Annotated in this window: 44 protein-coding genes (2 of these 44 only partly in view); 17 read left to right on the top strand and 27 right to left on the bottom strand. The window is 38.2% G+C overall.

Annotated elements, in window-relative coordinates; genetic code table 11:
* From xerA to AAGF08_RS10030, 5 genes are all read right to left on the bottom strand, one after another.
* On the bottom strand, positions 1–837 hold the 5' portion of the coding sequence (xerA, locus tag AAGF08_RS10050) for a site-specific tyrosine recombinase/integron integrase (protein ID WP_343511027.1). It extends 270 nt beyond the left edge of the window; the window shows 837 of its 1,107 coding nt (coding positions 1–837); its start codon is at positions 835–837; its stop codon lies beyond the left edge, outside the window.
* Positions 838–951: 114 nt separating this feature from the next.
* Complete coding sequence (purN, locus tag AAGF08_RS10045; protein ID WP_343511026.1) at positions 952–1,512, bottom strand: phosphoribosylglycinamide formyltransferase; 561 nt, start codon at positions 1,510–1,512, stop codon at positions 952–954.
* Positions 1,513–1,943: 431 nt separating this feature from the next.
* Positions 1,944–3,185: a glutamate-5-semialdehyde dehydrogenase gene (locus AAGF08_RS10040; RefSeq protein WP_343511025.1), complete on the bottom strand. Its 1,242-nt coding sequence runs from the start codon at positions 3,183–3,185 to the stop codon at positions 1,944–1,946.
* Complete coding sequence (gene proB / locus AAGF08_RS10035; RefSeq protein ID WP_343511024.1) at positions 3,178–4,260, bottom strand: glutamate 5-kinase; 1,083 nt, start codon at positions 4,258–4,260, stop codon at positions 3,178–3,180. Before proB ends, AAGF08_RS10040 begins: the two co-directional genes overlap by 8 nt.
* Before the next feature lie 206 nt (positions 4,261–4,466).
* Entirely contained in the window at positions 4,467–5,339 is an 873-nt protein-coding gene (locus AAGF08_RS10030; RefSeq protein ID WP_343511023.1) for a geranylgeranylglycerol-phosphate geranylgeranyltransferase, read from the bottom strand.
* 137 nt (positions 5,340–5,476) lie between these two features.
* On the opposite strand from AAGF08_RS10030, the gene AAGF08_RS10025 reads away from it, so the two are divergent.
* A complete protein-coding gene (locus AAGF08_RS10025) occupies positions 5,477–6,847 on the top strand; it encodes a Gfo/Idh/MocA family oxidoreductase (protein ID WP_343511022.1) in 1,371 nt (456 codons plus the stop codon).
* Positions 6,848–6,918: 71 nt separating this feature from the next.
* Here the strand turns inward: AAGF08_RS10025 and AAGF08_RS10020 are convergent, their stop codons facing one another.
* The 4 genes from AAGF08_RS10020 to AAGF08_RS10005 form a co-directional block, all read right to left on the bottom strand.
* On the bottom strand, positions 6,919–7,884 hold the full coding sequence (locus AAGF08_RS10020) for a carbon-nitrogen hydrolase family protein (RefSeq protein ID WP_343511021.1): 966 nt from the start codon (positions 7,882–7,884) through the stop codon (positions 6,919–6,921).
* A gap of 95 nt (positions 7,885–7,979) precedes the next feature.
* Complete coding sequence (locus tag AAGF08_RS10015; protein WP_343511020.1) at positions 7,980–8,840, bottom strand: ROK family protein; 861 nt, start codon at positions 8,838–8,840, stop codon at positions 7,980–7,982.
* Positions 8,841–8,936: 96 nt separating this feature from the next.
* Positions 8,937–11,264, bottom strand: coding sequence for a glucosamine-6-phosphate isomerase (locus AAGF08_RS10010; protein WP_343511019.1), 2,328 nt, complete (start codon positions 11,262–11,264; stop codon positions 8,937–8,939).
* A gap of 237 nt (positions 11,265–11,501) precedes the next feature.
* On the bottom strand, positions 11,502–12,956 hold the full coding sequence (locus AAGF08_RS10005) for a DUF294 nucleotidyltransferase-like domain-containing protein (RefSeq protein WP_343511018.1): 1,455 nt from the start codon (positions 12,954–12,956) through the stop codon (positions 11,502–11,504).
* 51 nt (positions 12,957–13,007) lie between these two features.
* Between AAGF08_RS10005 and AAGF08_RS10000 the strand changes: the two genes are divergently transcribed.
* The 3 genes from AAGF08_RS10000 (at position 13,008) to AAGF08_RS09990 (ending at position 16,112) form a co-directional block, all read left to right on the top strand.
* Complete coding sequence (locus AAGF08_RS10000; RefSeq protein WP_343511017.1) at positions 13,008–13,487, top strand: gluconokinase; 480 nt, start codon at positions 13,008–13,010, stop codon at positions 13,485–13,487.
* A 71-nt stretch (positions 13,488–13,558) separates the two neighbouring features.
* Complete coding sequence (locus AAGF08_RS09995) at positions 13,559–14,923, top strand: amidohydrolase family protein (RefSeq protein ID WP_343511016.1); 1,365 nt, start codon at positions 13,559–13,561, stop codon at positions 14,921–14,923.
* A 40-nt stretch (positions 14,924–14,963) separates the two neighbouring features.
* Positions 14,964–16,112, top strand: a complete 1,149-nt coding sequence (locus tag AAGF08_RS09990) for an aldose epimerase family protein (protein WP_343511015.1) — start codon at positions 14,964–14,966, stop codon at positions 16,110–16,112.
* 6 nt (positions 16,113–16,118) lie between these two features.
* Here AAGF08_RS09990 and AAGF08_RS09985 read toward each other — a convergent pair whose 3' ends face one another.
* From AAGF08_RS09985 to AAGF08_RS09965, 5 genes are all read right to left on the bottom strand, one after another.
* Positions 16,119–17,681 carry a glycoside hydrolase family 3 N-terminal domain-containing protein gene (locus AAGF08_RS09985; RefSeq protein ID WP_343511014.1) on the bottom strand — a complete coding sequence of 521 codons (1,563 nt, stop codon included), beginning with the start codon at positions 17,679–17,681 and terminating at the stop codon, positions 16,119–16,121.
* A 117-nt stretch (positions 17,682–17,798) separates the two neighbouring features.
* Complete coding sequence (locus tag AAGF08_RS09980; RefSeq protein ID WP_343511013.1) at positions 17,799–19,064, bottom strand: MFS transporter; 1,266 nt, start codon at positions 19,062–19,064, stop codon at positions 17,799–17,801.
* The gene (locus AAGF08_RS09975) at positions 19,061–19,540 is read right to left on the bottom strand and encodes a GNAT family N-acetyltransferase (protein ID WP_343511012.1); all 480 of its coding nucleotides are present in this window, start codon (positions 19,538–19,540) and stop codon (positions 19,061–19,063) included. The genes AAGF08_RS09980 and AAGF08_RS09975 overlap by 4 nt, the downstream gene beginning before the upstream one ends.
* Before the next feature lie 11 nt (positions 19,541–19,551).
* Positions 19,552–21,180, bottom strand: coding sequence for a family 10 glycosylhydrolase (locus tag AAGF08_RS09970; RefSeq protein ID WP_343511011.1), 1,629 nt, complete (start codon positions 21,178–21,180; stop codon positions 19,552–19,554).
* Positions 21,181–21,197: 17 nt separating this feature from the next.
* Positions 21,198–21,869: a peptidoglycan recognition family protein gene (locus AAGF08_RS09965; protein ID WP_343511010.1), complete on the bottom strand. Its 672-nt coding sequence runs from the start codon at positions 21,867–21,869 to the stop codon at positions 21,198–21,200.
* A 210-nt stretch (positions 21,870–22,079) separates the two neighbouring features.
* Here AAGF08_RS09965 and AAGF08_RS09960 point away from each other — a divergent pair, with 210 nt between their 5' ends.
* Positions 22,080–22,829 (top strand): DeoR/GlpR family DNA-binding transcription regulator, encoded by a 750-nt coding sequence (locus tag AAGF08_RS09960; RefSeq protein ID WP_343511009.1) that lies wholly within the window; start codon positions 22,080–22,082, stop codon positions 22,827–22,829.
* Positions 22,830–22,845: 16 nt separating this feature from the next.
* On the opposite strand, the gene AAGF08_RS09955 is transcribed toward AAGF08_RS09960, so the two are convergent.
* The gene (locus tag AAGF08_RS09955; RefSeq protein WP_343511008.1) at positions 22,846–24,933 is read right to left on the bottom strand and encodes an acylase; all 2,088 of its coding nucleotides are present in this window, start codon (positions 24,931–24,933) and stop codon (positions 22,846–22,848) included.
* 108 nt (positions 24,934–25,041) lie between these two features.
* Positions 25,042–26,025 (bottom strand): c-type cytochrome, encoded by a 984-nt coding sequence (locus AAGF08_RS09950; RefSeq protein ID WP_343511007.1) that lies wholly within the window; start codon positions 26,023–26,025, stop codon positions 25,042–25,044.
* 226 nt (positions 26,026–26,251) lie between these two features.
* Between AAGF08_RS09950 and AAGF08_RS09945 the strand changes: the two genes are divergently transcribed.
* Both AAGF08_RS09945 and AAGF08_RS09940 read left to right on the top strand, forming a co-directional pair.
* Positions 26,252–27,673 carry an amidohydrolase gene (locus AAGF08_RS09945; protein ID WP_343511006.1) on the top strand — a complete coding sequence of 474 codons (1,422 nt, stop codon included), beginning with the start codon at positions 26,252–26,254 and terminating at the stop codon, positions 27,671–27,673.
* Positions 27,674–27,695: 22 nt separating this feature from the next.
* Entirely contained in the window at positions 27,696–30,044 is a 2,349-nt protein-coding gene (locus AAGF08_RS09940; RefSeq protein ID WP_343511005.1) for a patatin-like phospholipase family protein, read from the top strand.
* Between the two features lie 94 nt (positions 30,045–30,138).
* Here AAGF08_RS09940 and AAGF08_RS09935 read toward each other — a convergent pair whose 3' ends face one another.
* Both AAGF08_RS09935 and AAGF08_RS09930 read right to left on the bottom strand, forming a co-directional pair.
* Positions 30,139–32,577, bottom strand: a complete 2,439-nt coding sequence (locus AAGF08_RS09935) for a zinc-dependent metalloprotease (RefSeq protein WP_343511004.1) — start codon at positions 32,575–32,577, stop codon at positions 30,139–30,141.
* 108 nt (positions 32,578–32,685) lie between these two features.
* Positions 32,686–33,792 (bottom strand): glycoside hydrolase family 43 protein, encoded by a 1,107-nt coding sequence (locus AAGF08_RS09930; protein ID WP_343511003.1) that lies wholly within the window; start codon positions 33,790–33,792, stop codon positions 32,686–32,688.
* Between the two features lie 196 nt (positions 33,793–33,988).
* Between AAGF08_RS09930 and AAGF08_RS09925 the strand changes: the two genes are divergently transcribed.
* Genes AAGF08_RS09925 through AAGF08_RS09910 form a run of 4 tightly spaced genes read left to right on the top strand, consistent with a single transcriptional unit; the run spans position 33,989 to position 38,572 of the window.
* On the top strand, positions 33,989–34,525 hold the full coding sequence (locus AAGF08_RS09925; RefSeq protein ID WP_343511002.1) for a gluconate 2-dehydrogenase subunit 3 family protein: 537 nt from the start codon (positions 33,989–33,991) through the stop codon (positions 34,523–34,525).
* Positions 34,526–34,537: 12 nt separating this feature from the next.
* Entirely contained in the window at positions 34,538–36,235 is a 1,698-nt protein-coding gene (locus tag AAGF08_RS09920) for a GMC family oxidoreductase (protein ID WP_343511001.1), read from the top strand.
* 22 nt (positions 36,236–36,257) lie between these two features.
* A complete protein-coding gene (locus AAGF08_RS09915; RefSeq protein WP_343511000.1) occupies positions 36,258–37,121 on the top strand; it encodes a sugar phosphate isomerase/epimerase in 864 nt (287 codons plus the stop codon).
* 35 nt (positions 37,122–37,156) lie between these two features.
* Entirely contained in the window at positions 37,157–38,572 is a 1,416-nt protein-coding gene (locus AAGF08_RS09910; protein ID WP_343510999.1) for a sulfatase, read from the top strand.
* Positions 38,573–38,590: 18 nt separating this feature from the next.
* Here AAGF08_RS09910 and AAGF08_RS09905 read toward each other — a convergent pair whose 3' ends face one another.
* Together AAGF08_RS09905 and AAGF08_RS09900 are read right to left on the bottom strand one after the other, a co-directional pair.
* Complete coding sequence (locus AAGF08_RS09905; protein ID WP_343510998.1) at positions 38,591–39,274, bottom strand: response regulator transcription factor; 684 nt, start codon at positions 39,272–39,274, stop codon at positions 38,591–38,593.
* Positions 39,271–40,794, bottom strand: coding sequence for an ATP-binding protein (locus AAGF08_RS09900; protein WP_343510997.1), 1,524 nt, complete (start codon positions 40,792–40,794; stop codon positions 39,271–39,273). The genes AAGF08_RS09905 and AAGF08_RS09900 overlap by 4 nt, the downstream gene beginning before the upstream one ends.
* 113 nt (positions 40,795–40,907) lie before the next feature.
* Here AAGF08_RS09900 and AAGF08_RS09895 point away from each other — a divergent pair, with 113 nt between their 5' ends.
* Together AAGF08_RS09895 and AAGF08_RS09890 are read left to right on the top strand one after the other, a co-directional pair.
* Positions 40,908–41,738 (top strand): GLPGLI family protein, encoded by an 831-nt coding sequence (locus AAGF08_RS09895; RefSeq protein WP_343510996.1) that lies wholly within the window; start codon positions 40,908–40,910, stop codon positions 41,736–41,738.
* 28 nt (positions 41,739–41,766) lie between these two features.
* Positions 41,767–44,451, top strand: a complete 2,685-nt coding sequence (locus tag AAGF08_RS09890) for a TonB-dependent receptor (protein WP_343510995.1) — start codon at positions 41,767–41,769, stop codon at positions 44,449–44,451.
* Between the two features lie 42 nt (positions 44,452–44,493).
* Here AAGF08_RS09890 and AAGF08_RS09885 read toward each other — a convergent pair whose 3' ends face one another.
* A complete protein-coding gene (locus AAGF08_RS09885; RefSeq protein ID WP_343510994.1) occupies positions 44,494–44,955 on the bottom strand; it encodes a heme-binding protein in 462 nt (153 codons plus the stop codon).
* A 109-nt stretch (positions 44,956–45,064) separates the two neighbouring features.
* Between AAGF08_RS09885 and AAGF08_RS09880 the strand changes: the two genes are divergently transcribed.
* Both AAGF08_RS09880 and AAGF08_RS09875 read left to right on the top strand, forming a co-directional pair.
* A complete protein-coding gene (locus AAGF08_RS09880) occupies positions 45,065–46,168 on the top strand; it encodes a Gfo/Idh/MocA family oxidoreductase (protein ID WP_343510993.1) in 1,104 nt (367 codons plus the stop codon).
* A gap of 267 nt (positions 46,169–46,435) precedes the next feature.
* The gene (locus AAGF08_RS09875; protein WP_343510992.1) at positions 46,436–47,422 is read left to right on the top strand and encodes a cytochrome c; all 987 of its coding nucleotides are present in this window, start codon (positions 46,436–46,438) and stop codon (positions 47,420–47,422) included.
* A gap of 61 nt (positions 47,423–47,483) precedes the next feature.
* Here AAGF08_RS09875 and AAGF08_RS09870 read toward each other — a convergent pair whose 3' ends face one another.
* A complete protein-coding gene (locus AAGF08_RS09870) occupies positions 47,484–48,578 on the bottom strand; it encodes a Gfo/Idh/MocA family oxidoreductase (RefSeq protein ID WP_343510991.1) in 1,095 nt (364 codons plus the stop codon).
* A gap of 92 nt (positions 48,579–48,670) precedes the next feature.
* Between AAGF08_RS09870 and AAGF08_RS09865 the strand changes: the two genes are divergently transcribed.
* Complete coding sequence (locus AAGF08_RS09865) at positions 48,671–49,231, top strand: aspartyl/asparaginyl beta-hydroxylase domain-containing protein (protein WP_343510990.1); 561 nt, start codon at positions 48,671–48,673, stop codon at positions 49,229–49,231.
* 262 nt (positions 49,232–49,493) lie between these two features.
* Positions 49,494–51,131 (top strand): M28 family metallopeptidase, encoded by a 1,638-nt coding sequence (locus tag AAGF08_RS09860; protein WP_343510989.1) that lies wholly within the window; start codon positions 49,494–49,496, stop codon positions 51,129–51,131.
* A 36-nt stretch (positions 51,132–51,167) separates the two neighbouring features.
* Here AAGF08_RS09860 and AAGF08_RS09855 read toward each other — a convergent pair whose 3' ends face one another.
* The 5 genes from AAGF08_RS09855 to AAGF08_RS09835 form a co-directional block, all read right to left on the bottom strand.
* Positions 51,168–51,734 (bottom strand): DUF664 domain-containing protein, encoded by a 567-nt coding sequence (locus AAGF08_RS09855; RefSeq protein ID WP_343510988.1) that lies wholly within the window; start codon positions 51,732–51,734, stop codon positions 51,168–51,170.
* A gap of 16 nt (positions 51,735–51,750) precedes the next feature.
* Positions 51,751–52,134, bottom strand: coding sequence for a VOC family protein (locus AAGF08_RS09850; protein ID WP_343510987.1), 384 nt, complete (start codon positions 52,132–52,134; stop codon positions 51,751–51,753).
* The gene (locus AAGF08_RS09845; protein WP_343510986.1) at positions 52,134–54,023 is read right to left on the bottom strand and encodes a DUF4153 domain-containing protein; all 1,890 of its coding nucleotides are present in this window, start codon (positions 54,021–54,023) and stop codon (positions 52,134–52,136) included. The genes AAGF08_RS09850 and AAGF08_RS09845 overlap by 1 nt, the downstream gene beginning before the upstream one ends.
* Positions 54,024–54,154: 131 nt before the next feature.
* On the bottom strand, positions 54,155–56,443 hold the full coding sequence (locus tag AAGF08_RS09840; protein ID WP_343510985.1) for a BamA/TamA family outer membrane protein: 2,289 nt from the start codon (positions 56,441–56,443) through the stop codon (positions 54,155–54,157).
* On the bottom strand, positions 56,430–57,671 hold the 3' portion of the coding sequence (locus AAGF08_RS09835; protein WP_343510984.1) for a translocation/assembly module TamB domain-containing protein. It continues 3,717 nt past the right edge of the window; 1,242 of the gene's 4,959 nt are visible here — the last part of the coding sequence; its start codon lies beyond the right edge, outside the window; the stop codon is at positions 56,430–56,432. The genes AAGF08_RS09840 and AAGF08_RS09835 overlap by 14 nt, the downstream gene beginning before the upstream one ends.

Below are 57,671 nucleotides of genomic sequence, written 5' to 3'. Positions count from 1 at the left end.
ATAATTCAGAGGCTTTTCCAGTTTGTAATACTCCCTTAGCATTTCAATTACCTTTTCACTTATAGGTACTATCCTGTCTTTTGCTCCTTTCCCATGATTCACCCGTAAAACCCCTCTTTTTGAATCCACGTCTTTCAGTTTGAGGTTTAACAACTCGCCCCGCCTCAATCCACAGGCATAGATTAGGCTAAGCATGGTTCTATGCTTGATATTCTTGTGGGCGCTGAGGATGGATTTCACTTCTTCTTTGCTTAGGACATGGGGTAAAATTCGGGGTTTCTTGGGTCTTTCTATCGCTATGGGATCTAGACTACGCTTTTGTCTGTTGGAAAAATACAATTTTACTGCATTGATTACCTGAGACTGAAAGCTGACTGAGTATTTTCTCCTGAGAATATACTTTTGATGAAAATTTTCTAAATCTTCAGAGTTGATTTCTTCTGGATTTTTGTTTTCCAAAAAACGGAAAAACAGACTTAGGCTTTGACAATAGGTCTTAACGGTAGATTCGGCATAGCGTCTGTTTTGCATCCATTCCCTGAATTTTTTGATTTCCTTTTCTAGATAGCCATTTAGCACGGGTAAAGAAGAAGGGAGCTGATCAATAGTGATTTTTTTGAATTTGGAAAAGTCTAACCAGGCCTTGCCTTGGAAATAGGGTAGTAATTTCTCTATAACGCCCTCATGATAAGGTAAAGTCCAGACCTTTAAAGAGGGATTCCAAGTAGAATGGGGGATAGCTTTCACCAGTTCTTTTATTTCCAGGTCAAAATCAAATGCTAGCAATACTATAGCCTGCTTTTTCTGGATTTCGCTTTTGACATGGATAGTTTTCATCTGATGTAATAAAAATTGGTTGCAGCCGCTGATCAGATCAAAAAACTAAGTGGATCTAAACAGAAGAGTTCAGATGCAGAAGTTAGGAATTTCTACTAAAAACTAAAAAATTGTTTAATCTAATAATTCCTCAATTACTGTTGGGAAATATTTATGTTCCAGTTCATGGACTTTTGCTGCTATGCTGTCCGGTGTATCTAATTCGTCGAGTGCTGTATGCGCCTGGAAAATAATCTTCCCCTCATCATAATTTTCATTGACCAAATGGATGGTAATGCCTGTTTCTTTTTCTCCGGCTGCTTTTACAGCTTCATGCACATGTGCTCCATACATTCCCTTGCCCCCATATTTAGGTAAAAGCGCTGGGTGGATATTAACCATTTTATCTGGAAAGGCGCGTATCAATTCAACTGGTATTTTTAAAAGAAAGCCAGCCAAAATCACCCAATCAATGTTTTCTTCTTTTAACTTTTCCAGTAAAACTCCTGCCTCCATTTCTTTTCGGGTAAAAGTAAAAGTGGGAACGTTAAATTTCTTTGCCCGCTCCAAAACGTAGGCATCTAGTTTATTGGAAGCGACCAAAGCAATGGAAGCCTTACTGGAGTTTTTAAAGTGATCCATGATTTTTTCAGCATTACTACCGCTTCCTGATGCTAATATGGCTAGGCGTTTCAATTGAATGGGGGGGTTAGTGGACTACTGCGAAATTAAGAGAATTCTCCCGCAATGGTGCGAAGACGCAAGTTGTTTTTTAGATCCAAAACTTAATTTTTTTAGGATGAATTTGGCTGCTCAATGGTATTTAGTCAAAATCCCCCTAGCCCCCTTTCAAATAATGTTTTAACTCTAATAAATGATTCTACTCCAAGGGGGAGTTGATCCGTTTTCATTTCTCACTTCTTAACTTCTTACTACTAACAACTGACAACCGACAACCACTACAACATTTTCAACTTTCTATAACAGGATTGCTTCGCCAAAAAGCTCGCAATGTCGGTGCCAACAACTAATAACTCACAACCGACAACATTACCAACTCTCTTTAACGAGATTCCTTCGCCAAAAATCCACCAATGATAGTGTAACCGAACACTAACCACTGTAAACTAATCCCTCACTTGCCCATTTCCTCGCACCACCCACTTATAGCTGCAAAGTTCTTTCAAAGCCATAGGTCCTCGGGCATGCAGTTTTTGGGTGCTGATCCCGATTTCTGCTCCCAGCCCAAATTGTGCACCGTCGGTAAAAGCAGTAGAAGCATTTTCATAAACAGCGGCTGCGTCCACCTCCAATAAAAAACGTTTGATGTTTTCCTGATTTTCGGAAACAATCGCCTCGGAATGTTTGGAGGAATATGCAGCAATATGATCTAATGCCTCATCCAGATTACTTACAGTCTTAACAGACATTTTTAGGCTGAGAAACTCCGTTCCGAAGTGAGATTCATCCGCTTCAGAAATTAATTCATCAGAAGCCAGTGCTGCAAAAGCCTTTTGGTCAGCAAAAACCTGAACTCCTTTTTCCAATAAGGGAGCGATCAATTCATTCAAGTCCGAAAGTCTTGATTCGTGAATGATCAAACAATCCAGGGAGTTGCAAACGCTAGGTCTTCTGGTTTTGCTATTGAGGATAATTGCCCTTGCTTTCTCCAAATCAGCCGATTCATCCACATAGGTATGGACGATTCCAGCACCAGTTTCGATTACCGGAACTTTGGCATTTTCCCGCACAAAATCAATCAGTCCTTGAGAACCTCTAGGGATAATTACATCAACGTAATCTACTGCTTCCAATAAAGCTTTAGTTGCTGCTCTCTCTGCTGGCAATAATTGAAATGCAACTATCGGAAACCCATGATTTTCCAAAACCTGATGGATCAAACTCATGATGGCCCGATTTGAATTCTCAGCATCGGAACCACCCTTTAGAATCAATCCATTTCCTGATTTTAGAGCTAAGGCAAAAACATCAAATGTCACATTAGGTCTTGCCTCGTAAATAACTCCAATGACGCCCAAAGGAACTGTTACTTTCTCAATAGTTAGACCGTTTTCTAGGGTTTTGCTTTCCAAAACATGATGCAAGGGGCTTGGCAATGCACTCACGGAAACCAAATCCCCTGCGATTCCGGCTATTCGTTCTTCTGTCAATTGCAATCGATCATACATCGGATTTTGTCGATCCATCCGCTGTAGGTCCTTTTCATTTTCCTCTAACAGGAAAGACGCGTTTTCCACTGCTAAAGCAGCAAGATTGTGCAAAACAAAATTGATCTGATCATTGCTGATACCAGTGAGTTTTCTGGCTCCCTTTTTAACTTCTTCAAAAATAGGTTGGTACTCAGTCATGATCGAAAATGTATAGGTAATTGTAATGAATTAATGCTTTTTGGTTTTTCTCTCCAACTCGCTCCCTAGCAAGTTTGCTTGAATATTCAGCTCTTCCCAAACCAATTTTATGCCCTTTTTCATCTTTAATCAACAAAATATCTCCTTTGGAAAATTCACCGCTCAGGTCTAGGATCCCTATAGGTAAGAGACTCCGGATGACTTCGGAATGAAGAGAAGCTTTCGCACCTTCATTGATTATGATCTCTCCCTTGTAATACTCAGTTCCGTGAGCAAGCCATTTTTTGACTCCTTGCTTCGCTTTTTTAGGTTCAAACCAAGTGCAGCGCAACGTTTTATCTGCAAATTCATTTAAAACGCTGTCTCTTTTACCATTGGCAATAATTACTTGGATTCCCAAATCAGCGGATTTCTTAGCCATGGCATATTTAGTGAGCATTCCACCTCTTCCAAAAGAAGACTTAGAGGCAGAGATATAATTGCTTACTTCCGGCATGCTTGAGGCTATTTTCTCAATTAATTTTGAGTCTGGGTCAGAGGGATTTCCTGTGTAAATTCCATCTACATTAGTCAGCAACATAATCGTGTCTGCATTGATCATGGCAGCGGCTAAACTTGCTAATTCATCATTATCCGTAAACATCAATTCAGTGATGGTTACCGTGTCATTTTCATTGATGATGGGTAAAATCCCTTGTGAAAGCAAAGCCTGAACGCAGTTTTTCATATTCAGAAAATGTTTTCTATCCCGAAAATCCTCTTTCGTAACCAAGATTTGGGCAACTGCTTGTCCATGCTTTTCAAAGAGATTTTGATAGTGGTAGATCAATCGTATTTGACCTGTGGAGGCCCAGATTTGCTTTTTGAAAACTGGGTTTAATTTTCCTGGGAGCGGATTTGCTTGTCTACCAAAGGCTACAGCACCCGAACTCACCAACACCACTTTTTTCCCTGAGTTTATAAGTTGTTGAATCTGATCCGTCAGTTTTTCCATGCGAATAAGATCAGGAAGACCATTCTCCTGAGTCAAAACGTTGGAGCCGACTTTAATCACAAGTAGTTTACTATTCAACATAGTCTAAAGATTTGCCTGAAAATAGAAGGTAGAATGCTTTTTTGCTAAAATTAAAGCCTGTTTTAGTTTTTGATGAGAATTTCGAGGATCTGTTGGAAAGCCTTTACCTAGGCTTTAGATAGTATGATATAACCTGTTTAGCGATAGGGATTTTTTATTGGTCTTGAGATTTTATGCTGGAATTGTACCCTTTCTCAGGATAAAACTTAAAGTAATCCCATACTCAAGGTTCCCACAAGCATCAAAATCTTGGCAAAAGTACTTAGTTGGGTAAAATGTGTCTTCCGGTCTGCATAATAGATCTTATACATAAAGAACATGAAGAATATTCCCATGACTCCAAAATAGTAGTACAGGTTTGGGGAGCTGATTTTGACAGCTACAATGAGAATGGAACATATAAAAGAAAGGGCAATTATAAAAATCACTTTTTTGGTATTATGAAAACCAATGACTATGGGCAGTGTTCTACAGCCATGTTTTCTATCTCCCGGCCTATCTTCAATGTCTTTAATGATTTCTCGAATCAAGTTTAAAAAGAAAGCAAATATGGCATAGGTAAGAATCAGGAGTTCAGACTTTTGGTAATAAATCGCAATCAAGAAAATGGAAGTGGCTGTGAGGAGTGCTACAGTAAAATTTCCAATAAATGGTTCTCTTTTTAATTTATTGCTATACAACCATAATAGGAATGCTGCAACAAAATTTACCAAAGCAACAGTTGGAGAAACAAGGTATCCAAGTCCAATTCCAGTGAAATTAAGAATGGTATGAAGGAAAATAGCCACTCTTCTTTTTATGCCCTTTCCTATCACGACTTCATTAGGTCGATTTACATAATCGATTTTCACATCATAATAATCATTGATCATATAGCCTGCTGCGGCAATAATGACAGTGGAAAGAATTATTAAATAGAGATGATAATCCTTCAGGACAGGAATCCCGGTAGTTGTTGTCTCGACTAAAAAATAAGCAGTCATGATTTGGGCAAACGCAACCATCAGCAAATTGATAGGTCTGCTTATTCGGAATAAGCCTCCAATAGAAATTGTCCTTTCCATGCTGATTGCGTTCATAGCCCAAAATTAGTCTAAATCAGTTGATTAAATCAATTTTTGCCTTTAGAATACAATAAAAAACGATTCCGTAATTTTTATGTTTTTAAAGTTTTGGTTTTAATTATATTCATCACCTTAAACAATACTCCCAAAATATGAATTCAGAATCTTCCAAATCAAGAAGAGATTTTCTAGCCAAATCGGGAAGCCTCTTAGCGGGCTCCATTTTTATACATCCAATTACTGAGGCTTTAAACCTTTGGGATAAGCCTGATGAAAAGATGAAACTTGCCCTGGTAGGAACGGGAATCCGTGGAACTACCATGTTTGGGCGTGATGTCATGCGTGTATATAAAGACCAAGTCGAATTTGTAGGTCTTTGTGATATCAATGAAGGCCGGGTCAAATACGCAAAGACTTTTATAGGCGTGGATTGCCCTACCTATACAGATTGTGATCAGATGCTTAGTGAAGCAAACCCGGATGTCCTGATTGTAACTACGATGGATAGTACACATAATCAGTTTATCATAAAAGGTTTGGAAGCTGGAATCAATGTGATCACGGAAAAACCGATGACTACGGATGAGGTGAAATGCCAAAATATCCTGGATGCAGAGCGTAAATCCGGTAAAAAGGTCATCGTAACATTCAATTACCGCTATTCTCCCCACAGGCAAAAGATCTATGAAATCCTTAGAGCAGGTGAAATTGGTGATATTACTTCCGTTGATTTTCATTGGTACCTCAATACATCTCATGGTGCTGATTATTTCAGAAGATGGCATGGATATAGGGAAAAAAGTGGGACCTTATTGGTACATAAAGCAACCCATCATTTTGACTTGCTGAACTGGTGGTTGGATTCTGACCCAGAGGAAGTTTTCGCTTATGGAGAGTTGGAGTTTTATGGGAAGAATGGACCGTTTCGTGGAAAAACCTGTAGAAGTTGCACACATAAAAATGACTGTGATTTCTATTGGGATGTGACCAGAAATGAGCATTTAAAAAACCTCTATGTTGAGAATGAACAATATGATGGATATCATAGAGATGGATGCGTATTCCGTGAGGATATCAATATTTACGATAAGATGGCCGTGCAGATTAAGTACAAAAACAAAGTGCAGGTCAGTTATTCTTTGACAACTTACTCACCTTATGAAGGGTATAGAATAGCATTCAATGGAACGAAAGGAAGGGTAGAGGCTTGGGTTAAAGAAAGTCAACCCTGGAAAGTAGAACCTCAGGATGAGATCCGTTTAACGAAGAATTTTGGTGAATCAGAAATCATTGTAATCCCACATGGAGGTGGAGGTCATGGAGGTGGAGATACCCGGCTGAAGGATAAAATTTTTAAAGATCCATCCATGGCAGATCCCTGGAGACAGGCAGCGGGAACGAGAGATGGAGCCATGTCCTGCTTAATTGGAATAGCGGCTAGAAATAGTATTGAAACTGGTAGGCCTGTTAAGGTTGAAGAGTTAACAGATATTCCACTTCAGGCTTCCGGAAGGGGTGCCTGATAGTTAAAAAAAACGGAAAATAATTAGGCCTTTGTGGTGTCTTGTTTAGTAATGCCTCAAAGGCCTTTTTATTATTCGAATTTTACGCTGGATTGCCTTTCACGATTCACATTCAATTTTAAAACATCTGGTCTGGAGTAATGACCTACTGGATCAAAATTTTGTCTTTCTTCAAAGACCCGATTAAAATCCAGGGTTTCGATAAATAAACCTTCCACATCAACAACAGGCTCCATGATCCATTTTCCATCGGGACCTGCGATGCAAGAGCCTCCATCAGTCAGAAATTCAGGAGCATTTTCAAGAATTAAATCAAGGTAGGGTGTATCCTTAGGAAAGTCAGTTTTCCGCATCAAGCTAGAAACAGATATCACAAAGGATCTACTTTCCTGAGCGATCATTCTTGTTATGTTTTCGGTGTTTCTAATAGATCCTGGCCAAACAGCAATATGGAGATCTTCTCCCAAACCATATAAGGCCGTTCTCGCTAAAGGCATCCAATTTTCCCAACAGTTTAATCCGCCGACTGTAAATTCTTTTAAGGGATGAACCTGTAGGCCATGTCCGTCTCCCGGTGACCAGGTAAGGCGCTCGTCGTATGTTGGCTGGAGTTTTCTATGGACTGATTTAATCTCTCCATTTTGATTAATGTAAACTAATGAGCAATAAATACTGTGTCCACCTCTGTCGATTGGTCTTTCGATGATTCCTAAGTAGATGGCGATTTTATGCGTTTTTGCCAACTTCTGAATATCTAAAAGGTCAGAAGATTCTATTTGAACGGCATTTCTTAGATAATGCGCGTGTATTTCCTTTTGAATTTTATCATCCCAGGCGGCTCCATTAGTTAGTGCGAGCCAAAAAGGATATCCAGGGACAAGTCCTTCTCCAAAAATGATTAATTCACAGTTTTTTCCAGCAGCTTCAAGGATACTGGACTTAACTTTTTCTAAAGTAGCGGCTTTATTTAGCCAAACAGGTGAAATTTGAGCGAGTGCTACTTTTAGTTCGTTGGGAGCAGGCATTTTTTCTTCCAAAATAGGAGTTTTGAATCGGAGTAGCAATGGAGATTATATGGATAAAAAAAACGACTCATTTTTGAGTCGTCTTTTCATCTATCTAAACCAACTTATTAACTATTCACTACTTCGGGTTCAACATCTACCAGTGCAACAGCACCATGAATTGCTGTTTCATCTAATTCAGAGAGTAATATCTGAAGATTTTCAAGCACGGTAGGATACATAAATGTGGATAAGGTTTTATTTAATGAATCTTTGAATAGGGGATAGGACTTTCTAATAGAACCTCCTAATACAATAGCTTCAGGGGCTAAAGCATAAAGAATAGTTTTGATCAATTCCCCTAAATGATGTCCATACTCTTCAAAGGCTTTTATGGCAACGGGATCTCCTGCAAGAGCTAATTTGGCCAAAGCTTTTGGGCGTTGATGGTAAAAATTATGAAAAAATTTCCCGCTACAATAAAACTCATAATTATTATCTAAATAGGGAGCACTGCACCATTCGCCAGCCGCAGATGTAACACCACTATAAAGACTTCCATTAATGACAATACCTCCGCCTGTGCCCGTTCCAAGGGTGATTCCCACAAGGTTTTTAAACTGTTTTCCGATGCCATATTTATAAACTCCCAACGCAAAACAATTGGCGTCATTATTTATAAAAACAGGTTTTCCAAATCGTTCAGAAAGAAACTTTCTAAGCTCTACATGCTGGAAGGCAGGAATGTTGGCAAGCCCAAGAACGATCCCCTTATCTACATCTACCAAACCTGGGATTCCAATACCAATTCCTACAATATCATGATGAAGATAGGATTCGATAAACAAGGCAATTGTTTCTAGAATATGTTCTTGATCTTGATTGGCTGGGGTAGGTATTGACCTGATATCTTCAAGATGCCCTTTAATCAATACACCTCCTTTGATGCCTGTACCTCCGATGTCCAATCCCAAAATGGCCTTCTCCATTCGATTTGGTTTACTGTTTAGGTTTTAGGTTTAAAAAGGACAAAGGCGCTGGTAATCCAGCAGCCTTTTCCTCAATTTATTTTACCGAAAGATACTTTATAGCATTCCTTCAATTGATTTTTCTAATTCTCTTGCTGTGGCTAGAAATTCTTCCACATTCATATCGCGGAAGAATATCAACCCATGGCTTGATCTTACTTTTGCTCTTTCATGTTGGTAGAAATAATTCTTTCCAAGCAAGAGCTGAATGTCATTCAGTTGGTTTACCCATATTCTTTTGGCAACTGTACTGAATTTACCATTGTGGGAATAACTTGGGAAAGATGCATTCACCTGACTCAAATAGCAATTAGCAAAAGAGTCTTCCATGACAGACATGTCTCCCAAAGATACTGGAACAATCACATTAGCTTCATGTGGTTCGAATTTAAACCAAACATTTCTATAGCCAATTATTCTTAGCTCACTAATATCTTTTTCTTCCCCCCACTGGCGAACTGCCTCTGCAGTGGCTTGTAATACTTTATAATGAGTATCAGGACCGGAACCTTCAGGGTCAAGTGTTAAACTAATCTTTGTTGGGTTAACTTTTCTAAACATTTCCACGATCGGCTCCACATCTCGCTTTTTATCGGGTTGTTCCGTAAAAATATCTCCCGTATAGAAACCCAAGCGTAAATGATGCACATTTTTCACCTGTACTCCAAAATGCGCCCAAACCAACTCCTCCTCAAACTCACGGATCATTCCTTTGAGTTTTTGAACTTTTGAGGGATTTTTCTCCCCATCATAGCTGTTTCTCAAAATACTGATCACTTCATTGATAGTCTCCCTAAGTTGAGTTTTGTTTTTCACTCCATAAACAATTACCAATGCTCTTACCACTCGGTGACATAAACCTCTTTTACGTTCATCTGCTCTTTCTGACGCTACATTGGTTAAGAAATGGTAAACATCTTTATCTGTTTTGAGACTAAAACCTACATCAAAAAAGTCTTGGAAATCGACCATTTGAATTCGGTTTTCGTCCAATAGCTTTTTGGTGTACTGCAATGTGTCAATAACAAAAGAATTTGTCACTGCTGTAAAACCTGAAGTCAAGACCGAGAAATGAGCTTCATTCGAGGGCTCATACAATTGGTTGGTGATATGTGGGAGAATTCCCAATGAAATATCATCATGGTGAGGTCCTGTATGAAGTAAGACCTGATCTGTTTCCTGCTCTAAGCCTTTTGCTAATTTGGCTTCAGTACTTTTCATTACTTGATTCACCGTATCTTCTGAAAGACCAGGAATCAAGCTGGTATATTTATCTGCTTTTAGGTCAGAAAGTTTAATTCTGTGCCCGTATTTTCCGATTTTCTTGCATAGATCAATGACAGATCTTTCTGTTTTTTCCCAAGTCCACTCACCTTTTTGATAATAGGCGTCCACAGAATCTGTTAACTTGACTGCTGCACCTTTTGTCAGATAGAATCTTCCGTTTTTAAGTTTTTGCAGAACTGTTCCTGGAAATACATTATCCAAAGGAGTTTCCAAGGAATCTTTTACAATACCAGCTTTTGCTTCTCCAGCTGCAATGATGATGGCTACTGCTTCTGGATTATAAACTATCGTATCAAGACCAATGGTGATAACAAGTCTGTTTGCCGAAACTTCTATTCCTCCTAAATCTCCCGCTGCGACAGCTTGTGTTTCAAAGTTAGTTTCAGTAAGTCTGGTTACGGAGAATATATGCGATCCTCGGGTGTTGAAAGCAATGTGACCATCAGGGCCTATTCCACCCAAGAAAAACCCTATTCCGCCTTTATCTCTTATTTTTTGCTCGTAATCTCCGCACCATTTGTCAATTAGGTAAATGGATTCTTGCTGTAGTTTTTCTAAATCCGTTTGTGGGTCTCTGAATCTCAATGAAAGATCTACTTTCAGATCCGGAAATACCTCTTGGTAGGTCAAACCTTTTGCTAAAGTGATTTCATCTGAATTGATCAAGATTGCATTTTCCTTAGACAAACCGAAGCCATCGATATAGAACTTATTTACATAATCGAAAAAACTATTGTGCTGCTTCGATGAGATTGGGTAAAACTCATCAATCTGAACAAATGTCAGGTCTTTCAAAACAGGTTTTTTGCAGTTTCCTAAACCATATTTATCTCTGACATCTTTTCCTTTTTTATTGTCCCAGTTGTCTAAAAGAAACTGGGTCCATTTAATAAAGAATTCAGGTGATTTCCCGGTTGGTAAACTGATAACCCCCTTCGGATTTTCGGAGACCCATTCCAAAAATCGGCATGCGGTAAGCAAACCAAGTTTCGGAAAATTGTCTACTGTTAAATAGGGGATAAGTGTGCTGATCTTTTCAACTCCGGATTCCTTGAGGAAACTTTTTTCAACTTCTGAAAGTGGATACTTACTTAGCATGCTGTTGGAACAGTTAGGGTTTGTTGAGTATAATAATTTTGTCAAAACCTTATTCAGAAGAATATTAAATAAGATTATTATTAAAACTATTTATTTTACCCAATATTATTAGGTTTTGAAGAATATTGTTTGGTAAAGTGTTGATTGATTAAATCTATCTTCTACAAAACAAATTTAAAAAAAGTTTTTGAATAAAAAGCACTTTTATAAAATTTTTATAAAAGTATTCCATTTTCTTTACAAGGTCCTTGTAAAAGCTAGCTTAATTCTGGCCTGAAACTCTTCTATAACCTTAAAAATTTCAAGAAGGGTGACGGATTGGACTTTTGTTATTTGCTCAATTTTCAAGAAGTTCTTGGGTTCTGTTTTCTTTTCTAGTATTAAAAAGGACTGATTTTCTAACCTTAGTGTCATCAGGTAGTCGTAAGCATGGATTAATTCTTGAGACTCTTTTGGAGAGAATACCCCTTTTTCGGTAAGTAATTCTATCCTACGGATTGTATTGGTTTCAAATAGTCGGTATTTCAAAGCATAGACTCTGGCCAAATCTACAATTGGCCGCATCGTATGCTTTAGGTTGATTTGTTTCTCGCCATCAATTTTTTCAGCTTTAATTCTTCTGAAGAAAGTCAACGGAGGTTCATATTGAAGCGCATTGTGACCTAGATTCATATAAAATCGTTCTGGGGCTTGCTCCAATTGTATATCCATAAATTCTTTGAGTTCCTCGAGAAGATCACTTTCTCCATAAATAGCCCTGCAGTCGAAGAATGTGGCGTAGTTCATAGCCGTTTCCTGAGAAGCATCAAGAATCCAACTTTCGTAATTACGCTTCCAATGGGAAAGGGAATGAGTCCACTTGGGATTCATTGCCATGAGTTCACCTTCACAAAATACGATACCTATTTCATCTAATGCTGTAGATACCCGAGTTGCAAAATCCAAAAAATAGGTTCTTACTTCCTCCCGCTGTTCATTGGCTTTGTCTTCATAGATAATAGCGTTGTCCTGATCAGTCTTTAAAGTCAGTTCGCCTCTTCCCTCGCTTCCAAGCACAAAAAAGACAAATTTTGCTGGGGCAGGTCCAATTTCTTTTATCACTCGTTCGATGACTCGCTGCGCAATGGTGTCTGCTACAGTGGTGATAATTTGGTTCACAATTCCTGCTTTCATTCCCCTTGATAAAAGTAGATGAATGATTTCTGGCATTCTCAACCATTTATCTCTTAATTCCGGGATCTGTCTGGCTTCTTTTACAGATTGGATAAAGAGAAAAGGGCCTTGGGATTGTTCTGTCAAAATCTTTGTCCTACTGATCCATCCTATGTAACTGCCTTTTTCTTTTACCAAAAGATATCTGGATTTGGTACGGAACATTAAAATCAAGGCTTCCACCAAAAATGCATCGGGGTGGATTGTGACCATGTCCTGTTCCATGATTTCAGAGACCGGGATTTCTGAAGAAAGTTGCTTTGCAAGTAGTCTGTCCCGAAGCGTAATATCAGTGATATAGCCTTCTAGTGCCTTGCTTGATTCGCCGATAAATAAACAACTTACTTTCTCTTTTGCCATCAGAGCGGCACAAAGAAATGTCGGTGTTGATGAAGGGCTTATCCTCAAGTGCCTCAGATGCAAATCTCTTACTCTTTTAGAATAAAAATGGTCTGTTAATACAGGGGTTGAAAAGTCCATTTTAGTGAATTAGAATTAACTAAAACTAGTAAATAGTATTTAATTTGCGATATGATTATTATCGTCACCGGAGTTTCAGGAACAGGTAAAACTACCATTGGTTCAGGTCTTGCCAATCATTTCAAGTTACCATTTTTTGATGCAGATCACTTCCACCCTGAGGAGAATATTGCAAAAATGAGTCAAGGAATCCCTTTGAATGATACGGATCGCATGCCCTGGCTAAATGCATTGGCAAATCAATTAAGAGAATCTGAAAAAACAGGAGGTGCTGTGCTTGCTTGTTCAGCACTAAAAGAATCCTACAGAGAAATTCTTAACATAAATGATCGGGTTCGGTGGATACACCTTGAGGGCAATAGAGAATTAATTTGGGAGCGAATGCTGGCCCGAAAAAACCATTATATGAAAGCTGGGATGCTTGATTCTCAACTTGAAACCTGGGAAGAGCCTGATTATGGCTTGAAGCTTTCCATTTCTCAATCTCCGGAACAAATGATAGAAGAAGCACTTCAATACTTGAATGATTAAGCTCATTTGAAATAGTGTTGATTTTAAACTTTGAAAAAGCGAACTTGAAAAATATAATCGCCTTTTCAATCATGAAAAAATCACTCTTTCTACTTCTTATTTTCAGCTTCCCGTTTTTTGCTGCTTTCTCCCAAAGTTATTTGATCTCCAATGTTCACTTGGTCACCATGGAAAACGATCAGGTGAAAAAGAACCAAATCATCCTTGTGGAGGATGGGAAAATTAAACAGATTCTTCCTGCTTCCCAGAATGTTCCTAATTCGGGTTTAACTAGAATCGATGGGAAAGGAGCCTATGTATATCCGGGTTTGGCGGAGTTTCATTCCCATATTCCCGTAGCCCAAAATGGAGATACCCAACTTCAGGAGGAGACCATGTGGTTGTACTTGGCAAATGGTGTTTTGCGGGTGAGAGGAATGATAGGTCATGCTTCGCACTTACCTTTAAAAGAAAGGGTCGAGGCAGGAGAAATTCCTGGTCCAAGATTATTTCTTTCAGGACCTTCATTCAGCGGAAGCTCCGTTTCTTCAGCCCAACAGGCGGCCCAGATGGTTCGTGATGAAAAAGCTGCTGGATTCGATCATCTCAAATTACATCCCGGTCTGGAAATGGACGAGTTTCTGGCAATTTCTTCCACTGCCAAGGAATTGGATATACCTTTTGGTGGACATGTCTCTTTAGCTGTAGGATTAGAAGCGAGTTTGAAAGGTGGGTACAAATCCATCGAGCACATGGATGGGTATATTGAAGCTTTGATTCCTGACTACTCCAAAGTTTTGGATCCCAAGATTGCAGGACCTTTTACCATGCTTTTGGTGAAGGAAGCTGATTTGAGCAAGTTGCCCGAGTTAATTCAAATGACCTTGGACACCAAAGCCTGGATTGCCCCAACTCTCACGCTTTTTGACCGGTATTTTGGCTACAAGCCAGCAGAAGAATATCGATACATTCCAGAAATGAAATATATGTCAGCTTTGCAGGTGCAAAACTGGATCAATGCCAAAACCCCTTATGAGGAGGCAGGTGTTTTGACAGAAGAAAATGTGAAACCCTATCTTGAGTTCAGAAATATGCTATTTATGAAACTCCATGAAGCAGGGGTGCCAATATTAATGACTTCTGACTCTCCTCAGGTCTTTAACGTGCCAGGATTTTCAATTCACCATGAAATTGCATTGATGTCAGAAGCAGGGATGTCCAACTATGAGATATTAAAATCAGGTTCAGTCAACCCGGCAAAGTACTTTGATGAAGATGGGGAATGGGGTCTCATTAAATCTGGAGCATCTGCAGATTTTGTTATGGTAGAAAAAAATCCTCTAGAAGATTTAGAAACTCTTAAAAATCCATTGGGGGTGATGATGAAAGGAGAATATTATGATCAAGCTCGATTAAAAGAAGAGTTGGCAAAAATTGAGGCTAATCACAAAAGATAGCATTCATCCAAATTATAGAAATCACCCAACCCAAAACCTTATGAAACTAAATTTGAAAAGTAAATGGACTCTTGCAGCACTCACTTTATTTTTAGCTTGCCAAAGTAAACCCACAGATCAACGAACAATGGAAGAGACTAAAGAAATTAATTTCGAATTCAAAGTAGAAAAAATAGGACAGTGGGAGGGGAAAGATGTTTTTAAATATAGCCTTGATAATGGTTTTATGGAGGTGGAAATGACAAATTTTGGAGGAATCATTTCAAGGATAATTACTCCAGACAAAGAAGGGAATATGGAAAATGTGGTTTTAGCATTGGATAGTATTCCTCAATATTATACAGGAAATGGTCCTTATTTGGGAGCAGCTGTAGGCCGATATGCAAATAGAATCTCGAATGCATCATTTGAACTGGATGGAGTTAAATATGACATTACAAAAAATATTGGGGAGAATCATCTTCATGGAGGAAAGAAAGGCTTTGGAGTTAAAGTTTGGGATCAGGCAGAACCGTATGATTCAGAGGATGCAATCGGGGTGAAAATGCACTACTTAAGCGAAGATGGAGAGGAAGGTTACCCCGGGAATCTGGATACTTGGTTGTTTATGGAGCTTACTTCGGATAACGAAATCAAAGTACGGTTTGAATCGACCACAGATAAAAAGACGGTAGTCAATTTGACTAATCATAGTTATTTCAACCTTGGGGGAATCAAGCGGGACGTAAAAGATCATGAGGTGCAGATTTTTGCAGATGCCTACACCGATGTGGATGGTCAGTCAATCCCAACCGGCGATTTAATAAATGTGGAGGGAACACCATTTGATTTTAGGATTCCAAAGAATTTGGGAGAACAGATGGAAGCAAATGGAGGAGGTTTTGATCATAACTTTGTCACGAAAAAGGAAAATTCATCTGACCTTCAAAAAATAGCAAAAGTCAAACATCCGGAAAGCGGTAGGGTAATGGAAGTTTACAGTACCGCTCCAGGAGTTCAGTTTTATACGTCCAATGGAATGCGGAACTTTAAAGGAGCAGACGGAAAAGTTTACCAACCTTTTTGGGCATTCTGTTTAGAACCACAAGCTTGGCCAGATAGTCCGAATAAAGCGAATTTTCCATCCGCTGCTTTAGCACTGGGTGAAAAATATGTTCATGAGATTGTTTTTGAGTTTAGCGTGGAATAAGTATTCCTAAAGATTAACACTCATTTTTCCGATCGCTTTCCACTCACCCATCAATTGTTTGATAGCTACTCTTTGGGTAGCTTCAAAAGATTGGTAGGCAACCACTATTGTTTTGAAGTGATTAAGATCTCCCAGCAATCTTAGCGAAAGAGGGTTCCCAAAAAGATAAAGCAGACAATTCTTGTATTGAGCCAGTTCTGTAATTTCTTTCAATACCTCATCGCTCAACCCAAATTGATTGACTGGCTTGGCAGAAGGAACAAAAAGGGAGATTATCATTAAATCTGCTTTTTTATCAGATACTTCCGATAGGTTCCTACCAAATGCTTCTTGTAGCATGGTGCTGAAAACCGTCTCCTCTTTTAAGGGAAAAGATCGATGACCTAAATTTCCAGACTCACCAAGATCCCGTATTTTAATGGAGTTTATTTCACCTTTTAGCAGACAAAGGAATTCTTTAGATAATTTTTCTAGGAATTTTTCATGATTTTCCCAATTGAATTTTGGAACATCAATGTGCTTTCTTTCCATCACTCCAAGTCTCCTCTTTAGGTCCTGGATTTTTTCAAAAACAAAATCAACTTCCTCCTCACTTGCTTTTTCTGAGATCATTTGAATTCCCTCTTTTACATTTTCAGAAAAACATAAGATGTCATTCCCTGCATGAAAAGCTTCCCATTCGAGTTGACCTTTGATTTGGAACAGACTCGAAACAGCTTTCATATTCAATGCATCCGAAATGACTAAGCCACTGAATCCCATATCGCCTTTCAATAAATCAGTAATGATTTCTCTGCTAATGCTCGCTGGGATTTCTTTCCCCTTACTTAAAGCCGGTACAGCCAAATGGCCAACCATGATCATTTCTACCTCATGATCGATTCCATACTGGAAAGGATATAATTCTTCGGCGAGTAATTCCTCTTTCGTTTTATTGACTACAGGAAGGCCCAAATGAGAGTCAACATGTGTATCACCATGACCTGGGAAATGTTTGAGGCAAGCTCCAATCCCCGCTTTTGTCAAACCTTTATAGGCTGCCAAGGCTAGCCTCGCTACCGTATTAGCCTCCGAACCAAAGGATCGATATCCTATAACTGGATTTAAAGGATTCGTATTCACATCTGCACAAGGAGCCAAATTCAAATGAATGCCTGCACTCTTCATATCCAAGCCCATTTTATAACCTACTTCTTCAACTTGTTTTTCACCTTCCAGGCTGATACCTCCAAGCGATATAGCAAAGGGATAAGCAGGAGTTTCCTCGATTCTCATCGCTAAACCAAACTCCCCATCAATAGAAATAAGCAAAGGAATTTTTGACACTTCCTGGTATCGATTGATCAGGAAAATTAGTTTCTCAAGCGAACCTGTAACATCTAAAGTTTCTTGTCTTTTTTCAAAATTGGCTGCTGCAGAGATTCTACTATGAAAAAATGTCAATCCTCCGATTTCTTCATTCCGGATCAAATTTTCCAGTTCTAGATAATTTTCTTCAGAGTCATGGACAAATGCTGCAGGAAAGAAAAGTTGAGCTACTTTTTGGCTTTTAGTTAAAATAGGTGTCATTGGGTTCTATTGAGAATTCATTATTCTATTTTGACGTTTTGATTTTCAGTATTATACGTCGCTATGTGAATTAGGAATGTTAAATCTTATGGAATGTAGAAATAAAGCAAGGGTAAATTATTCAGTTTTCTTACCAAAACTGCTAGGGTATTTTACGGATTTAGCCATAATTAAGGCTGGAATCATTGCTATCCCAACCCAAATAAAGAAGCCTGTGTATCCCAGCCATTCTTGAACAAACCCTGAAAGCATTCCCGGTAACATCATTCCCATTGCCATAAAACCTGTAGCAATAGCATAATGTGAGGTTTTGAATAATCCTTCTGCAAGGTAGATTAAAAAAACCATGTAAGCAGCAAATCCAAATCCGTAACCAAACTGCTCTATAATGACAACTGCTCCTGGGTAAATGATACTTTCAGGTTGAAAGTAGGCTAATAAAATATAAAGAAGATTTGGGAGATTTAAGGAAAGTGCCATGGGGATCATCCATCGTCCTAGTCCATCTCGAGAAATTGCTATCCCTCCTAATATCCCACCTAGAAGCAAAGCAATAACACCAATTGTTCCATAGAGAAACCCTACCTCCGAGGTGCTTAATCCCAGTCCTCCGGTAAGTCTTTCCTCTAATAAAAAAGGGGAAGCCATTTTCACGAGTTGAGATTCTCCCAGTCTATATAGAAGAACAAAAGCTAGAGAAAGTGCAATGTTCTTTTTGGTGAAAAAAGTACTGAAAACTTTCCCGAAACTACCCTCTCTTTTGGCGACATCGCCGGAATCCTCTTCTACCTTTGGAGTTGATAAGAAGTTAATGAGTGTAAGCAGCAACATTAAGGTTCCTACAATTATCATGGTGTAGGACCAAGCTTTGCTATTGTCTCCCAAAGTTGTCTCTAAGTAACCAGCAATAATCACAATTAGTCCCTGGCCTGTGATCATCCCGATCCGATAGAATGTTCCTCTCAAACCAACAAAAAAGGATTGTTGGTCGGGTTTTAATGCGATCAGATACATCCCATCTGATGCAATATCATTGGTTGCTGAAGCAAAAGCTCCCATCCAGAAAAAGGCAAGTGTCAAAAAGAAAAAGTTGCTTCCAGATGTACTCAATCCGACTCCCAAAAAAACCAAGGAAAGGATAAATTGCATGCTAAGAAACCACTTTCTTTTCGTACCAATGAGATCTATTATGGGACTCCAGATTGGTTTAATAACCCATGGTAAATACAATAAACTAGTATAAAGCCCAATATCACTGTTTGAAACACCAAGTTTTTTATACATGATCACCGAAACTACTATGATGACGATATAAGGAACACCTTCCGTCATATAAAGGGAAGGAATCCAAATCCAAGGATTCTTTTGATTGTTTTTTGTCATTTTTTGCGAATCAAATGTTCGTAAATACTGGTTTCGGATCCATCAATAAGTTTAGCGCCAACTGCTTTTTGGTAAAATTCTGCTGGGCCGACTCCTCCTATGATTGTATAGGCATAGCCCATTTCTTTCATGGATTGAAGACTCTTAATGAGCAAAACTTTGCCAATGCCTTTTCCTCTTTCTGTTTCTAATGTTCCTGTTGGGCCAAAAAAGTTTCTAGCAGTGGATTCATAGCATGCAAACCCCAAAATCTCATTTCCTCGATGGGCTATCAGACAGGAAACAGGTTGTCTCGAAAAAGCAACTTCCACCTCGGATTGCCAATAATCACCAAAATTTTCCTTGACCCAAAAACTTACGAGATGCTTTTCTGGAGCGATTGCCCTTCGAAAGACAATCCCTTCTTTTTTTGCTAGTCTATTTTCTATTTCTGAGCAATCTGGTAATCCTATCAATCTTACGAGCATGTCTTTCATAGAGAAATTAGTTAAGGGACTTGATAGACCTGAGTTTGTACAATCCTTCCATAATGGTCAATCCATCGGATAGCAAGAAATTTGGTGTTTAAACTCTTTACCTCTAGTGATCTTGCTCTTGCTCCACCTACCCAGACAGGATGAATTTCCGAATCGGCCAATTGATTAAGTTCATTAGCCCCATGTACTAGTGCGTACCTGATGGCTGGATCCAAAGGTTTTTCAAGTGAAATCTTTGTTAAAAATTGATCAGCTGTTATAGTCAAGACTACTGGGTTTTCTATTATCGCCACTGATCTTGGCTCAAAAGATGGAGGAAGCGTTGGTTCTTGATATAATTCCTGCTTCAGATTTTTGGCTACATCCTGATTTTTTGAAATAAATGACTTGGCAGAGAAAAAAGCATTTCCCTGAATGTTGGGAACAGTTCTGGTGTAAGAAATCTGATTTAGAATTTCTGAAGGATTATCCCATGCTTTATCAGCATTATCACGAATTTTATAGGGTCCATTACCGATATAGATATTCGTATTGTAACTATTTTTAGACCACCAATCATTTAATTTGCGATAACTTGCAAGTTCATAATCCATGCTCCAATAAATCTGAGGGATCAAATAATCTATCCACCCGTTTTTCATCCAGGTAATAGGATCGGCATAGAGGTCATCATAATTTGTCTGCCCGGCTTGAGTTGGTGAGCCTTTTGGATCTTTGTCTTGATTTCTCCATACTCCAAAAGGAGAGATTCCAAACTGAACCCATGGTTTACTTGATTTGATGTATTGGTGAACGGCCAATATCAAATCATTTACATTTTGTCTTCTCCAATCATCAATTGATTGCCCTTGTTTTTTATAGGTATCATAAGACTTTCTATCGGGGAAAACCTCTTTTCCAATTTTATAAGGATAGAAATAATCATCAAAATGGATGGCATCCAGATCATAATTATCAACCAATTCTCTGATGATTGCAGTTAAATGAGATTTAACCTCTGGTAATCCGGGATTATAGTAATATTTGGTGCCATACTTTAACATCCAATCACGATGTTTAAAATAATCATGTTCAGGACTGAGAAGATCTGTCTTTAAATCGAAAGTAGCCCGATATGGATTTAGCCAGGCATGAAATTCCAGACCTCTGTCATGAGCTTCTTTGATCATCCAGGTCAATGGGTTTTCTGATGTGCCTGGTGCCTTTCCTTCTTTTCCAGTTAGATATTTTGACCATGGGGCTAAATTGCTAGGGTAAAAAGCATCGCCGGCTGCCCTAACTTGAACAATAACAGTATTAAAGTTCAAAGACTTATAATAATCCAACAAGCTTAAGAAGTCTTGCTTTTGTTTTTGAAAAGAGTCTGTTGCTTGAGTTGGCCAATCGATATTAACAACTGTTGCTATCCAAACCCCCCGGAATTCTCTCGGGATTTCAGGTAAATTAAAGTTTAAGGGTTGAAGATTTACAGTGGCTTTTGGGATAGGCTTCACCGGTAAATCTCCATTCGTATTTGGTGGAATTGTTGACTCTGGAAGTTCCGTTTGTTCGTTGGAGGTTTGGTTTTTCTGGGTTTTACATCCAAAAAAAGCAATATTTAAAAACAAAAACAGAAAAGGGTATTTTAATGACAAACGCATAATTGAATGCTGGGAAATTAAAACGAAGGTACAGGTTTCAAATTCAGGTCAGCGAGATTTTTTCTAAGGTTTTCCATGAATTGTTTTCCGGGATCAGTCTTAACGGTTCTGTAATCAGGATCTAATTCTTTCCAAAGGTCTGTATTCTGAAAATTCTGATATTCATAATGCCCTATGACGTAATCGATGGCATATTTTTTCTTCAGGTGTCTTATCAGCATTTCGTTCGCTTTTAGCTGCTCTTTGGTCAAAGGGTCATTGATACCACCGATGTTTTCGATTCCTATGGCTGCGTAATTTAATCCGATTGTATGTCTGGCAAATGTGGTTTCTGGTAATAATCTAAATATTGTCCCATCTCGATCGATTAAAAATTGACTTGATACATTTAGATTACTGGCACCGGATAAATCCTCCCGACCTCCCAACGTGGGTGAATCGAAAACATCAAAAGTTGCTTCTATGGAATTGACCGCTGTCCAGTGAACCACAACTATTTTTGGATCGATAATGGCTTTTTCCTGATCTAATCCATGTCTTGCTTTCAGATACTGTAGGGATAGATTTTCCCTTTCCTCGTTCCATGTAATAGGTTTTTCAAAAATCCGAAAAGTAGATTTGGAACTACAGGAAAATGAAAAAGATGCAATGATGAGTATCCAAAATATTGATTGTTTTATGAGTCTCATAGTAGTCAAACTTTGAAATAGAATTAAATATTGTTGGGCGATAAATCAATCTATTCGATTTTTCCCTCACACTTTGTTGAGCTAAACTAGTAGGAAATCGGTAGTAAATAGAGGAAATGGAAGCTATTTTTTGCTGTATTGATCCAAATCCCCTTAAATTTTGCATGATCTTGCAGCTTTTGCTAGTTTAACCTTTCAAACAGTCATATCATGCTTAAAGAAGAGCGGCAGAAGTTTATCCTTGATCAAGTCCATTTGCATCACAGAGTTTTATTAAATGATTTATCTGAAAGTCTAAATGTATCCATAGACACGGTTAGGAGGGATGTTAAAGAACTAGCAAAAGACAGGAAATTAAAGAAAGTTCACGGTGGTGCTACATCTTTTGGTTTCATGAATTTCCGTAAGGATGAAGGCAATGTTTATCTTCAATCTAAAAAAATAGCCATTGCGGAAAAGACGATTTCATTGCTTTCCGAAGGTCAGGTGATTTTGATGAGTGGAGGAACTACCAACATGGAAGTTGCTAAAATGATACCTAAAAAAATGGCCTTGACTGTTTTTACACCGAGCTTACATGTTGCAATGGAATTATTGGAGCTTCCATCAGTGGAAGTGATTTTTTTGGGAGGAAAATTGCTTCACGATGCAAAATTTGCCGTAGGTGGAATGGTAGTCAATTCACTTTCTCAATTGCGTGTTGATATGTGTATTTTGGGGACAGGGTATCTGGATTCGGTACATGGATTGACTGAATTTGACTGGGAAGTGATTCAGGTGAAGCAAGCTATGATCCGAGCTGCTAAAAAAACTGTGATATTATCCGTATCAGACAAACTTCATTCTGTACAGAAATATAAGACGTGTGATATGACTGCAGTTAATACGCTAGTGACAGAATTGGATCCAACAGATGAACTACTGGATGCTTTCAGGCCTTATGATTTAACACTGGTGTAATTAAAAAGTCTTGATACTATTTTCCTGGATGATAGACTTTTTTTGCATTTTTAATCACTTCGTCTTTATTCAAACTCATAGGTTTGAGCTTTTGGTCTAGGAACAATTCCATTTGATCATCAAAATGCGGACTATCCGGTCGATTGCTCGATCCAAAAACATTGATGGTTTCGATTTTTGGTAATCCTTCGCCAAATCTTACCATCATGATGTAGGACTCTCCTTGTACTCCCTTTCGTGTGCCATTTTCCAACTCTGAGGAGCGTATGGCAGTAATTACATCATCTATCCCCCAAAGCGGCAACGCTTTTTCGCCTCTTACTAGCTTCTGATATTCTCCGAGAGATATGATATCTTTTCCAAAGAATTTCTGAAAATGTTCTTTTGCCTTTCGATAACCAACCAAAGCTTCTTCCTCAGTTAAAAAGGTATCGAAATCTCTTCCATCAGCGATAAATTGATCCCTCCAATAATAATATTGAAAGGCAAAAATAGCAGCTCCTTTGCTATTGATCCCCGATTTTTTATCCCAAGATTGAAGGGTTTGAATCAGGCTGGCTACATCTGGGTATTGTTGGGGATCCAAAGTAAAAAGGGATTCCATATTCGTTCTGAATGCTAGTTTCTCAGGCAATTGTCCATCATATTTAATGCGTTTGAATTGCTCATAATTTATTTTCCCTGTATCAGCCATGAGTTCACGGAATCTAATAGATCTATTATTGTCTCTGGTCGAATAATTCATGCCTTTTGAAAAATCCGAAGGATTCAAATTATCAGCAAATCCACTTGCTTTGAAAGGGGAGTGATTCGTGTTATAGAGGTATCCTGAAGAAGGATTTACCTGTTGAGGAAGACTGGAAAAATCATAATATTCAGACCAAAGAGATTCTTTACTATTTCCAGCCACCGTTTCTGTATAATCGATTGCTGGATTTCTGACAGGTAGTAGTCCATTGCTGACATAAAAAATCGTATCATTTTTATCTGCATAAACCGTATTAAAGCTGGTGAGTTGCATCAGGCTCATGGCACTTTCGAATTCAGTAAAATTTTTGGCTTTGTTCATTCTCCACCATTGTTCTGGAGCACCGATTCGATCTAATACGCCCAAACGGATACTGAATGCACCTTGCTCTGTCACTAATGTTGGCCCATAAATGCTTTTCCAAACCTTTTTGGGCACTGGGACTGTGATTAAATCCCAAAGTTTAACTTTCAGCCAGACTGTTTTTTCCTCTAGGGTTAACCATTTCCCATCCACTAGGTATTCGTCATCATTTTCTGGATTGATTTCTAATTGGAATACATCCAACAAATCAGGGAAATTAACCGTATGTGCCCAGCCTAAATTTTCATTGACCCCATGGAAAATCATGGCCCCACCAGGGAAAAGACCTCCTAACATATTCCAACCTTCCTCCGAATGAAGGTGTGTTTCATACCAGGCAACAGGTCCTTCCAATGGCTGATGGGAATTGATGGCTAGAAATGACTCTCCACTTTCAGTTCTGGAAGGATGAATGGCTATGGCATTCGACCCTTTAGGATTTGTATCAAACGGGACTTCAGTTACTGTCCCATTAACGATTTGAGTGACAGCACGATCTGCACTTGACATTTGGGCCAGAGAGAGAATGTATGCAGCAGCCATTTCTTTGGTAGTTACCGGAAATGCTTCTGAAAGCAAAATTTCATCCGAATGGGCTAGAGCATAATCATTTATTCCAGCAGCATAGCCATCTAAAACTCGTTTAAACTCTTCCGAATAAGTGCTATCATATTTTGCATTGGCCAATTCTCTGGTACCTAATAAATGTCCAAAGAAATCAATGGCGGCACCATCCTGACCAAATACTTTGCCTGCAATTCTTTTTCCTGCGAGCAAAGTCGTTTGAATCGTTTCAAAATCGTCTTCTGCATGTGCCCAAGCCAAACCATAGGCAACATCAGCATCGGTTTTTCCAAAAATATGGGGTACTCCATATTCATCCCTTGCGATTTCAATCTGTGATGTTTCCCAACCAGATGGACTATAAGATGTCTCACAAGAAAAAAGTAGCAGCGTATTTAGAAATAAAAGTCCTACACGAGGGATCTTCATGGGCTTCAATTTTGGCAATTAGATTTCTTTGCAAAATGCGTTTTTATCGGAAACAAAAAAAGCCCTCCTAAAGAGGGCTTAAAGAGATTTTTAGAAAGAAAACAAAGGTTATTCACTGGCAGGAGTAAATTTCACAACTTCCTTAGAATAAGGTCTGATTGTTCTCAAATATGCAAAAATTGCTTTTAGATCTTCTTCTTCCATTCCTGAATACATTGTCCAAGGCATGATGGAATTGAATTCCCCCGGTTGGATTTTAGGTAAAACATAACCTGAATCTTGATACTGTTTAAATTGTCGCACAAATCGGGTTTCATCCCAGGATTCTATACCGGTAAGATCGGGTGTAATGTTTGAAGACCGAGTAATAGAGCCATCTGGATTTGCGAATTCTCGACCTCCTGAAAAAGATTCTTCCATGATAATTTGACCCTGTGGATCTGCTGGAGTATGACACTCTATACAACCGGCAGCATTCGTTAAATAGCTACCATAGGCAACTTGATCACTTTTATCTGGGATTTTCCCCGGATTGGCTTCCTGTGGAATGGTTCTTAGAATGAAATTGAGAGGAAAATCAGCTTTTGAATCTGGGACTTCATAGGCAATAGGGTCCAATGATCTAATGTAGGCTATAATTGAATAAATATCCTCTGGGTCCATTTTACCATAGTATAGGTAGGGCATTAATGGAAACATTGGTCTATTATCGTTTGTAACACCGGTAGTTATTACTCTATAAAGTTCACCATCTGTATAGTCAGAAATTCCTTCAGGTGTAATGTTTTTAGCATAAAAGACGCCGGGAAAGCCCATGCTGTGATCGAAGCGGTCTCCACCTTTCCCTATTGTCCCTGGCGCTGGAGGTCCTGAGAAAAGAGAGAAATCCCGGGTGGAATGACAGTCCATACAAACTGTCACATGATTTGCTAAATAGGCACCTCTTTCTATTCGTTCCTGACTGTAAGTTACGTTAAGGTCTTCAGGTTCAGGTACATTTGGAAAAGCAAATTGTAAATAAATAAGGCTTCCAAGTAAAAGAATAAGGAACATACCAAAAAGGTATCCGATTATTTTGAAAAATCTTTTCATAAAAATTAAATAGTTTAGGTTTCAATAATTTAGAAAAAAAATGGTTTTTGAAGAATTGTGTAATCCTATACTTTTCAATCAAATTGAAATTTTGAAAAAAAATCTTTGATGGATACTAAAAGTTCTGTCTGCAGAATTTAATATTTGATTTTTTTATTTCTTATTTCAGCTTATTCCAGTCTTCAATTCTTATTTTCGGAATTGAATCAACCACAACCCTATATAAATGAAGAATCTATTCACTATGTGTTTTCTGCTATTAGCATTCTCTGCTAATGCGCAGGAAGAAGTACTTAAAAGCTTGGATGAGAAATCGGGTTTTTATACGGATGTTTCCCAACAAATCTGGGAATATGCTGAACTAGGATATCTAGAAACCAAAAGCACAGCATTATTACAAAAAACTCTTTCTGATGCAGGTTTTGAAGTTAAAGCCGGAGTCGCTGGAATTCCTACAGCTTTTGTGGCTGAATATGGATCTGGAAAGCCAGTGATTGGCATTATGGCAGAATTTGATGCACTTCCCGGAGTCTCTCAAAAAGCAGTACCGTTCAGAGAGCCTGTTGTCGAAGGAGGTTCGGGGCATGCTTGTGGGCACCATTTATTTGGTACTGCTTCAGTAGCTGCGGGAATTGCAGCCATGGAATGGATGAAGGAAAATAATATACAAGGAACTATCAGAGTCTATGGAACTCCTGCTGAAGAAGGCGGTGGTGGAAAAGTTTACATGGCAAAATCTGGAATTATGGATGATGTGGACGCAATGCTTCATTGGCATCCTTCGTCTTCTAATAATGCAGGGGCGAACTCTTCTCTCGCTAATATCTCCACAAAATTCAGGTTTTATGGGGAAGCTTCTCATGCTGCTGCTGCTCCAGATCGAGGGAGATCTGCACTTGATGGTGTTGAAGCGATGAACTTTATGGTAAACTTGTTGAGAGAGCACGTGCCTCAAGAGACTAGAATGCATTATGTAATCACCAGAGGGGGAGAAGCTCCCAATGTGGTTCCGGCATTTGCTGAGTCCTATCATTATGTAAGGCATCCTGATGCAATGAAGGTTAAGGAGATTTTTACAAAGCTGGTAGATGCAGCAGAAGGAGCCGCTCAAGGTACTCAGACGACTATGGAATATGAGATAATCAATGGAGTATATAATCTTTTACCAAATGAAACACTAGCTAGTGTGATGCATAAAAATTTGGAAAAGGTTGGAGGTGTTGAATATTCTCAGGAGGAAACGGAATTTGCTGAAGAAATTATTAAAACATATCCTCCAGGGGTAATCGTATCTCCTCAAGATGCTACGAAAATTGCTCCTTTTGAGGTAAATGAAAAAGGATCAGGCGGTTCAACAGATGTAGGGGATGTGAGTTGGCTTGTGCCTACGGCAGGTTTGGGAACGGCTACTTGGGTCCCTGGAACTTCAGCGCATACCTGGCAGGCAGTTGCCGCCGGAGGAACGAGCATTGGAAAAAAAGGGATGATGGTGGCTGCAAAAACTTTGACTCTTACTGCCATTGATATTTTGAAAGACCCATCTATTGCACAAAAAGCTAAGGTTGAATTGGATGAAAGAAGGGGGCCAGGGTTTAAATATGAGGCATTAACTGGCGAAAGAAGTGCTCCATTAGACTACAGGAAATAAGGGGTTATAAAACACGGCGATCATGAAAAAAAGGCTGAACTTTTTTATTTTAATTCTAATAATTTTTCAGTTTACCTGTTTTAAAACTTATTCATATCAACAAAATCCATCTGACGAAACCAGACCTAAAATAGGTCTGGTTTTAAGTGGAGGAGGGGCAAAAGGGATGGCTCATGTGGGAGTCATTCGATCGATGGAAAAAGCAGGAATTCGGCCTGATTATATTGTGGGAACCAGTATGGGTTCCGTGATCGGTGGATTATATGCTTTGGGTTATACTGCGGATGAGTTAGAGGAGATCATTCTGGATATAGATTGGGATTTATTGATCTCTAACCGTGTGGAATTTAATTCTATTGCCTTTGAAGAAAAGGAATATTATAACCGATATCTCATAGAATTACCCGTTAAAAAAGGAAAAATAGCCTTTCCCTCAGGACTAATTGAAGGTCAAAAGCTTTCCGAGGTCTTACAGTATTATACTTGGCCAGCAATAAAGTATGAGAATTTTGATGAGTTCCCAATTCCCTTCCGATGTATTGCTACGGACATCTCTAGTGGGGAAGAAATAATTTTCGATAAAGGATATTTGCATGATGCCATGCGCTCAAGTATCGCTATTCCTACTGCTTTCACTGCTTTTGATCTGGATTCTACTTCCGTTGTGGATGGAGGTGTAGTGAATAATTTCCCGGTAGATGTTGTGAAAAAAATGGGTGCAGATATTGTCATTGGGGTGAATGTTTCAGATGAAGATTTTGCTTCCGTGGATGAATTGGGTGGTTTTGGAGGAATTCTAATGCAGGTAGCGATGGCAAGATCCCTAAGCAAAACAAAGCAAAACATCTTGGATTGTGATATTTACATTAAACCTGATTTAGAGCCCTATTCTACAGGGAGCTTTGGTAATTATAGAGAAATACTTGCCCTAGGGGATTCTGCCGGTAAAAAATACTTTGATGATTTCAAGCAGTTAGCCGATAGTTTAGGCAGAAAAGATGTGGTTTTGGGATTGGGTTTTAATGAATCTCCAATCCAAGTGAGTGGGATTGAGTATGTTGGTAATAAGCTTTTTACTAACAATCTGATACAATCCAAATTTGATATTTCTGTGGGTTCAATGATTACCAGAGATGAAATCCAACAAGGAATTGATCGGATTTATGGTATCAATGGATTTTATAAAGTGGACTTCTCTTTGATTCCCTTAGGTGAAAATAGGTATAATATCAAAGTAAGATTGAAAGAAAAGCCAGCTTCACTCTTGAGCTTGGCTGTACACTATGACAACCAGTTCTCCGCAGGGATTTTGTTGAATTACACAGCGAGAGATTTTATTGGAAAATCAAGTAGAACGGTGTTTTTACTGGATGTTTCAGAAAACCCAAAGGGTAGGATTGACTATTATAAATATTTTTCAAAGGAAAAAAGTCTAGCATTTAATACCCGAATAAACCTAGCAAGGCAGCAGATTCCCGAATACGAAAAGGGAGAAGAAACTGAGATAATTGTTGATAGAAGAAACAGCCTGGAAGCTCAATTCATAACGACTGGTTCGCTAAAGCAGTCTTTCTCTTTAGGCGGATTTTATTTAAATAATAAATCGAGGTACAGGTTTAAAAATCAGTTTTCTGACGATTTAAAAAATGTTAGTCAAAGTTCTCTTGGCATAAGATTCAGATATTATAGAAATTCCCGTAATGATAGAAATTATCCCACCAAAGGGGCAGAAGGCTTATTTGAGACTGTATTTCACATTCAAAACGGAATCCGCATTAATTTGAAATCAGGATCAGATACATTATATGTAGATTCTGATGGTGTCACCATTCCTTTCCCAAAAGAAACATTGGATTTACTTACCGATATTTTAACTCCAGATTCCTATCTGACGATTCTGGGGAAATACTCAAAATTTTTACCCATTTCACCAAAATTCCAGTTCAAACCTGAAGTGGCAGGCGCGCTTACTATAACGAATCAGACGGAAGGGAAAGCTTATTACGAATTTCTAGTTGGTGGATATCAAAATATTAGATTCATAGATTCACATTTCTGGGGATTAAATTATGGGGAAGTACAAACTTCAAACTATTTAAAAGCGGGGATAGATGCTCAGATTATTCCAATTAAAAATGTTTATATCAGAGCTGGAGTGAATTTTTTGGGTTTTAGTGACTCATTCTCAATTAATGATGAAGATTTATTCAGTAAGATATTTCAGGATGGGAAATACACTGGTTTTGGCGCAGACATTTCTTACAAGTCTATAATAGGTCCTATTACTGTTGGGGTAAGTAGTAATAATAAGGACCACAAATTGAGGTCTTACTTTTCTTTAGGATTGTCTTTTAATTATACGGATCGATAAGATTTATTGAGATTAATAATCACTGAAAAATGACTGATTACTTAGTTGAAAAAATTGTCATTGCCTTTACCAAGAAAGGCAATGACAATTAAAATTATTTTGGTTCAAGCATACTGTCTACCAGGGCGTCAATGTCTCGAAGATGATTTTGAACAATTCCTGTACTGTATCTTGAACTTGCTGAGCGGGCTGTACTTTGGATTGATTTCAATTCAGCTCGAACAGCAGCGCTTACATCAGATCGATTTCTCTCATCTTGAGTCATTAAAGAGGCCAGGCGTTCAACATGCGCTCGTTGAAGGTTTCTACGAAACGCATCAATATCTTTTGAACCAGACAATTCAGACCAAATTCCTTTTCTCAAGTCGATCAGCATGGTTGTCATTGGATAGGCATCAGCTCCATTTAATGCTTCATTGTCAATCATCCTTTCCAATCTATCCATTCGAAGTACATTGCTAAGTATTCTTGATTGTAGTCTACTGACAGCTGAAACAGCCCCGCTTGGTTCTATGTTGCTTAGTATTTCTTTTTGGAGTAACCATTCTGGTGTGGTAAACACATGTTCATTAAGAAACTTCATCGATTTTACCTGTTCAGCTTTAGAGGTAGGAGTGTAGGTAACACCTTCTTGGTCGGTGGTTTTGAATTCTTCATAAACTCCACCAATATTTGTAACTACATGGTTTGCATATCGACTCCAGACACCAATCAATTCTCCATATAATTCTTCCAAGTCACCATATCCTTCTCCCGCAGTTGCAGTCCATTTCGCAAGATTAGGAGCTACTATTTTTAAATTTGCCAAACCATATGTGCTTGCTTTGACTGGATCATCTCCAACAGACTCAGTTTGAGAGCTTGGATCAAAAGAATTACTTCCTCCGAATAAATACATGGGATCTCCTGCTTTTTCTTTGATCCAGCTATCCAAGATCGGCTTTTCTTCTTCCGGAGAATTCGCATTTGGAATATATCTGTATCCCCAGTTTATTGCATAATTATCATAGGGACCGAGCATTCGAACCCAACGAACTCCTTCATCTCCTGGCTGGGCCACATAGTTATATCTTGTATAATCCATGATAGTCGCTGCAAGTCCCCACTTTTGAGTGAAAGTGACTGATCTCAAAGAATCTGTTGGGTAAGCATAAGAAGCCTTCATATTATGAGGCAAGCCTAGTGCATGACCAATTTCATGAGAAATTACTCTACGCATCATTTCCCCTATTTCTTCATCCGGGGTATTCAAAGTTCTTGCAGAAGGGTTTGCAGCCCCAGTTTCCAGCATATATCGGTTTCTATAGGACCTTAAATGATTGTGATACCAAACTATATCACTTTCAATAATCTCCCCAGACCTTGGATCCGATACACTAGGGCCCATTGCATTTCTCGTAGTGGTTGCTACGTATCTAACAGTGGAATAACGTGCATCTTCAGCACTCCAGTCAGGGTCTTCGTCCTCAGAGGGAGCATCTTTTGCGATAATAGCATTTTTGAAACCAGCTGCTTCAAACGCAACTTGCCAATCTTCGATGCCTTGGCGGAAATAGGGTCTCCATTTTTCTGGTGTCGCTGGATCCAAATAGTAAACAATAGGTTTAACAGGCTCCACCAACTCACCTCTGGCATAAGCTTCGGGATCTTTTGGTTCTAGTCTCCATCTTCTGATATAGGTTTTTACGTCTGATTTTAAGGCTTCTGAACCATAGTCTATTTGTCTTACAGTAAACCAACCTACTCGCTGATCATGTAGCCTTGGCTTCATTGGTTGAACGGGAAGTAAATACATCGATTGACTCATTTCCATTGAAATAGTTCCGGATCTTGAATTAGATGGAGGATCCGAGGCGTTATAGGTCATGTCATGTCTTACCTCAATGTTTTCAGGATAGCTTGCTAATCGGGTTATAAAACTCCGTTGCTTATCGAGATTCCGAACTTGATACTGCTTTCTCATAGAGGACGATAAACCGCTAAGTGCAGGGATGTCAGAAAGGAATAAATCACTCACCTCTATAAGTGCAGCAGTAGAGTCTGAATTAAATGCTTCGATTTTAAAAGAAGCTAAAATTGGGTTGTAGTTATTTGCCTCTACAGACAGATTAATAGGAAGTGAATCTGCTGCTACATTATCAAATGAAATAGAACGAAGAATAATATTATTTTGAAGTCTTGACCAATGGATTACTTGTTCGTTTGATTTTGACCCTGCAGTAGTATATCCTCCTCCAAGACCATCAGCAATTTTGGAAATACGGCTCACCAAAAGCATGTCAGTATCCAGCATATTAAAGGGGACTTCATAATAATTTTTGTCTCCCACTTTGTGGATTGTAAAGAGTCCGTCATCTGAAATTGCTTCATCTGTTACGATCTCATTATACTTTTTGAAAGGGCTTTTCTTAGCGGGTTTCGAAACTTGGCTTTGTGGTGCAGGGTCTGCATCTTTTTTCTTTTTCTTTTGTCCAAAGCTTGCTACACTAAGCAGAAGCATAAAGACAGTGAATAGAGTAGTAGTTTTTTTCATCTGTTTCATTGGTTTATGACTAAAAATAGAGTGAGAGAATAAAATAAAAAAGGAGTCATTTTTGTTGACTCCTAATTTATAGATAAAGGGTTTGATATTAGTTTTAGCTTAATTCGTAATAGGTTCAATTGTTTGAATCATCCCATTTTCTAAGTGAGTCAATGGGGCAACTTTGATATTGCGAAGATGTGTTTCTCCTGAAAGTTGAGTGTCGTGGTAATAGATATACCATTTTCCATCTACCTCAACAATTGAGTGGTGATTTGTCCAGCCTTCTACAGGGTTTAATACAACTCCTTGATAAGTAAATGGCCCGTAAGGATTGTCAGCCGTGGCGTAAGCAATGTAATGTGTATCTCCTGTGGAATAGGATAAGTAATATGTTCCATTATACTTATGAATCCATGCAGCTTCGAAGAACCTTCTTTCATTGTCTCCATTTAAAAGTGGATTCCCTTCTTTATCTAAGATCTTGATTTCTTTTGGAGTCTCTGCAAATTCTAGCATGTTATCACTCATCTTGGCGATGATAGGACCAAGAGCCGGTTCATCATCTGCTGGTAAACCATCTGTTGGGGCAGGGCCTTTATCTTCGAAATTATTGTCTCTGTACTTTTGCAACTGACCTCCCCAAATTCCTCCAAAATACATGTAATAAGACCCATCTGAATCTTCAAAAACTGCTGGGTCGATACTATAACTTTCTTTGATAGGTTCCGGCTGAGCAGTGAATGGTCCTATAGGCGAAGCCCCTTCCGCTACGCCGATTTTGAAAATATCGTTTTCATCTTTTGCTGGGAAGTACAAATAATATTTCCCATCCTTTTCGGCAGCATCCGGTGCCCAAAGTTGTCTTTTTGCCCAAGGAATATCTTCAACTCCCAAAACCTTTCCTTCATCCACAACGGCCGAAGCTGGAGAGTCCATGGAGTAAACATGGTAGTCCATCATATTAAAATGAGATCCTAAATCATCCTGGGGAACATTTGATTCGATATCATGGGAAGGATAGATGTAGATTTTCCCATCAAAAATATGTGCTGAAGGGTCAGCGGTAAAGTTGTCGGTTACTAATGGCTGGGAAAGATAGTTGGAATCGGTCTCCTCTTCTTCTGTGGCTATTTCGGTTTCAGAATTGCCAGCGGGTTTGCTACAGGAAATCATAATTGCAATTATTCCGATTGCTGATGTGATCTTCAATAAGGTTTTGTTCATAGGTTTGTTTGAATTTAATTCTTCAAGATAAATTGAAATTTGAATTATTCCATTATTTCAATCAGTAGGTTAAAGTGATTTTTTAGACAGATTGTTATAAAACCATTGATCCAATTGTCTCTCCATTAAAGGATTTGGGGTTTTGGATTTAGCTAGTTTAAGTATATTGGTGAAATTAAACCCAATCTAACTCATAATGAACCGAAGAAAGTCTCTTAAGATTCTGGGAGGAACTGCAGTTGGAATTGCCGGCCTGGTCCTGGCTGACTGGAAGTGGCAGCTTCTTGATGGAATCAATCACAAAGGATTTTTTACTTTAAAGGAGGAGAAACTTATTTCTGCAATTGCAGATACAATTATACCTGAAGGTCTACCTCCAAAAATACCTTCTCCAGAAGCCAAACCAATTGGAGCCCTAAGTACAGGGACCGATATCTATATGATGAAGCTTTTTGAACATTGCTTCGAAAAGGAAGATCAGGATAAAATCAAATTACAACTTGCCAGTTTGGATAAAAAAGGCTTTTTGAAAGCTTCAAAAGAGGAAAGGAAAGCCATGCTTATAGTTTTAAGTGATTCTGAGAATGAAGCAGAAAAAGAGTTTTTCGACTTGATGAAATCAGAAACGATTACAGGATTTACCACTGTGAAAGAAGTGATGGTGGATTATAGAAATTATAAAGTTGCTCCGGGTTTTTATACCGGATGTGCAGATGTTCCAGCCAAAGCTTAAGAGATCAAAATAATGCTACAAGATTCAAAAGAAAAAAGAACTTACGATGCCATTGTAATTGGTTCTGGAGCCAGTGGAGGATGGGCAGCAAAAGAATTAACAGAAAAAGGGCTGAAAACGCTTGTTCTCGAAAGAGGAAGAATGGTCAAACATATTGAGGATTATCCAACAGCATCCAAAGCTCCTTGGGAATTTGAATTCCGTGGTGCGGTCCCTTTGGAAAAGCGATCAGGTGTCGGTGGAGGGAGATGGCTAAGAGAAGAAACAGCCCATTGGGCACTGGCGGATGATGAACAGCCCATTATTCAAGAAAAACCGTTTCGATGGTTTAGAGGATATCATGTTGGTGGGAAATCTTTACTTTGGGCCAGAGCCACGCAGCGTTGGTCGGATTTTGATTTTGAAGGACCTGCGAGAGACGGGTTTGCGATTGATTGGCCCATTCGGGCCAAGGATTTAAATCCTTGGTATGAATATGTAGAGCGGTTTGCGGGAATAGCCGGTAACAAAGATGGATTGCCTGAACTTCCGGATTCTGAGGTGATGCCAGGCTTCGAATTGAGCTGCATTGAGAATTATTACAAAGAGCAACTGAAAGCTAATTATGGAGATAGACACTTGATTCAAGGAAGATGTGCACATTTGACAGACCCTCAGGAAATCCATAAACAACAAGGTCGAAATAAATGCCAGCATCAGGCCATGTGTAATCGTGGTTGTGTGTATGGAGGATATTTCTCCGCCAATGCATCGACACTTCCTTGGGCTGAGAAGACAGGGAATTTAACCATCAGACCTAATTCTATCGTCGAATCCATTATTCATGACGATGCCAAAGGCAAAGCAACCGGGGTAAGAATCATCGACAGGCATAGCAAAGAAGAGATTGAGTTTTATGCGAAAATCATATTCGTCAATGCTTCTACCATTGCTTCCAATGCAATTTTATTGAATTCAAAGTCCTCTACATTTTCCGCCGGAATCGGTAACGAAAATGGGCTTTTAGGCAAGTATTTAGCTTGTCATAACTATAGAGGCAAAGGTTATGCAACCTTTGAAGGATATTTGGACAAAGCAAATCTTGGAAGGAATCCGGGCCATGCCTATGTTCCAAGGTTTAGAAACGTGTTTAAGCAGGATACTGATTTTCTTAGAGGATATTCCATCGGTATGTCGGGCAGCAGAGGATTGGGTTCTGATACTAGTATGATTGGAGATGAATTGCGAGATAATTTGCTTAACCAAAAATACAATGATGTCTGGGGCTTGGCCTCTTGGATGCAAGGAGAAACTGTGCCGGTTGAGGACAATCACATGCGATTAAGTACTGATAAAGTCGATAAGTATGGGATTCCACAAATTATCCTTTCCGTAGAATGGAAAGAGAATGACGATAAAATGGCTGCCGATTTTGTAGCCCAACAAACAGAAATGTATGAGCGGGCAGGATTTAAAAACATCAAAGTGGAGGATTCACATTCTGCTCCCGGTTCAGATATTCATGAAATGGGAGGGGTAAGAATGGGAAAAGACCCTAAAGATTCATTACTCAACGAATGGAATCAGCTCCACCATTGTAAAAACGTTTTTGTAACCGATGGTGCTTGCATGACCAGTACCAGCACACAAAACCCAACTTTGACTTTTATGGCATTGACAGCTCGAGCGGCAAACCATGCAGTTGAAGAGCTAAATAAACAGAATTTGTAAGTGATTTTCCAATCAGAATAACATGAAGAAACTAAGGATATTTATACTTACCGTATTGTTGTCTGGCATAATTCCCACCTTGACCTTTTCGCAGCAAAAAGGTGATCCACTTCTCCAGGTTCCGCTTGGGGTTCAATCTTATTCCTTCAGGAACCATTGGGAAAATGGGGTCGAGTCTACATTAGATATAATTGAGGAAATGGGTTTCAAAGAACTAGAAGGTGGAGCTCCTGGAAGTATGTCAGCGGAGGAATTTGTAAAACTTTGTGCCGACCGGGGAATCAGCATTCCATCCACTGGAACCGGTTTTGAGCAGCTAGAAGAAAATCCTCAGGAAGTAGCAGAGCGCGTGAAAGCACTTGGAGCCAAATATGTGATGTGCGCCTGGATTCCTCATAATGGTGATTTTACAAAGGAAAATGCAGACCGTGCGATCAAGGCTTTCAACGAGGGTGGAAAGGTTTTGAAGGAAAATGGAATTATTTTCAAATACCACGTTCATGGGTATGAATTTCAACCTTATGGAGATGGTACTTTATTGGATTACATTATTGAAAACACGAATCCAGAATATGTTTCACTTCAAATGGATGTGATGTGGACTCATTTTGGCGGTGGAGATCCAGTGGCTTTGTTAAAGAAATATGGAGATCGTTGGGTTTCACTTCATTTAAAAGATCTTCGAAAAGGTGCTCCAAGAGATATGACAGGATTAACAAGGCCTGAAAATGATGTGGTCTTGGGAACAGGTGAATTGGATATTCCGGGTATTCTTCGCGAATCAAATCGAATTGGAATCAAGCATATGTTTATCGAGGATGAAAGTGATGAGGAATTGGAAAACCTGCCTAAAAGCATTGCTTACCTAAAGAGCCTTCATTATTAAGTGACTGATTTTTACTTTTTTCAAACGGTTCGTTCATGAATAAATATCTTTTTACACTTCTGATTTTCTTGATTTTTGATCAGTCATTTGCTCAAAAAACTAATGATTTTAATGTCCTGATCATTCACGTAGATGATTTGGGATGGGCTGATATTGAGCCATTGGGCAGTGATTTTTATGAAACTCCCAATATCAATAGACTTGCTTCAGAAGGGGTTTTGTTCACTAATTCATATGCAGCAGCAGCAATTTGTTCTCCAACGAGAGCGGCGATGCTGACAGGAAAATATCCGGCGAGATTAGGGATTACAGATTGGATCCGAGCAAAATTCCAGGGAATAACTACTTCTGGTTTGCCTGGTGAATATGAGAAGTTTGAGGAAAAGCCATTGAAAACTCCAAAAATCCAAGGGTTTCTTCCACTTGAAGAGGTAACGATTGCTGAAAGAATGAAAAGCTATGGATATGCCACCATGCATGTGGGAAAATGGCATTTAGGAGAAGAAGGTTTTTATCCGACTGATCAAGGGTTTGATGTGAATATTGGAGGGAATGATCTTGGACAACCCCCAAGTTATTTCGATCCTTATTTACCGGCAAAACCTCGGGAGTTTTATGAGATCACGACTTTGAGACCGAGGAAAAAAGGGGAATTCCTAACCGATAGGGAAGGGGATGAAGTAGTGAATTTTATCCGGCAGAAAAAAGATGAAAAGTTCTTTATCCATTGGGCACCTTATGCAGTGCATACTCCTATTATGGGTAAGCCAGAATTAGTGGAGAAGTACAAGAAAAAAGAACCTGGCGACCAACGGAATCCCGTGTATGCTGCCTTGGTAGAAAGTGTTGACCAAAATGTTGGGAAAGTGATGGAAGCCTTGGACCAAATGGGATTGAGAGAAAATACATTAGTTGTTTTTACTTCAGATAATGGGGGACTGATTGGTAATTATGAGAGTCCAATTACCAATAATTACCCTCTAAAATCACAAAAAGGCTATCCTTATGAAGGGGGAATCCGAATTCCAACCATCGTAAGTTGGCCAGGAACTATACCAGAAGGAAAAGTAAATAATACCCCTATCATCACTATGGATTGGATTCCTACTGTGCTTGATTTTTTGGGTGAAGACTCGGAGTTAGATGAATTGGATGGGGTAAGTTTGAAAGGGTTATTAACCGAGGGAAGTGGGCTTCCAGCAAGAGATTTGTTTTGGTATTTCCCTCATTATCGATTATCAGATATTGTCCCTTATGCGATTGTAAGATCCGGAGATTATAAGTTGATCCATTATTTTGACGGAAGTCCCGGAGAACTTTATGACCTCAATTTGGACCTTCAGGAATCGGTCAACGTAATTGGCACCAGAAAGGCAATTGCAGATCAGTTACAATTAAAAATCGAAAATTGGCTGAAAGAAACTGGCGCCAGATTGCCTGTGGAGAAATGATTTGAAGACGATATATTTTTAGCAAACTAATTTATAACCATAACCCCTGATATTCAGGATTTGGATTTCGGGATCATCTTGAAGTTTCTTGCGGAGTTTGGTAATAAAAACGTCCATGCTTCGGGCATTGAAGAAATCATCAGCCCCCCAGATTTTTGTCAAAATCAGACTTCGGTCGGTGATGTCATTGCAGTTTTCCAGAAGAATCTGAAGTAGCTGAGATTCTCTGGCTGTTAATGGAGATTCGCTGTCTCCAAGTTTAAGTAACTGCTTAGTAGGGTGAAACTTGAATTTGCCGATCTGAAGCCAATCACTTTGCTGGGTTCTAAGAGCTTTTCTATCCAATTGTGCATTAATCCTAACAATCAATTCCTCCATACTAAATGGCTTGCGGATATAATCATTTCCACCTTGGCCAAAGCCCCTGACCACATCTTCTGTTTGGCCTTTTGAAGTAAGAAAAATAATGGGAGTAAATGGATCAATTCTTCGAATTTGCTCCGCCAAAGTGAATCCATCTTTTTTGGGCATCATTACATCCAAGACCAAAATATCGGGTTTGGAGGATTTGTATTTTTCCCATGCTATTTCACCATTTGAGCAGAGTATTACTTCAAAATCTCTGCTTTCTAAACTTTCCTGGATGATCATCCCTAAAGAGATTTCGTCCTCTGCCAGTACTACTTTTGTTTTTTCAATCATGGCCAAGTTGTAATGAATGAAGTACTATGAGGTGCGGTTTGCAAACTGATTTCCCCACCATGCTTTTCTATGATTTTTTTGACATAATAGAGGCCTATCCCAAATCCTTTAACATCATGGATATTTCCTTGTGGAATTCTATAAAACTGCTCAAATATCCGTTCTTTCTGTCCACCGCTAATTTTCCCACCATTATCCCAAATCTTAATTTTGGTTTTATTGCTTTGATCCAAGCTGATTTTTATCTGATCACCACCATATTTGATGGCATTGTCTAGGAGGTTCGAAATCACATTTTCAAAGTGAAAAGAGTCCACCTTAATCGGATGAATCTGCGCAGGTACCTGAAGTTGGATTTCTTTTTCCGGTGCCAAAGTCTGATATTTTTGAAGTAAACTTCGGAGGATTGGTTCAGGGTCAATTTCTTCTATTCTCAGCATCAATTGCTCGGAATCCAAGGTGGCAGTTTCCAATAATTTCTCCACCATCAAGTTCAGTTTATGCAGCTGCATTTTTGAAATTCCCAAGTAACGTTTATTCTTTTCAGGATCGTTTTTTGGATTAAATTGCTCAATTCCTTCTATAGCCGAAAGGGTAGTTGCGATTGGAGTTTTGAATTCGTGCGTGATATTGGAGATTAGATCCTGCTTGATTTCAGCTACCTCCTTTTGATTTTTAATAGTTTGGTAGAGGTAGTAGAAAGCATAAGAAATGATACCCAAAAACAACAATGAAGTTAGGATTTCAACTATCCCTCTTTTCAGGATGTTTAATGCTGTGTTTTCGAAGTAAAGTTCGAGAACCTGTCCTCTTGGTAAAAAAGTGGATTTGGTCACAGTTTTAAAAGGCATCTCTAAAAGTGCAGGATAATTAAAGGAACCAGCAATCGTGTCCTTATCGTATTGTAGAATTCCATAATCTATGCTGATTCCTTTCCTGTCAAGATCGGCTTTGAAAAGTTCGTTGATTTTGTCAAAATTCAAAGAATCTCTCGTAATGGAAATGATGATCGTATTGGTTAATTCTTTTAGGCGACGAATGCTATCAACAGATTCTAATCCTCTGAAAATATTGATCTGGTGCTTTTCATCTACTTCCATGTTTTTTGCAGAATCAAACCTTAAGTGAGATATTCCATCCAACGAATTGAAAGAGTCAGTTGTTATCCAATTGGCTGTAATTGAGTCAATTTCATCTAAAGTTTCAAGAGATCTAAAAACCATTTTACTTTTGCCCACTCGCTCAAAGAAAGAGTCATCCAAACTGTCATTTTCTAATGAGTCACTTATGGAATAATTAAACTTTATTGCTTTTCCATCTGTCAAAGTCACAACATCAGTTTTAGCTAAATCTGCAAAATACGCTTCCAATGCATTGTCAAGACTAGCTTGAATATCTTTGGTCAGTTGGTTTTCAATTTGATGAAATTGAGAGATATTTCGATAGATTTGGACACAAATACTCACGCCTAATGTAAAGGCTATCAGAATTCCTATCCGCTTGAATTGTAATTGTTTCACGGCACTAAATTAGGAGCAAACTGATTGAAAAACCGAATGTTAACACACGTTAACACTGCTTAACGCAGTTGTTTTGTCTGATTCTATTCATTTGTATCAAAGAAAAATTCGCTATGAAAACCAAAATTTTACTACTCGCCTTGCTTGTATTCATGTGTTTCGTTGGGACTACTTTTTCCCAGGGACTAACAGGAAGAGCTTATTACAAATCGTCTTCGAATATCAAGTTTTCCATGGATAGCTCCAAAATGGCGCCCGAAGTGATGGCAGATCTTCAAAAGCAGTTGAAGAAGCAAATGGAAAGAGAATACATTCTATCATTTAATCAGGGAGAATCTAATTGGAAGCAGGCTGAGAGTTTAGGTGCTGGGCCTGCTACAGCTTCATCTGGAGGAGCTAGTATCGTCATTAATACGGGAAGTACGGATTTGACACTTTATAAAAATCTTTCAGAGCAAATGTATCTGAAAGAGGAAGATCTGATGGGTAGGGAGTTTCTGGTAAAAGACAAGTTGAACCTTTATGATTGGGAGCTTACTGGGGAGACAAAAAAAATTGGGGACTATGAATGTCAGAAAGCAACCTATTCAAAAATTGTAGATAGCAAACGCTTCTCTACAGGTATGGAAGAGATGGAGGTGGTAAAAGATACCGTCCAGGTAGTTGCTTGGTTCACTTCGCAAATCCCAGTCAGTCACGGACCTTCCGAATTTTGGGGATTACCAGGCTTGATTTTGGAGTTGCAGAACAATGGAAGCACATTGATTGCCGAAAAAATTGTGTTGAACCCAGAAGAAGCTGTTGAAATAATTGTTCCAAATAAGGGGAAAGAAATGAATAGTGAGGATTATCGTGCATTAGCAGATGAAAAAATGCAAGAAATGATGAAAAAGTACTCTGGTAAGTCAGGAGAACATCAGATGACCATCAAAATCGGGAATTGATTTAAATAATTCCGAAAACTAAACCAACATGAAATTTATTTTTAAAAGTTTTGCAGGGGTTTTTCTCCTATCCCTGCTTTCTTTTTCTTCTTTTTCACAGTCAAAAAATCTGGTAGGGCAGGTCTTGGATTCGTTGAATCAGCCGATCAGCTATGCCAACGTGGTTGCCATCAACCAGACTACTCAAAAAATCGGAGCTTTTGCCATAACCAATGGTGAAGGTAGATTTAAGCTAGCTCTTGTTCCAGGGTCTGATTATTTAATTCGAATTTCATTTGTAGGCTATAAGCAATTTGAACAGGTATTTACCGAATGGTCACCCGATGAACCTATCCAGGTGATTTTGACGAATGATGAAACCATGTTGGATCAGATAGAAGTAGTTTCTGAACTTCCGGTAACCATGCAGGGAGATACCTTGACTTATAAAACTGATGCATTCACCACTGGAACAGAAAGAAAGCTTAAAGATGTGTTGGAGAAGCTTCCGGGATTTGAAATCGATGATGAAGGTGGTGTGAAAGTCCAAGGAAAGAAAGTGGACAAAGTCATGGTGGATGGGAAAAACTTTTTTGATGGAGATACCAAATTGGCTACTAAAAATTTGCCTGCAAATGCAGTGGATCGGGTTCAGGTACTAAAGAACTTTAATGAAGTGGCCCCAGTAAGAGGGTTGGATACGGACGAATCTTTGGCTTTGAATATTCAATTAAAGGATGGAAAAAAGAAATTGATTTTCGGAGATTTGACTGCAGGAGCCGGGCCAGAAGAGAGATACTTAGGGCATGCCAATGCTTTTTACTATTCTCCAAAATTGAATCTGAATTTGATAGCAGATGGGAATAATATCGGCGAACTACCATTCACTTTGCAGGACTATTTTCGGTTTAGTGGAGGAATGGCTGGACTCACAGGAAGGACTGGGACTTCTATCTCAATGAGTAGTGAAGATATGGGGATTCCTATGGCCCAAAGGAATAATGCGGCTTCTTTGGAAACAGCTTTAGGAGCATTGAATTTGAATTATCATCCCAGCTCAAAATGGAGGCATTCTGGTTTTGTCATTGGGTCCACTTCCAAGAATAGACTGGGTAGCATTTCTCAAAGGACATATCTTAGAAGTGATGAAAATCAGGAGGAAACTTTAAGTTCTGCCAGTACGGTAGAGAATGGGTCAGGATTAATGAAATATGCAATGACCTATACTCCTCGAGAGGAAACGTATGTCAAATATTCAGTTTTTGGAAAGCTGGCGGATATTCAAAATCGAAATTTACTGGATTCTGATTTTGGAAGCATCAGGCAGCAAATCAATAATCTTCAAACAAGGAGACCTTATAGTGTGCAGCAGAAAGCAGAATGGTATCATGCTCCTTCAGATAAAAGAGTATTCTCAATGGAATTAAATTGGGAGAAAAAATACCAGGATCCTTTGTATGATTTGACAACGAATCAAAGGCCGTTCATGGGTGTACTTCCCATTCTGGATCAAGAGAATTATCGTTTCCTTCAACAACAAGAAATTCATTCAAGAACTATAGAAGGTTCACTTAATTATTATCATATTCTTAATGCCACAAATCACTTGAATTGGAGCTTGGGCTATTCCGATACGCGGCAAGAAATGATTTCTGGTCTAAACCAGATTCTACCCTCTTCAAATGAATCGTATACAGAGTTTGAAAATGATAACCAATTTGGAATTCAGGATTTGTCCCTAGGAATGACCTACAAAACCAAGTGGAAAGATTTCATCTTAAGCCCTTCCCTTTTTGCACATCGATATGCTTGGCAAGATCAGCAATTTGAAGATAGGTTGACCCAAGAAAAGTATCTGCTACTTCCGGGAATGTATGCGAAGTGGGCGATTAAATCTAATAAATCCTTAACCTATAGATTCCTGACCTCCGCTAATTTCATGGATATCCAGAAACTTGCAAAAGGCTATATTATTCAGGATTATAATTCGATTTTCACAGGAAACCGGATGCTTGATAATGGATTATTTAATAATCATTCTTTGAACTACAGCCACTATGATTTCTTCTCATCTATTAGCTTTTATGGAACACTTAATTGGCAGCGAAAGAGAAATGATATTGTGAATATCACAGATTTTCAAGGTATTAACAGATTTTTGACTGTCATGAATATCACTCCGGTCAATGAAACAGTAAGCGGAAATCTGAGCTTTGATAAGAAATTCAATAAGTTTAAGATGTCTGCAAGTGGTCAGTGGAATTCATTTACTACCAATAACTTGATCAATGAAGAGGTAAACCAAAATAAGCAGTTTTCTCAAACCTATAATGTGAAAGCGACTACTACTTTTTTCAAAAAAGTGGAAGTGGATTTTGGATATACCTTTGCTACCAACAGTTATAACGGATTAAACTCCCAAAACACTTTTAATACACATACTCCAAAATTTGAGGTTGATTGGGATATCTGGAAAGGATTGAAATTGAATGCAGATTATGCTTTTAACACCTATACGAATACAGGAGCCGGAACGCAAAGTGAATTCGATTTCCTGAATGCATTTTTGAGTTATCAAGGAAAATCCAGTCCTTTTGAATTCCGGTTTACTGTTTGGAATATTCTGGATACCCGGTCTATTCGGAGAGATAGTTTCAACGATAACCTAATCAGTACATATTCTTATTTAGTTCAGCCTAGGTACAGTCTGTTTACAATCAAATGGGATATTTAATTTGAAGCGGAAGGGTAAAAAAGGAATATTACCAAACAATAATTAATTAATCACAGAAATGCCTGCTTCGGCTACAATTCCATCTTGTGCTGAGGTGGCACCTGAAATTCCAATTGATCCGATGCAAACTCCATCCTTGAAAATTGGAAGTCCTCCCTCTATTGCAACAGCATTGGGAAGGGTGGCTATTCTACCTCCACCTTCATTTTTCATCGCATCTTCAAAAATCTTAGTAGGCCTTCTGAAGTAAACCGCAGATTTAGCTTTGGCTATAGCTACATCTATACTTCCTATTTGCACACCATCCATTCTACGAAGTGAAATAAGGTTTCCTCCACCATCTAAAATCACTATAACCATATTCCATCCCTCTTCTACTGCCTTTTTTTGTGCAGCATCAGAAATCATGGTTGCTGTTTCAAAATTTATATAGGCTTGAGTTTGACCCTTAGAAGTACCGTTTATGGAAAGAAAAACTATTAGTGCAAAGAATATATTTTTCATCGTACTATGAGTTAGATTGAAAATCTAAGTTACTGATTTTTTGAACCCTAAGTAGAATCTCTTAAATTGATCGAAGACAATTATTTATCCCTAATCTTATTTAGATTTTATGAAGATTTTTTCAAGAAGAGATTCGCTGAAAACCCTTTCACTTGCCGCAGGAGCAAGTTTAATTTCCCCTTTCAATTTATTTGCTAATTCCAAAGTTAAAAAACGAAAGAAACTTGGAGTTGCATTAGTTGGATTGGGGTATTACAGTACTGATTTATTGGCACCAGCATTACAGCAGACAGAGAATTGTTATCTAGCTGGAGTTGTATCAGGAACTCCCTCAAAAATACCGATGTGGCGTGGGAAATATAATATTCCCATAGAGAACATATATAATTATGAAAATTTTGACTCGATTGCTGACAATCCGAATATAGATGTGGTATATGTGGTTTTACCACCTTCCATGCACAAAGAATATGTAATCAGGGCCGCAAAAGCAGGGAAGCATGTTTGGTGTGAAAAACCAATGGCGGTGACTGCAGAGGATTGTCAGGCAATGATTGATGCCTGTAAGGAAAATAATGTCAATTTGTCAATTGGTTATCGCTGCCAACATGAACCAAACACTCAGGCTTTTCAGGAAATTGTTAAAGGTAAAAAATTAGGAAATGTTTTAAAGGTCGATTGTGCGGCGGGATATCGGGAAAACAGAACGGATCATTGGAAGCAAAAAGTTGAGATGGGAGGGGGAGTTATTTATGATATGGGTGTATATGCAATTCAAGGAGCGAGACTTGGATTTGGACAGGAACCGATTTCTGTTAATGCTGCAAAAGTTTGGGCTGAAAGACCAGAAATATATAAAAATGGACTTGGTGAAATAGTAGAGGCACAACTGGAGTTTCCAGGAGGAGCAATGGCCTCCATTAAAACCTCATTTTTCGAAAACACCAATTTTTTAACGATTCAATGTGAGCAGGGAAAGATTGAGATGGAACCGTTTTCTGGGTACAATGGGAATAAAGGCAAAAGTCCTTTAGGTGAAATAAATTTCCCGTATCAGGTTCCTTGGCAGCAAGCAAATCAAATGGATCATGATTCAATATCCATTATGGAAGGTTCGCCGGTTTTGGTGCCTGGCGAAGAAGGCTTAAGAGACATAAAAGTGGTCCAAGCCATTTTGAAATCTGCAAAAACGGGGATGAAAGTTAGTATCTAAAATCCATAATTTTGGGTAAAAAACAGCCTTGGATTCCAAGGCTGTTTTTTTTGGTTGAAAATATTTTTTCAATAACTAAAAATAGTACAATGTTTAATTGAAAAATTATATCTACATTAAGTTGTGCCTATTTTAATGGCTTTCAAATAGTTAACTAGTCATTATTGTTTTTTGGCTTTGGTTTTATGGTTCCAGACCATTTTTTAAGGTTTGGAAAATTTAGATTGATTAAAATAATTTTTGTCTTTACCACCGATTGAAATAAGTATGAAAAAAGGATTGTTAATTGTTACTTGGATAGCAGGTGTTTTGCTCTTTGTTGTTTTAGCTTTTGTGAGCTTTGTTCTCTTAAAATGGGATCAAAAGTATGATGCACCTTATCCCGATATAAAGGCAAGTACTGATTCGACCATGATAGCTAGAGGTAAGTATTTAGTATACGGACCGGCGCATTGTGCTGGTTGTCATAATCCTCCAGAAAGAGCAAAAGAGGCCGAAAATGGAATAAATCATGCCTTGATTGGAGGAGGGGAATTCATTTTGGACCCAGGAATAATCAGGTCGAGAAATTTAACTCCCGATATGGAAACTGGGATCGGCAAACTCACAGATGGAGAAGTTGCCAGAGTCATGAGAAACTCTATCGGTCATGACGGAAGACCGATTTTTCCTTTTATGCCATTTCAAAATATGTCAGATTACGATGTAGCTTCAATTATTTCATTTTTAAGATCACAAGAACCTGTAAACAATTATGTTGAACCTACAGAGTATACATTTCTAGGTAAAGCAATTCTGGCATTTGGACTAATCAAACCCGTAGGTCCTGAGAAGATCCCTCCTAAAAAAGTGGACATTGAGGTTTCCGAAGTATATGGGGAATATCTGGCAAATTCAGTTGCGAATTGTGTTGGCTGCCATTCTCCAAGAGACTTGATGACGGGAGAATTCACCGGTCCCAAGCTTAGTGGAGGTCTTGAGTTTGAAGAAGTGCCTGGGGCAAAATTTATCACCCCTAACCTTACGCCTGATCCTGAAACAGGAATGATTACAAATTGGACGGAAGATGTTTTTGTAGCAAGATTTAAATCGGGTGGTAGGGTATACGAACATTCTCCTATGCCGTGGGGAAGTTTTGCTCAAATGAGTGAAGTTGATTTACGGGCTATCTACAAATATTTAATGGCCTTGGACCCTGTCTCTCACAAAATTGAAAAAACGCAACATATGTTGGAAGTTGTATCCTCAGAGTAAAAGCTGGAAGAGTCTATGAGCATTCACCTATTCTTTGGGGGAGTCACGCCTAAATTTTAAACTATTTGAGGAAAACGGTTTTGTGAGTTTTAGAGCTTTCCACCGCTGCTTCAAGTATTTCCACTACGATCTGATTGTTTTCCAAAGAGCTTAAATCATAGGGGGAAAGTTTGATTTCCCCAAGGATTACTGCTTTGAAAAAAGTAAATGGATCGTCATAAGGGCTATCTCTTTTTTCAAACTTGTAAAGTTCCTCATCAAAACCATCATATCCCTCAGCCATTCTTAGTCTTAGTGTTTTTCCATTGTCAGCGAAAAGAGCTCCGGTGAGTCCATAAATCTCCATATCTTTTCTACCGATAGGCCAGTTCCAAGATGGTTCTAGGATTACTTGGGAATTCTCATATGTCAAAATAATAGTGGCATCATCATCAACTTTTGGATTGTTTTCTGCTTGCAATTGCTGGGTAACTGCGGTAACTGAAATCGGTCTTTTTCCCTGATGAAGCCAAGTTGAAAGGTTCGCACCGTAGCATCCAAAATCAATAATTGCACCTCCTCCATTCAGTTTTGGGTCAGTCAGCCACTCTAAAAATTCAGGACTTACTCCAATTTTTTTTGGTCCTCTGTGTCCATCTCTAACAATGAGTTTTCTCATTTCTCCGATTTTACCTTCACTTAGGAGTTGCTCAGCTTTTTCTACTGATGGGTACCAAGTTGTTTCATAGTTTGTAATTAAGTGGATCTGATGTTTTCTGGCAAGTTTAGCCATTTTGTTCGCATGATCCAGGCTCACAGCCAAGGGTTTTTCTACCATGACATGAATACCTTTCGGTGCAGCTGCCTCGACTACAGACAAATGATCAAAGATATTACCAAACGCCGTTACTGCTTCAGGTTTGGTTTCAGTTAGCATTTTTTCCAAATCATCATATACCAGATCCATGGATATCCCATATTGCTTGGTTAGACGTTCTGCCAATTCTTTATTAGGTTCAGAAATCCCGACTATATCTATGTCAGACCTTTTATTGGCTTCTAAAATCCATCCAACATGTCCGTGGGTGAGACCTGCTACTCCAATTTTTAGTCTATTTTGAGAAAATGATGAGAAGCTTATTGCTATGAATATGATAAGAAAAACTTTTCTAGCCATTTCGAATTTGATTGAATATGTTAAAAATTGAGGAAAACATATGGTTAATACAAGCAAAATCTTCTTATTTGTTGATTATCTGATAATTAGGAATGCTTCAAATCGATAGAATCAAATTCCCATTTCAATTTGATGTCAAAAAACTTCAAGACGAGGTACATTCATTGAATATTGTGAATTGGGACCGATTGTCAAGGAAGCAAGGTTATGAGAGTGACTGGTCGGTAATTTTACTGACCGCAAAAGATGAATTTAATTCTCAGAAAAATTCAGATTCAATAGGCTCCGAGGATCTAAATTTTCTTTCAACACCCTACCTTCAGGATTGCCCTTATATTTCTTCAATTCTTGAACTATTTGAATGTAATAAATATTCAGTCCGATTGATGAAATTATCCTCAGGTTCTGAGGCGGTTAAACATTTGGATTATGATTTGGGAGATAACAAAGTGAGAGTCTTTGTTCCTGTTTTTACAAATCCCCAAGTAACAGTCCTTTTAAACGATTCAAATGTTGAATTGAATGAAGGAGAATGTTGGTATTTGAAACTTTCAGACCGACATAAATTTACGAATGAAGGTAAAACTGATTTAATCCATTTGGTACTAGATTTAGACCTCAATGAATGGATTAGAGATTTTTTAAATGTTTAAAAACCTTACAATTGGATTGGAAGATTTTTACTTCTAAAATTTTTAATAGATGCTTTTTAGGATACATCTCATATTGATTCATTGCTTTAAAAGGGTTCACAAAAACCAGATCAAGTAGAAAACGGGACTCACTAAATTTGCTGCCCATTAATTGATAGGGGATTAGACTGGTTATTTTTCAAGTTTTTCTAAGTGAAGAAGAATAATTAGATTTTCAATGATGAGAAATTAGTAATTTTAAAAACATCCAACCTCAAGAACTATGCGGTTAAAGTCCATTGCTATGTTAATTTCAGGAGTTCTCATATGGAGCTGCCAAAATGTAGAAAAAGAAACTTATAAATTCCAGATTTCAGATCTTGAGCCTCAACTCAAAAAGCTTGCATCCGATGAGTTCATGGGGCGAATGCCATTTACTGCGGGTGAAGAAATTACAATTGGGTACCTTGAAGATGAATTTAAAACAATGGGTTTGGAGCCCGGCAATGGAGGCTCTTATTTTCAAGATGTTCCTATGGTTTCCATTAAAACTATTCCATCCTCTGATATGATAGTGAGGTCGGCAAATGAAACAGTGATTTTGGAAGGGCTGAAAGACTATGTGTTATGGACTCAAAGAACAGATTCGTTGGTCAGTTTCGAAAACGCCGAAATGGTCTTTGCAGGTTTTGGTATAATCGCTCCAGAGTATGGATGGGATGATTATAAAAATATTGATGTCAAGGGAAAAATAGTGGTAGTTCTTGTGAATGATCCTGGTTTTGGCACGGAGGACGAAGCCTTTTTTAAAGGAAACACAATGACTTATTATGGCCGATGGACCTATAAATATGAAGAAGCAATTCGACAAGGAGCTTTGGGGTGTTTGATTGTCCATAATACCATTCCTGCCGGCTATGGTTTTAATGTAATACAAGGGAAATGGAATTCCCCGCTTCTATACTTAGATGAGAGGGGAGCTTCCAATTATACTCCTGCATTTGAAGGTTGGTTGACATTGCCAACGGCAAATAAGCTTTTTGAAATGGCAGGCTTTGATGGAAGAGAATTACTTGCAAAAGCCAGAAAATCTGAATTCCAAGCTATTCCTATGAATCTGAAAGCTAGCTCCTCCATGAAGGTCGTTGCAGATTATGATATCTCTAAAAATGTGATAGCTAAAGTTACAGGTTCCAAAAATCCTGATGAGGTCATTATTTATACAGCCCATTGGGACCATTTCGGATATGGAGCTCCTGATGAAACGGGGGATAGTATTTATAATGGAGCTTTGGATAATGCCTCTGGAACAGCGGCTCTTTTGGCGCTTGCCAAAGCTTTTAAAACAGATGCTCAGCCAGAAAGAACCGTAGTTTTCTTAGCTGTTACTGCGGAAGAACAAGGCCTATGGGGATCTGCATATTATGCTCAAAATCCTATTTATCCAAAGGAAAAAACCGTAGCCAATATCAATATGGATGGCATCAACCCTTATGGTAAAATGAAAGATGTTTCTTTGATAGGAATTGGTCAGTCAGATATGGAGGATTTATTGAATGTGGAGCTGGAAAAAGTAGGAAGATATTCAGCACCTGATCCGACTCCTTCAGCTGGATATTATTTTAGATCTGATCATTTCAATTTTGCAAAAATAGGTGTGCCTGCTCTCTATTTTAGTAATGGGATTGATCACTTCGAAAAAGGAAAGGAATATGGGAAAGCCTTGGAAGAAGAGTATGTCCAAAAATACTATCATAATCCTTCAGACGAATATGACCTTTCCCGATGGAACTTAGAAGGAGCGGTGGAAGATGTTCAGCTTTTATATGAAGTAGGTAAAAACTTAGCTAATTCTGATACTTGGCCTAAATGGAAGCCAAATTCAGAATTCCGGGCTATTAGAGAGAGCTATATGAAATAAAACGAAAGAGGCAGCGGGTAAGCTGCCTCTTTCGTTTTATTGTGGTAATCTCGATCTAATCAAAGCGATTTGTCCCATATGATTGGACTGGTGCTCCATGACATGATACCAGGCCCAATAATTATTCATATCAGTACCCTCTCTTTTTGAGGATAACCACTTATCGTCTTTATCCTTTAAAAGTTCCTTTGTTCTTGCCCTTACTTCATCCCAGATTTCGAAGTAATAAGAAATTGGTTTTCCTTGGAATTCATTCCTGGCATCCTCTCCCAACATCAAGCCAGTCATCCATTTTTCCTCTTCTGCTTCGTTAAATTCACGATTTTCGAAAGTGAAGACCTGATAGAATTTCTCAGTCGAAGCTAAATGCATAATCATAGCACCGATTCTATTAGCATTTTCGTCTAATAAGAAATCAGCCTGATCCTGTGTCATATTCATGGTTATCCGGTGAATTCTACCTTTGACATCGTCTAGCATAGCCACCATGTTCCCTATGTCATGGGAATATCCTTTCGGAGGTTCAATTACTTGGGCTTTTAACTTCGTTTGAATTAAGACCAAACACAAAATGCTAAGGGTAAAAATCTTGATTGTTTTCATTTTTTATTGATAAAATTTAAATAGTAAGTTCAATAGAATTTCCTTCTGGATCTGAAATTACACTTTCAAAATAGCCATCTCCTGTAGTTCTTGGCTCGCTTTTAATTTCAAATCCAGCCTTTCTAAGTTTTTCTGTCATTTCCAAAACCTTCGCTTTACTTCCTACTGAAATGGCAATGTGATTAAATCCTCTCAGGTCATTTTGCTCCACGAAAGAAACTAATCCGGGTTTATGCATCAACTCGATTCTGGCACCAGATTCAAAAGACAGAAAATATGAAGTGAAGTTTTTTGCCGGATTATGATATTTTTCATTTGCAGTCATGTGGAAGTAGGTGCAATAGAAAGCTTTCATTTCTTCTAGATTTTCTACCCAAAGTGCCAAATGCTCTATTTCCATTACTTAGTTATTTTTCCAAAAAGGATGGTTCCCTCAAGATGATCAAAAAAATCTTGCTCATTACTGTCATTCTCCAGAAATTGGAACTGAATTTTAATGTTGACAGAATCATTGCTAAACTCCAGAGCCATATCTTCTGCGTCGATATTCTCTACAAAACCATTCCCATATTGATTCAGAAGAGCTGATCTAAGTGCTGAGATATCAAACTCAATTTTATTTTCCTCCAGTTCGAAATATAAAATACCAAGCTCTGGGTCTATCTTAACCACCACTTCACTCGTGCCTGGAAGAGCCCAATTCTTTTCATAGTTTCCGGAATTGAAGTTGAAATCCATCGCGAAGTCAAAACCTGAAATGACTTTTACCTCATCGTACTCCGCATTCCAAGAAATAGAATTTTCATTTATGGACCCATTATCAATTAAGTAATTGGGGATATATTTTATCCCCATCGACTCAACGATGAACTTCCCATAATCTAGCCTAAAAAAACGACTAGAAGAATTAGAAGATTCCTGATATAGTTTTTTCAGGTCTTGTTCAAACCAATTCAAAATGGCCTTGAACCCATGGTAGTCTTCCAAATATTGAATGATTGAGTTGACATCTTCCAAGTTTTCTTGAGAAAGTCTATTGATTTCTTTTGGGCTTTTTGAAATTAATCTTCCTTTTTCTGAGATTTCCCAGAAGACTTCATTTTGAATTTTCCCATTGAGGAGAATATTTGAATCGGTTAGTATTTTTTCCAATCGATCAACTTGCCTTGATTCGCTAAGGCTGAACATTCCCCATGGTCCAAATGATCCAATGATCATAAAAAAAGCAAGAGAAATTGGAATAATTTTAATCCTTGCTGGGCCAAAAGTAAAATAGCATACTATTAAAGTGAGCCAGATTCCCATTAAGAGGATAATGTATCGATTGACTGTTAATCCATAATCCTGAATTCTAATTCCAATAGCTAGAAATAGTAAAACGATCAATGGGATTAAAAGGAAATAAAAGGCTCTATAAAAAGTTTTGATCCAAGTACTTTCTTTTTGATCCTGAATCGGAAAAAGGAGGAGGTTTGTAAAAATACCTAATACAGAAATAGCGATAATCATATAGCTTACAATCCCTTTTGGCCAGTCCCAGGTCAAGATGATTTTTGCTCCATAGAAATATAGGATCGCCAGGTATACCAGCAAGAGTGGTATCAGGATGAATTGAGTGAATATTTTAAACCCTTTTGGGTATGATTTAAGCGAAATCCTTTCCTCTAAATTCCTAGGTACTCCTGAAAGAAAAAACCAAGTATTAAAAATCCCAACAGTGAAAATGAAAATTTCAAAGAATGTCTTTGGTTCAATTTCTACTGAAAAAAGAGTTCTAATAGCTGCTAGTGCCAATGAAATCCCGGTAAAAATAACAAGCGAGTAGAAAGTTGCTAAGACAATTCGTAGAAATAGGTTTTCATTAAATTTCCAGAAAGTCAAATCACTTTTTTCATTCCAATAAGAGAGAAAAGCTACCAACAAATGAGCGGTGAGATTATAGATAATATATCTGATATATGGAATCCGAGTAGTGGTAAAGGTGTTTTCCTCAGGAAAAGAGAAATAGATCAAGGTTAAGATTATTAGAGCGATTCCCCATCCAAAAAGCCTCTTTGTGAAATCAAGTTTTAATTTTTCTATAAGGATGTCCACACAAAAAAATAAGGGAACGCCCAATGCCAATGTTAATAATAAATTGACCAAACTAAGTTGCTGATCAAATTCATCAATTTCTATTAAGTATGTGAGTAAAAAGGAGCCAAGAAAAGCTGAAATTAAACTAAGAGGAAAGCGTTTGGCAGCTAAAAAGGAATCTTCTCGGAGCTGATTTATGGAGGAGAATTTCATGTTCCTGATAATTAAAAAGGAAATTAGATATTTTAAGCTCAAGCAAAAAGTAATGATGACTCTGGAAAGTTTAAATAATCTTAAATGCTAAGACTGGCTTCCAAAAAATTGAAATATAAAAAGCGTTTTAATTAGAATGGGTAGCCAATTGCGAAATTAAAAATCAGGTTTTCTTTACGCCAGGTTTTGCTGCCTATGTCAAATGAATTTCCCCAACGTTGTCCTTCTTGCAAAAAGGGTTTTCTCAATGGAGTCGCTAAATCAAATCGAATTACAAAAAACTCAATATCTACTCTTAAACCCACCCCAGAGCCAACAGCAATTTCTTTCCACCAATCAGAACTGAATTTTCCGCCGGGTAAAGCTTCATTTTCATTCATAAGCCAGATGTTACCGGCATCTAAAAATAAGGCTCCCTTCAAAAAGGAAACAAGTGGAAATCTGTATTCTATATTTCCTTCCAATCGTATATCCCCCGATTGGTCAAAATATGAATCATCATTAAATTCTTCTGGAACATAGCTTCCCGGTCCAATTGACCGTATCCGAAAGGCTCTAATGCTATTAGGTCCTCCAGAAAAATACTGTTTAGAATAGGGAAGAGAAACAGAGTTTTTAAAAGGCACTCCTACACCTGCAAAGAGTCGAGTTGCGATGGTTTGTGTTTTTGTAAAATTAAAGTGGTATCTAAAGTCAAAATCTGTTTTGGCGTATTGCGCATATTCAAGACCAAATATTCTACCATCGTCTTTGCCTGAAAGTCGGTCTAGAGCATTTATAAGGTTTCCTGCAAGGTCAATACCCAAGCCAAAGAAATACCCATGAGTTCTGAATCGATCATTTAGTTTATTGTAGTTAAAAGTATAATTCACACCCGCAATAAAACTTTGCTCAAAACTTTTTCTCAGAAAAGGATTATTATCTAAAATATCCTCAAACTCAGGTGAAGACTTTGAAAGATTTACAATATTGATACTTATGGGGTTTATTTCATGATAGGCATATCTATTTGCATTCCAGAAGTAACCATAAGTACTAAAAAATGAATTGAGTCGGTATAACCCACCTCTACTTAGGTATTCTGTACCTAAGCTTATTTTGGTTTTAGGTACGGAATAGCTGAACTTCTCTTTAATGGGGAAAAAGAAGATGACTCTCGGGAATATTAAATCTGCTTTTAATCCCAATTGAATTGATTCCAGCTTTGACCTGTCTCCTCCAGCTATTTGAAGCTCATAGCCGATATTTCCGGTGACATTAAATGTTTCTCCTCCATGAAATAAATTCCTGTTTCTATAAACTAGGTTGAGATCGGGGCCTGCAAAATTGTTAGACTTGGAAACTCCCAATAATTCCGCCCTAACAGATCTTTTCGTCATTGGTGAGAGGTAAAAACTAGCAGCTAAGTGTCCCATCGAATCTCTCTCGGGTAATTCTTCATAGCGTAGATTTACAAATTTGTAGTTTCCTATTGAACTTAACCTGTTACTGGAAAGCCTTGACTTGATTGGGTCATATTTCTTCCCTTTTTCTATCAGAATATAGTCGTTTAGTAGTTTGGGCTTAAAGGCAAAATTCCCTTGGATAAATTCTTTTCCATCCAGTTTCACCGTATCCAATTTTTCCGCACTTTCATCAATTGAATAATTTGGGAATACCTCTATTTGGTCTACTAGATAAGGTAAAATACCATTTTCAGGTGTGTTAGATTTAAGCCTTAAATACAGATTGAATAATCTTGAGGTATCAGAAATGTTGGTGTCTGCCTCGAAAATCAGGAAGTCACTATTAAAATTGTAATAACCAATTTGTTTTAATTCGGTATCAATTCTATCTCTTTCTTGATTTAAGGTTTTGAGATCAAATCGGCCTCCTGCTTTTAATTTTGAATCTGCCAATAGAACCTTTATTTCATGTTCTATGGGAAGTGAGTCCCTGTCTAATTTTATTTCATTTAGGACATAAGGATGAGTAATCGAAGCGGTATAATATACCTCTGCAAATTTCTCAGTTGTTACAACTTCCGAATTTGCGGAGCTATAAAAAAAGCCTCTATTTTCTAACCTGTTCAGGATAAGTTCTTCTGTTCGAATGGTATTCACATCACTGAAATAAACTGGTTCCTGACCGAATTTTTTATTTAAAAATCGATTAATGAAACCAGGATTCCCTTTTTCGGCTTTATAGTGCGCCCAGAGGCCAAAATACATACCTAAAAATTTGCCATTTGGTTCAGGACGAAGCAATTCATTTAATTCCGCTTCTACAGTTTTGAAATTCTCAAGATCTTCCGGTTTTTCCAGTTCAAGATTTGCTCCTTTATAAAGTAATTCTCCTTCTGGAATATATTTTTTTACCTGGCAGCTTGAAACAAAAACGAATACTGAAAGGAAGAAAAGTAAGGGCTTAGTGATTTTCATTATCTACCTCCTTTTCTTGCTTATTCTTTAACTCTTCGATCGGATTAGTTTTATTAACATCTACAGTTGGCGCATTCCAAAGCTCCTTAAAATAATTGAACTCCCTATTGAAGATAAGACCTGCACCAGTCACCACTAATTGACCATCAATAATACTTTCAAATTGATTTTTTCTAAAGGCACGTATTCTCCATCTACCATCTTCAGTTAGTAAATATTCAAAACTAATGTTTGCAAGAATTGAATTTGCCTGCTCTGAACTCTGTGGACTTCCTTCCAAATCTACTTGACTTCCAACTTGTACCACTAATCGATCATTGAAAAGACTCTGTTGTGCATTGATATTTAAATCAGTTCGGTTTTGGGCCCTTCCTGATTGATAATCTTGGTAAGAATCCAAATCAAATCCAAGTTGAAAACCGCTGTCCCCAAAAAGCTTGTTTGAGAGTGCATTCATTTGTCCTGAGAGAATTTGACTGGCGCTATTTCTGGCGATTGCTTCTGCTCCACCTGTCGAACCATCACTTCCAGAAGATGGGAAAAACCTATTCAATACCAAAAGTGAAAAAACCTGTTTATTCAATTCATTCTCTTGTTCGTTGAGTTGTAGAACCCTAGAATAAACACTACCGCCAAATTCCCCTTGTTCACTCTCTGGCATATCCAGAGCAAAGGAAATCTCTGGTTTTAGTAATTCACCATTTACATTCAGGTATACTAAAAATGGAAGCCTTCTTTTATACTGTGATTTGGTTTCCTGATTACTTCCTGTCAATTGGGAATTCATTAATTCTGTTGAGGAAGTTTCAACTTTGTAAATAGCTCTTATATCCATCGATGCGTCCATTGGATCACCATTCCATGTGATTCTACTTCCCTTATCAATTATGAATTTTTTACTGATCAGATTATATAGTGACATTTCATAATGACCTTCTGAAATTTCATAGTCTCCACTCAGTGTTATCCTACCATTTGGATTGATATCCATTTGAAGGTTTGCACTTCCGGAAATTAAAAGGTTGTCTCCCGTTTTCGGATCAATTACAACAGTAAATGTTGCATTGGGGTCGGCGGTTACTAATGCCTGAATATCATATCCTGAAAAAGTGGTTGTAGTTTTTTCGATGCCACTGGTGAGGATATCATCTGGATTTTCTTTGTTAACAAATAAAACTACCCCGTTTCTTTCCACTACGTCAAGTTGTGATTCTGGGATGATAAAAGT

The sequence above is a fragment of the Algoriphagus sp. SE2 genome, from assembly GCF_039563885.1.
In the GTDB taxonomy this organism is placed as follows: domain Bacteria; phylum Bacteroidota; class Bacteroidia; order Cytophagales; family Cyclobacteriaceae; genus Algoriphagus.
The sequence above is the reverse complement of the archived record's forward strand: the minus strand, read 5'-3'. Positions and strand labels throughout refer to the sequence as shown.

What these genes read in the sequence shown, in the direction of transcription:
- AAGF08_RS10040 (WP_343511025.1), bottom strand. Translation starts at nt 3,185, where the DNA reads ATGACTGAGTACCAACCTATTTTTGAAGAAGTTAAAAAGGGAGCCAGA.
- proB (WP_343511024.1), bottom strand. Translation starts at nt 4,260, where the DNA reads ATGTTGAATAGTAAACTACTTGTGATTAAAGTCGGCTCCAACGTTTTG.
- AAGF08_RS10030 (WP_343511023.1), bottom strand. Translation starts at nt 5,339, where the DNA reads ATGAACGCAATCAGCATGGAAAGGACAATTTCTATTGGAGGCTTATTC.
- AAGF08_RS10025 (WP_343511022.1), top strand. Translation starts at nt 5,477, where the DNA reads ATGAATTCAGAATCTTCCAAATCAAGAAGAGATTTTCTAGCCAAATCG.
- AAGF08_RS10015 (WP_343511020.1), bottom strand. Translation starts at nt 8,840, where the DNA reads ATGGAGAAGGCCATTTTGGGATTGGACATCGGAGGTACAGGCATCAAA.
- AAGF08_RS10010 (WP_343511019.1), bottom strand. Translation starts at nt 11,264, where the DNA reads ATGCTAAGTAAGTATCCACTTTCAGAAGTTGAAAAAAGTTTCCTCAAG.
- AAGF08_RS10005 (WP_343511018.1), bottom strand. Translation starts at nt 12,956, where the DNA reads ATGGACTTTTCAACCCCTGTATTAACAGACCATTTTTATTCTAAAAGA.
- AAGF08_RS10000 (WP_343511017.1), top strand. Translation starts at nt 13,008, where the DNA reads ATGATTATTATCGTCACCGGAGTTTCAGGAACAGGTAAAACTACCATT.
- AAGF08_RS09995 (WP_343511016.1), top strand. Translation starts at nt 13,559, where the DNA reads ATGAAAAAATCACTCTTTCTACTTCTTATTTTCAGCTTCCCGTTTTTT.
- AAGF08_RS09990 (WP_343511015.1), top strand. Translation starts at nt 14,964, where the DNA reads ATGAAACTAAATTTGAAAAGTAAATGGACTCTTGCAGCACTCACTTTA.
- AAGF08_RS09985 (WP_343511014.1), bottom strand. Translation starts at nt 17,681, where the DNA reads ATGACACCTATTTTAACTAAAAGCCAAAAAGTAGCTCAACTTTTCTTT.
- AAGF08_RS09980 (WP_343511013.1), bottom strand. Translation starts at nt 19,064, where the DNA reads ATGACAAAAAACAATCAAAAGAATCCTTGGATTTGGATTCCTTCCCTT.
- AAGF08_RS09975 (WP_343511012.1), bottom strand. Translation starts at nt 19,540, where the DNA reads ATGAAAGACATGCTCGTAAGATTGATAGGATTACCAGATTGCTCAGAA.
- AAGF08_RS09970 (WP_343511011.1), bottom strand. Translation starts at nt 21,180, where the DNA reads ATGCGTTTGTCATTAAAATACCCTTTTCTGTTTTTGTTTTTAAATATT.
- AAGF08_RS09965 (WP_343511010.1), bottom strand. Translation starts at nt 21,869, where the DNA reads ATGAGACTCATAAAACAATCAATATTTTGGATACTCATCATTGCATCT.
- AAGF08_RS09960 (WP_343511009.1), top strand. Translation starts at nt 22,080, where the DNA reads ATGCTTAAAGAAGAGCGGCAGAAGTTTATCCTTGATCAAGTCCATTTG.
- AAGF08_RS09955 (WP_343511008.1), bottom strand. Translation starts at nt 24,933, where the DNA reads ATGAAGATCCCTCGTGTAGGACTTTTATTTCTAAATACGCTGCTACTT.
- AAGF08_RS09950 (WP_343511007.1), bottom strand. Translation starts at nt 26,025, where the DNA reads ATGAAAAGATTTTTCAAAATAATCGGATACCTTTTTGGTATGTTCCTT.
- AAGF08_RS09945 (WP_343511006.1), top strand. Translation starts at nt 26,252, where the DNA reads ATGAAGAATCTATTCACTATGTGTTTTCTGCTATTAGCATTCTCTGCT.
- AAGF08_RS09940 (WP_343511005.1), top strand. Translation starts at nt 27,696, where the DNA reads ATGAAAAAAAGGCTGAACTTTTTTATTTTAATTCTAATAATTTTTCAG.
- AAGF08_RS09935 (WP_343511004.1), bottom strand. Translation starts at nt 32,577, where the DNA reads ATGAAAAAAACTACTACTCTATTCACTGTCTTTATGCTTCTGCTTAGT.
- AAGF08_RS09930 (WP_343511003.1), bottom strand. Translation starts at nt 33,792, where the DNA reads ATGAACAAAACCTTATTGAAGATCACATCAGCAATCGGAATAATTGCA.
- AAGF08_RS09925 (WP_343511002.1), top strand. Translation starts at nt 33,989, where the DNA reads ATGAACCGAAGAAAGTCTCTTAAGATTCTGGGAGGAACTGCAGTTGGA.
- AAGF08_RS09920 (WP_343511001.1), top strand. Translation starts at nt 34,538, where the DNA reads ATGCTACAAGATTCAAAAGAAAAAAGAACTTACGATGCCATTGTAATT.
- AAGF08_RS09915 (WP_343511000.1), top strand. Translation starts at nt 36,258, where the DNA reads ATGAAGAAACTAAGGATATTTATACTTACCGTATTGTTGTCTGGCATA.
- AAGF08_RS09910 (WP_343510999.1), top strand. Translation starts at nt 37,157, where the DNA reads ATGAATAAATATCTTTTTACACTTCTGATTTTCTTGATTTTTGATCAG.
- AAGF08_RS09905 (WP_343510998.1), bottom strand. Translation starts at nt 39,274, where the DNA reads ATGATTGAAAAAACAAAAGTAGTACTGGCAGAGGACGAAATCTCTTTA.
- AAGF08_RS09895 (WP_343510996.1), top strand. Translation starts at nt 40,908, where the DNA reads ATGAAAACCAAAATTTTACTACTCGCCTTGCTTGTATTCATGTGTTTC.
- AAGF08_RS09890 (WP_343510995.1), top strand. Translation starts at nt 41,767, where the DNA reads ATGAAATTTATTTTTAAAAGTTTTGCAGGGGTTTTTCTCCTATCCCTG.
- AAGF08_RS09885 (WP_343510994.1), bottom strand. Translation starts at nt 44,955, where the DNA reads ATGAAAAATATATTCTTTGCACTAATAGTTTTTCTTTCCATAAACGGT.
- AAGF08_RS09880 (WP_343510993.1), top strand. Translation starts at nt 45,065, where the DNA reads ATGAAGATTTTTTCAAGAAGAGATTCGCTGAAAACCCTTTCACTTGCC.
- AAGF08_RS09875 (WP_343510992.1), top strand. Translation starts at nt 46,436, where the DNA reads ATGAAAAAAGGATTGTTAATTGTTACTTGGATAGCAGGTGTTTTGCTC.
- AAGF08_RS09870 (WP_343510991.1), bottom strand. Translation starts at nt 48,578, where the DNA reads ATGGCTAGAAAAGTTTTTCTTATCATATTCATAGCAATAAGCTTCTCA.
- AAGF08_RS09865 (WP_343510990.1), top strand. Translation starts at nt 48,671, where the DNA reads ATGCTTCAAATCGATAGAATCAAATTCCCATTTCAATTTGATGTCAAA.
- AAGF08_RS09860 (WP_343510989.1), top strand. Translation starts at nt 49,494, where the DNA reads ATGCGGTTAAAGTCCATTGCTATGTTAATTTCAGGAGTTCTCATATGG.
- AAGF08_RS09855 (WP_343510988.1), bottom strand. Translation starts at nt 51,734, where the DNA reads ATGAAAACAATCAAGATTTTTACCCTTAGCATTTTGTGTTTGGTCTTA.
- AAGF08_RS09850 (WP_343510987.1), bottom strand. Translation starts at nt 52,134, where the DNA reads ATGGAAATAGAGCATTTGGCACTTTGGGTAGAAAATCTAGAAGAAATG.
- AAGF08_RS09845 (WP_343510986.1), bottom strand. Translation starts at nt 54,023, where the DNA reads ATGAAATTCTCCTCCATAAATCAGCTCCGAGAAGATTCCTTTTTAGCT.
- AAGF08_RS09840 (WP_343510985.1), bottom strand. Translation starts at nt 56,443, where the DNA reads ATGAAAATCACTAAGCCCTTACTTTTCTTCCTTTCAGTATTCGTTTTT.